Annotated in this window: 59 protein-coding genes (2 of these 59 only partly in view); 23 read left to right on the plus strand and 36 right to left on the minus strand. The window is 62.1% G+C overall.

The genetic code is table 11. From position 1 onward, the window contains the following. Positions 1–430: the 5' portion of a tRNA dihydrouridine synthase DusB gene (dusB, locus tag CN933_RS27200; protein WP_018097801.1), read on the minus strand. Its footprint begins 599 nt before the window's first position; 430 of the gene's 1,029 nt are visible here — the first part of the coding sequence; the start codon lies at positions 428–430; its stop codon lies off the left edge, out of view. A 148-nt stretch (positions 431–578) separates the two neighbouring features. On the opposite strand from dusB, the gene CN933_RS27205 reads away from it, so the two are divergent. Together CN933_RS27205 and CN933_RS27210 are read left to right on the plus strand one after the other, a co-directional pair. Next, positions 579–1,811 (plus strand): bifunctional 2-C-methyl-D-erythritol 4-phosphate cytidylyltransferase/2-C-methyl-D-erythritol 2,4-cyclodiphosphate synthase, encoded by a 1,233-nt coding sequence (locus CN933_RS27205; RefSeq protein ID WP_026168899.1) that lies wholly within the window; start codon positions 579–581, stop codon positions 1,809–1,811. Beyond that, complete coding sequence (locus CN933_RS27210) at positions 1,792–2,289, plus strand: CinA family protein (RefSeq protein ID WP_018097803.1); 498 nt, start codon at positions 1,792–1,794, stop codon at positions 2,287–2,289. Before CN933_RS27205 ends, CN933_RS27210 begins: the two co-directional genes overlap by 20 nt. Here CN933_RS27210 and CN933_RS27215 read toward each other — a convergent pair. The 16 genes from CN933_RS27215 to tpiA all read right to left on the minus strand — a co-directional run bounded on the left by CN933_RS27215 (position 2,277) and on the right by tpiA (position 18,172). Then, on the minus strand, positions 2,277–2,726 hold the full coding sequence (locus CN933_RS27215) for a type II toxin-antitoxin system RatA family toxin (RefSeq protein ID WP_018097804.1): 450 nt from the start codon (positions 2,724–2,726) through the stop codon (positions 2,277–2,279). The genes CN933_RS27210 and CN933_RS27215 overlap by 13 nt on opposite strands. A 159-nt stretch (positions 2,727–2,885) precedes the next feature. Further along, the gene (lipA, locus tag CN933_RS27220) at positions 2,886–3,857 is read right to left on the minus strand and encodes a lipoyl synthase (RefSeq protein WP_018097805.1); all 972 of its coding nucleotides are present in this window, start codon (positions 3,855–3,857) and stop codon (positions 2,886–2,888) included. Positions 3,858–3,991: 134 nt separating this feature from the next. Then, the gene (locus CN933_RS27225) at positions 3,992–4,243 is read right to left on the minus strand and encodes a GlsB/YeaQ/YmgE family stress response membrane protein (RefSeq protein ID WP_018097806.1); all 252 of its coding nucleotides are present in this window, start codon (positions 4,241–4,243) and stop codon (positions 3,992–3,994) included. 75 nt (positions 4,244–4,318) lie between these two features. Next, complete coding sequence (gene lpdA, locus CN933_RS27230) at positions 4,319–5,764, minus strand: dihydrolipoyl dehydrogenase (protein ID WP_018097807.1); 1,446 nt, start codon at positions 5,762–5,764, stop codon at positions 4,319–4,321. 17 nt (positions 5,765–5,781) lie between these two features. Next, entirely contained in the window at positions 5,782–6,363 is a 582-nt protein-coding gene (locus tag CN933_RS27235; RefSeq protein ID WP_026168900.1) for a GNAT family N-acetyltransferase, read from the minus strand. Between the two features lie 2 nt (positions 6,364–6,365). After that, positions 6,366–7,007 carry an SGNH/GDSL hydrolase family protein gene (locus CN933_RS27240; RefSeq protein ID WP_018097809.1) on the minus strand — a complete coding sequence of 214 codons (642 nt, stop codon included), beginning with the start codon at positions 7,005–7,007 and terminating at the stop codon, positions 6,366–6,368. Between the two features lie 56 nt (positions 7,008–7,063). Then, positions 7,064–8,398 (minus strand): pyruvate dehydrogenase complex dihydrolipoamide acetyltransferase, encoded by a 1,335-nt coding sequence (locus tag CN933_RS27245; RefSeq protein ID WP_102762925.1) that lies wholly within the window; start codon positions 8,396–8,398, stop codon positions 7,064–7,066. A gap of 13 nt (positions 8,399–8,411) precedes the next feature. Next, a complete protein-coding gene (locus tag CN933_RS27250) occupies positions 8,412–9,791 on the minus strand; it encodes a pyruvate dehydrogenase complex E1 component subunit beta (protein WP_018097811.1) in 1,380 nt (459 codons plus the stop codon). Between the two features lie 17 nt (positions 9,792–9,808). After that, entirely contained in the window at positions 9,809–10,855 is a 1,047-nt protein-coding gene (gene pdhA, locus CN933_RS27255) for a pyruvate dehydrogenase (acetyl-transferring) E1 component subunit alpha (RefSeq protein WP_003535472.1), read from the minus strand. A gap of 136 nt (positions 10,856–10,991) precedes the next feature. Then, positions 10,992–11,312, minus strand: a complete 321-nt coding sequence (locus CN933_RS27260) for an FtsB family cell division protein (protein WP_018097812.1) — start codon at positions 11,310–11,312, stop codon at positions 10,992–10,994. Between the two features lie 415 nt (positions 11,313–11,727). Continuing rightward, positions 11,728–13,002 (minus strand): phosphopyruvate hydratase, encoded by a 1,275-nt coding sequence (gene eno / locus CN933_RS27265; RefSeq protein ID WP_010969226.1) that lies wholly within the window; start codon positions 13,000–13,002, stop codon positions 11,728–11,730. Between the two features lie 135 nt (positions 13,003–13,137). Continuing rightward, positions 13,138–13,980 carry a 3-deoxy-8-phosphooctulonate synthase gene (gene kdsA / locus CN933_RS27270; RefSeq protein WP_018097813.1) on the minus strand — a complete coding sequence of 281 codons (843 nt, stop codon included), beginning with the start codon at positions 13,978–13,980 and terminating at the stop codon, positions 13,138–13,140. Beyond that, positions 13,980–14,870, minus strand: a complete 891-nt coding sequence (locus tag CN933_RS27275; protein WP_018097814.1) for a VOC family protein — start codon at positions 14,868–14,870, stop codon at positions 13,980–13,982. Before CN933_RS27275 ends, kdsA begins: the two co-directional genes overlap by 1 nt. Before the next feature lie 151 nt (positions 14,871–15,021). After that, a complete protein-coding gene (gene pyrG / locus CN933_RS27280; RefSeq protein ID WP_164866966.1) occupies positions 15,022–16,659 on the minus strand; it encodes a CTP synthase in 1,638 nt (545 codons plus the stop codon). Between the two features lie 134 nt (positions 16,660–16,793). Next, complete coding sequence (gene secG / locus CN933_RS27285; protein WP_018097817.1) at positions 16,794–17,279, minus strand: preprotein translocase subunit SecG; 486 nt, start codon at positions 17,277–17,279, stop codon at positions 16,794–16,796. Between the two features lie 122 nt (positions 17,280–17,401). Continuing rightward, positions 17,402–18,172, minus strand: a complete 771-nt coding sequence (gene tpiA / locus CN933_RS27290) for a triose-phosphate isomerase (RefSeq protein ID WP_018097818.1) — start codon at positions 18,170–18,172, stop codon at positions 17,402–17,404. Positions 18,173–18,429: 257 nt separating this feature from the next. Between tpiA and CN933_RS27295 the strand changes: the two genes are divergently transcribed. Together CN933_RS27295 and CN933_RS27300 are read left to right on the plus strand one after the other, a co-directional pair. Next, positions 18,430–19,053: a cytochrome b gene (locus tag CN933_RS27295; protein WP_018097819.1), complete on the plus strand. Its 624-nt coding sequence runs from the start codon at positions 18,430–18,432 to the stop codon at positions 19,051–19,053. Then, positions 19,050–19,655 (plus strand): YceI family protein, encoded by a 606-nt coding sequence (locus CN933_RS27300; RefSeq protein ID WP_018097820.1) that lies wholly within the window; start codon positions 19,050–19,052, stop codon positions 19,653–19,655. Before CN933_RS27295 ends, CN933_RS27300 begins: the two co-directional genes overlap by 4 nt. On the opposite strand, the gene CN933_RS27305 is transcribed toward CN933_RS27300, so the two are convergent. Then, a complete protein-coding gene (locus tag CN933_RS27305) occupies positions 19,652–20,977 on the minus strand; it encodes an FAD-binding oxidoreductase (protein WP_018097821.1) in 1,326 nt (441 codons plus the stop codon). The two genes, CN933_RS27300 and CN933_RS27305, sit on opposite strands and share 4 nt — an antisense overlap. A gap of 147 nt (positions 20,978–21,124) precedes the next feature. Continuing rightward, positions 21,125–22,060: an alpha/beta hydrolase gene (locus tag CN933_RS27310; RefSeq protein ID WP_180980825.1), complete on the minus strand. Its 936-nt coding sequence runs from the start codon at positions 22,058–22,060 to the stop codon at positions 21,125–21,127. Positions 22,061–22,252: 192 nt separating this feature from the next. Here CN933_RS27310 and parE point away from each other — a divergent pair, with 192 nt between their 5' ends. Continuing rightward, on the plus strand, positions 22,253–24,313 hold the full coding sequence (gene parE, locus CN933_RS27315) for a DNA topoisomerase IV subunit B (protein WP_018097823.1): 2,061 nt from the start codon (positions 22,253–22,255) through the stop codon (positions 24,311–24,313). Between the two features lie 15 nt (positions 24,314–24,328). Here the strand turns inward: parE and CN933_RS27320 are convergent, their stop codons facing one another. Next, on the minus strand, positions 24,329–24,799 hold the full coding sequence (locus CN933_RS27320; RefSeq protein ID WP_018097824.1) for a GNAT family N-acetyltransferase: 471 nt from the start codon (positions 24,797–24,799) through the stop codon (positions 24,329–24,331). Between the two features lie 272 nt (positions 24,800–25,071). On the opposite strand from CN933_RS27320, the gene CN933_RS27325 reads away from it, so the two are divergent. Beyond that, on the plus strand, positions 25,072–25,503 hold the full coding sequence (locus CN933_RS27325; protein ID WP_018097825.1) for a hypothetical protein: 432 nt from the start codon (positions 25,072–25,074) through the stop codon (positions 25,501–25,503). Positions 25,504–25,518: 15 nt separating this feature from the next. On the opposite strand, the gene CN933_RS27330 is transcribed toward CN933_RS27325, so the two are convergent. Next, positions 25,519–26,649: a DUF2336 domain-containing protein gene (locus tag CN933_RS27330; protein WP_018097826.1), complete on the minus strand. Its 1,131-nt coding sequence runs from the start codon at positions 26,647–26,649 to the stop codon at positions 25,519–25,521. A 72-nt stretch (positions 26,650–26,721) separates the two neighbouring features. On the opposite strand from CN933_RS27330, the gene CN933_RS27335 reads away from it, so the two are divergent. Further along, on the plus strand, positions 26,722–27,441 hold the full coding sequence (locus tag CN933_RS27335; protein WP_018097827.1) for an aldolase/citrate lyase family protein: 720 nt from the start codon (positions 26,722–26,724) through the stop codon (positions 27,439–27,441). Positions 27,442–27,484: 43 nt separating this feature from the next. On the opposite strand, the gene CN933_RS27340 is transcribed toward CN933_RS27335, so the two are convergent. Both CN933_RS27340 and CN933_RS27345 read right to left on the minus strand, forming a co-directional pair. Next, on the minus strand, positions 27,485–28,087 hold the full coding sequence (locus tag CN933_RS27340) for a flavin reductase family protein (protein WP_018097828.1): 603 nt from the start codon (positions 28,085–28,087) through the stop codon (positions 27,485–27,487). Next, on the minus strand, positions 28,087–28,671 hold the full coding sequence (locus CN933_RS27345) for a nitroreductase family protein (protein ID WP_018097829.1): 585 nt from the start codon (positions 28,669–28,671) through the stop codon (positions 28,087–28,089). Before CN933_RS27345 ends, CN933_RS27340 begins: the two co-directional genes overlap by 1 nt. Positions 28,672–28,771: 100 nt before the next feature. Here CN933_RS27345 and CN933_RS27350 point away from each other — a divergent pair, with 100 nt between their 5' ends. Then, positions 28,772–29,767 (plus strand): RgsD C-terminal domain-containing protein, encoded by a 996-nt coding sequence (locus CN933_RS27350; protein WP_018097830.1) that lies wholly within the window; start codon positions 28,772–28,774, stop codon positions 29,765–29,767. 192 nt (positions 29,768–29,959) lie between these two features. Here CN933_RS27350 and thrS read toward each other — a convergent pair whose 3' ends face one another. The 5 genes from thrS to CN933_RS27375 all read right to left on the minus strand — a co-directional run bounded on the left by thrS (position 29,960) and on the right by CN933_RS27375 (position 33,850). Next, positions 29,960–31,942 carry a threonine--tRNA ligase gene (gene thrS / locus CN933_RS27355; protein WP_018097831.1) on the minus strand — a complete coding sequence of 661 codons (1,983 nt, stop codon included), beginning with the start codon at positions 31,940–31,942 and terminating at the stop codon, positions 29,960–29,962. A gap of 113 nt (positions 31,943–32,055) precedes the next feature. Next, positions 32,056–32,595 carry a DUF1697 domain-containing protein gene (locus CN933_RS27360; protein WP_018097832.1) on the minus strand — a complete coding sequence of 180 codons (540 nt, stop codon included), beginning with the start codon at positions 32,593–32,595 and terminating at the stop codon, positions 32,056–32,058. A gap of 5 nt (positions 32,596–32,600) precedes the next feature. Continuing rightward, complete coding sequence (locus CN933_RS27365; RefSeq protein ID WP_018097833.1) at positions 32,601–33,029, minus strand: DUF2267 domain-containing protein; 429 nt, start codon at positions 33,027–33,029, stop codon at positions 32,601–32,603. Next, positions 33,026–33,400 (minus strand): membrane protein insertion efficiency factor YidD, encoded by a 375-nt coding sequence (gene yidD, locus CN933_RS27370; RefSeq protein ID WP_018097834.1) that lies wholly within the window; start codon positions 33,398–33,400, stop codon positions 33,026–33,028. Before yidD ends, CN933_RS27365 begins: the two co-directional genes overlap by 4 nt. Positions 33,401–33,403: 3 nt before the next feature. Then, complete coding sequence (locus CN933_RS27375) at positions 33,404–33,850, minus strand: iron-sulfur cluster assembly scaffold protein (protein ID WP_018097835.1); 447 nt, start codon at positions 33,848–33,850, stop codon at positions 33,404–33,406. A gap of 338 nt (positions 33,851–34,188) precedes the next feature. Between CN933_RS27375 and folE the strand changes: the two genes are divergently transcribed. From folE to CN933_RS27390, 3 genes are all read left to right on the plus strand, one after another. Continuing rightward, positions 34,189–34,803, plus strand: coding sequence for a GTP cyclohydrolase I FolE (gene folE / locus CN933_RS27380; RefSeq protein ID WP_003534700.1), 615 nt, complete (start codon positions 34,189–34,191; stop codon positions 34,801–34,803). Positions 34,804–34,904: 101 nt separating this feature from the next. Beyond that, on the plus strand, positions 34,905–35,357 hold the full coding sequence (gene hisI, locus CN933_RS27385; RefSeq protein WP_018097836.1) for a phosphoribosyl-AMP cyclohydrolase: 453 nt from the start codon (positions 34,905–34,907) through the stop codon (positions 35,355–35,357). Positions 35,358–35,686: 329 nt separating this feature from the next. Further along, positions 35,687–36,652: a patatin-like phospholipase family protein gene (locus tag CN933_RS27390; RefSeq protein WP_018097837.1), complete on the plus strand. Its 966-nt coding sequence runs from the start codon at positions 35,687–35,689 to the stop codon at positions 36,650–36,652. Positions 36,653–36,810: 158 nt separating this feature from the next. On the opposite strand, the gene CN933_RS27395 is transcribed toward CN933_RS27390, so the two are convergent. Both CN933_RS27395 and CN933_RS27400 read right to left on the minus strand, forming a co-directional pair. Then, a complete protein-coding gene (locus tag CN933_RS27395) occupies positions 36,811–37,239 on the minus strand; it encodes a CBS domain-containing protein (RefSeq protein ID WP_018097838.1) in 429 nt (142 codons plus the stop codon). Positions 37,240–37,625: 386 nt separating this feature from the next. Then, complete coding sequence (locus tag CN933_RS27400) at positions 37,626–38,366, minus strand: rhomboid family intramembrane serine protease (RefSeq protein WP_018097839.1); 741 nt, start codon at positions 38,364–38,366, stop codon at positions 37,626–37,628. A gap of 360 nt (positions 38,367–38,726) precedes the next feature. On the opposite strand from CN933_RS27400, the gene CN933_RS27405 reads away from it, so the two are divergent. The 6 genes from CN933_RS27405 (at position 38,727) to CN933_RS27430 (ending at position 44,207) form a co-directional block, all read left to right on the plus strand. Then, positions 38,727–39,308: a PAS domain-containing protein gene (locus CN933_RS27405; RefSeq protein WP_234704959.1), complete on the plus strand. Its 582-nt coding sequence runs from the start codon at positions 38,727–38,729 to the stop codon at positions 39,306–39,308. Positions 39,309–39,375: 67 nt separating this feature from the next. Continuing rightward, complete coding sequence (locus tag CN933_RS27410; protein ID WP_018097840.1) at positions 39,376–39,984, plus strand: PilZ domain-containing protein; 609 nt, start codon at positions 39,376–39,378, stop codon at positions 39,982–39,984. A 483-nt stretch (positions 39,985–40,467) separates the two neighbouring features. Next, positions 40,468–41,076: a transglutaminase-like cysteine peptidase gene (locus CN933_RS27415; RefSeq protein WP_018097841.1), complete on the plus strand. Its 609-nt coding sequence runs from the start codon at positions 40,468–40,470 to the stop codon at positions 41,074–41,076. Positions 41,077–41,295: 219 nt separating this feature from the next. Next, a complete protein-coding gene (locus tag CN933_RS27420; protein WP_018097842.1) occupies positions 41,296–42,024 on the plus strand; it encodes a hypothetical protein in 729 nt (242 codons plus the stop codon). A 242-nt stretch (positions 42,025–42,266) separates the two neighbouring features. Next, complete coding sequence (locus CN933_RS27425; RefSeq protein ID WP_018097843.1) at positions 42,267–43,763, plus strand: D-alanyl-D-alanine carboxypeptidase family protein; 1,497 nt, start codon at positions 42,267–42,269, stop codon at positions 43,761–43,763. Positions 43,764–43,937: 174 nt separating this feature from the next. Continuing rightward, positions 43,938–44,207, plus strand: a complete 270-nt coding sequence (locus CN933_RS27430) for a hypothetical protein (protein WP_018097844.1) — start codon at positions 43,938–43,940, stop codon at positions 44,205–44,207. Positions 44,208–44,403: 196 nt separating this feature from the next. Here CN933_RS27430 and CN933_RS27440 read toward each other — a convergent pair whose 3' ends face one another. Next, complete coding sequence (locus CN933_RS27440; protein WP_018097845.1) at positions 44,404–44,838, minus strand: DUF1489 family protein; 435 nt, start codon at positions 44,836–44,838, stop codon at positions 44,404–44,406. A gap of 86 nt (positions 44,839–44,924) precedes the next feature. After that, positions 44,925–46,325 carry an L-serine ammonia-lyase gene (locus tag CN933_RS27445; RefSeq protein ID WP_018097846.1) on the minus strand — a complete coding sequence of 467 codons (1,401 nt, stop codon included), beginning with the start codon at positions 46,323–46,325 and terminating at the stop codon, positions 44,925–44,927. 608 nt (positions 46,326–46,933) lie between these two features. Between CN933_RS27445 and CN933_RS27450 the strand changes: the two genes are divergently transcribed. From CN933_RS27450 to CN933_RS27460, 3 genes are all read left to right on the plus strand, one after another. Further along, positions 46,934–47,665, plus strand: a complete 732-nt coding sequence (locus tag CN933_RS27450; protein ID WP_018097847.1) for a DUF599 domain-containing protein — start codon at positions 46,934–46,936, stop codon at positions 47,663–47,665. 139 nt (positions 47,666–47,804) lie between these two features. Beyond that, complete coding sequence (locus tag CN933_RS27455) at positions 47,805–48,827, plus strand: heparan-alpha-glucosaminide N-acetyltransferase (RefSeq protein ID WP_018097848.1); 1,023 nt, start codon at positions 47,805–47,807, stop codon at positions 48,825–48,827. Between the two features lie 3 nt (positions 48,828–48,830). Beyond that, the gene (locus CN933_RS27460; protein ID WP_102762926.1) at positions 48,831–49,304 is read left to right on the plus strand and encodes a methyltransferase family protein; all 474 of its coding nucleotides are present in this window, start codon (positions 48,831–48,833) and stop codon (positions 49,302–49,304) included. Positions 49,305–49,313: 9 nt separating this feature from the next. Here CN933_RS27460 and CN933_RS27465 read toward each other — a convergent pair whose 3' ends face one another. Together CN933_RS27465 and mgtE are read right to left on the minus strand one after the other, a co-directional pair. Then, complete coding sequence (locus tag CN933_RS27465) at positions 49,314–49,700, minus strand: MerR family transcriptional regulator (RefSeq protein WP_003536722.1); 387 nt, start codon at positions 49,698–49,700, stop codon at positions 49,314–49,316. A gap of 84 nt (positions 49,701–49,784) precedes the next feature. Next, the gene (gene mgtE / locus CN933_RS27470; protein ID WP_018097850.1) at positions 49,785–51,206 is read right to left on the minus strand and encodes a magnesium transporter; all 1,422 of its coding nucleotides are present in this window, start codon (positions 51,204–51,206) and stop codon (positions 49,785–49,787) included. A gap of 218 nt (positions 51,207–51,424) precedes the next feature. Between mgtE and CN933_RS27475 the strand changes: the two genes are divergently transcribed. The 3 genes from CN933_RS27475 (at position 51,425) to CN933_RS27485 (ending at position 52,798) form a co-directional block, all read left to right on the plus strand. After that, complete coding sequence (locus CN933_RS27475) at positions 51,425–51,943, plus strand: peptide deformylase (RefSeq protein ID WP_018097851.1); 519 nt, start codon at positions 51,425–51,427, stop codon at positions 51,941–51,943. A 78-nt stretch (positions 51,944–52,021) separates the two neighbouring features. Continuing rightward, a complete protein-coding gene (locus CN933_RS27480; protein ID WP_102762927.1) occupies positions 52,022–52,288 on the plus strand; it encodes a hypothetical protein in 267 nt (88 codons plus the stop codon). Between the two features lie 156 nt (positions 52,289–52,444). Continuing rightward, positions 52,445–52,798, plus strand: a complete 354-nt coding sequence (locus tag CN933_RS27485; protein WP_010969207.1) for a hypothetical protein — start codon at positions 52,445–52,447, stop codon at positions 52,796–52,798. A gap of 284 nt (positions 52,799–53,082) precedes the next feature. Here CN933_RS27485 and CN933_RS27490 read toward each other — a convergent pair whose 3' ends face one another. Together CN933_RS27490 and CN933_RS27495 are read right to left on the minus strand one after the other, a co-directional pair. Further along, positions 53,083–54,630 (minus strand): SpoVR family protein, encoded by a 1,548-nt coding sequence (locus tag CN933_RS27490; RefSeq protein ID WP_018097852.1) that lies wholly within the window; start codon positions 54,628–54,630, stop codon positions 53,083–53,085. A gap of 12 nt (positions 54,631–54,642) precedes the next feature. Next, positions 54,643–54,906, minus strand: partial view of a YeaH/YhbH family protein gene (locus CN933_RS27495; RefSeq protein ID WP_018097853.1) — the 3' portion only. It continues 1,053 nt past the right edge of the window; only the last 264 of its 1,317 coding nucleotides appear in the window; the start codon falls outside the window, past its right edge — the gene reads right to left on this strand; its stop codon occupies positions 54,643–54,645.

A 54,906-nucleotide genomic window follows, 5' to 3' on the forward strand; every position in this document is an offset into this window, starting at 1 on the left:
CCGTCGCTTCGATCAGCGAAAGCGCGTGATCCGGATCGCGCATCAGCGCAGATCCGGAATAGCCGCCTGTGACCTTCTTCGCAGGGCAGCCCATGTTGATGTCGATGATATCGGCGCCATTGGCCTCGACGATCCTCGCCGCCTCGGCCATCCAATGCGCCTCACGCCCGGCGAGTTGCACGATGTGAGGATCGATGCCGGAATTCTTCAGCCGCGCCCAGGATTCGGCGGCATTACCGACCAGTTCGCGGCTCGCCACCATCTCGGTCACGACGAACCCGGCCCCGAAACGCCAAGCAAGGGTCCGAAAGGGCAGATCCGTCACGCCGGACATCGGCGCGAGCGCTACGCGATTGCGGATTTCGACATTCCCGATCAGAAGCGAGGGTGAAAAAGCCGTCGAGGGCAAATGCATATCTTTCAGGCACATGAAAATCTTGCACTATTTTTAGACATTGTTCTTCTGCTTGCCAAGCCTTTTCGACGCGCGGGACAAAATTCCTCGCATGGCTGGCCATGGCAGGACCTTCGCGGTACATCACGGCGAATATTGGCGAATGCGGGACCACATACAGAAGATGCAAGGCGAAGAACAGTTCTCCTGCGGCGTCGTGATCGTTGCGGCCGGCCGCGGCGAGCGCGCCGGCCAGTCGGCCGAGGGACCGAAGCAATACCGCACGATCGGTGATCGCCCCGTTATCGCCCATACGCTTGACATTTTCGCGACATGGCCCGGAACGGGACCTGTCGTCGTCGTGATCCACCCGGACGATGAAGAACTGTTCGCGGCGGCCCGCCGGCGGATGGCGGCAACTTCGGAGCTGACAGTGGTCCACGGCGGAGCGACACGCCAGCTTTCGGTGCTCGCCGGTCTGGAAGCGGTCGCCGCGACAGGCGTGGAATACGTGATGATCCACGACGCGGTGCGACCCTTTTTCGATCACGCACTGCTCGATCGCTGCGGTGCGGCGCTTCGTGGCGGCGCCCAGGCCCTCCTGCCGGCAATTGCAGTCGCCGACACGCTGAAGCGTACGACGGCGGCCGGCCTCGTCGCTGAGACCGTTCCGCGAACCGATCTCTATGCCGCACAGACGCCGCAGTGCTTCCGCCTCGAGCCTATTCTCTCTGCTCACCGGCAAGCGGCGGCAAGCGGCAGGTCCGACTTTACGGACGACGCCTCGATCGCCGAATGGGCCGGCATCCCCGTCCTTCTGGTGGAAGGAACCGTGGACAATTTCAAGTTGACGCTCCGGAGGGACCTTTCGATGGCAGACGAGAAACTGACCCGCATGGCCATTCCCGATGTGCGCACCGGCAACGGCTATGACGTGCATCAACTCGTGGACGGCGACGGCGTAACCCTCTGTGGCGTCTTCATCCCCCACGACCGCAAACTCTCCGGCCATTCCGACGCGGACGTAGCCCTGCATGCCTTGACGGACGCCCTGCTCGCCACTTGCGGTGCCGGCGATATCGGCGACCACTTCCCGCCATCCGACCCGCAGTGGAAGGGCGCGGCTTCGCGCATCTTTCTCGAACACGCTGCGCGGATCGTCCGCGAGCGCGGCGGCACTGTTACAAATGCCGACATATCGCTGATCGCAGAGGCGCCCAAGGTCGGGCCGCACCGTCAGCAGATGCGAGAAAACCTTGCAGCGATACTCGGCATTTCGCTCGACCGCTGTTCGATCAAGGCGACGACCAACGAGAAACTCGGCTTTGTCGGGCGGAATGAAGGAATTGCGGCGATCGCCACCGCGACCGTCGTCTATGCATCACGGAGCAAGCCCGATGTGGACGACCGATACTGAAGAGAAAGCGCGGGCTATAATCCGGGATCTCACCTCCCTCGGACTGAAGCTGGCGACGGCGGAGTCCTGCACCGGCGGCCTGATCGCCGGCGCCTTGACGGAAATCGCAGGCTCGTCCTCCGTCGTCGACCGCGGCTTCGTCACCTATTCCAACGAAGCCAAGGTCGAGATGCTCGGCGTTAATCCCGCAACGCTTGCCGCACATGGCGCCGTCTCGCGTGAGACGGCCATCGAAATGGCCCGCGGAGCGGTTTCGCACTCAGCCGCCGATATCGCCATAGCCGTCACGGGCATAGCCGGCCCGGGCGGCGGCTCCGCCGAGAAGCCCGTTGGCCTCGTTCATCTCGCCGCCGCCGCCCGTAACGGCGCGACGGCTCACCGGGAGATGCGTTACGGAGACATCGGCCGGGCTGCGGTGCGGCTTGCCACCGTGCACACGGCGCTCGATCTGGTCGCAGAACTGGCTCACGCCCCGTAGATCACATCCGCCCGCTTTTCGAATGCTTCGGAGAACATGCGGAAGGCGCGATCGAACATCGAGCCCATGAGCGCGCCCAGAAGGCGGCTCTTGAATTCATAGTCGATGCAGAAATGCACGATCGATTGGTTATCGTTCACGGGCTCGAAACGCCAGACATTGTCGAGGTACTTGAACGGACCCTCGATATAATTGACGTCGATGATCCGCTCTTCCCTTTTGAGAAGCACCTGCGTCGTGAATGTTTCCCGGATCGCCTTGTAGCCCACGGTCATGTCGGCAAGCAGCAGCACCTTGCCGTCGCGCTCCTTGCGTGAGCGTACGCTCAGCGCTTCGCAAAGGGGCAGGAACTCCGGATAGCGCTCGACATCGGCGACGAGAGCGAACATCTGCTCGGCCGAGTGCTTGACGACGTGGTTGGTTTCGAAATGGGGCATGGATTGTGAGTTAAGGCTGCAGCGCGAGAAGATCAAGGAGGCGGCGCATTTGTGCCCGGCTTCTCGCTGGGGGTCGCGGAGTGTTGCCACGAGGCTCCTTCGCCCCGCCTGCGGGGAGAAGGTGGCCGGCAGGCCGGATGAGGGGCGGAAGCAGGCGGACTACTCCGCCGCAGCCGCCAGCTTCTTCTCGCGTGCCGCCTTGAGCCGGGCGAAGTCGTCCCCGGCATGGTGGGACGAGCGGGTCAGCGGGCTCGAGGACACCATCAGGAAGCCCTTGGTGTAGGCCACCGTCTCGTAGGACTTGAATTCTTCCGGAGTGACGAATTTCTCGACCTTGTGATGCTTGCGGCTCGGCTGCAGATATTGGCCGATCGTCAGGAAATCGACATCGGCGGTACGCAGGTCGTCCATCAGCTGCAGCACTTCGTTGCGCTCCTCGCCGAGGCCGACCATGATGCCCGACTTGGTGAACATGGTGGGATCGAGTTCCTTCACGCGCTGCAGAAGCCGGATCGAGTGGAAATAGCGCGCGCCCGGTCTGACCGTCAGGTAGTTGGACGGAACCGTTTCGAGATTGTGGTTGAAAACGTCCGGCTTGGCGGCCACGACACGCTCCAGCGCGCCGGGCTTGCGCAGGAAATCGGGCGTCAGGATTTCGATCGTGGTTTCCGGCGAGGCTTCCCGGATCGCGAAGATGACCTTCTCGAAATGCTCGGCGCCGCCATCGTCGAGGTCGTCGCGATCGACGGAGGTGATGACGACATGGCTCAGGCCCATCTGCTTCACCGCCTTGGCGACATTTGCGGGCTCGTCCAGATCGAGGGCATTGGGCTTGCCCGTCGCGACATTGCAGAAGGCACAGGCACGCGTGCAGATCTCGCCCATGATCATGAACGTCGCGTGCTTCTTGTCCCAGCACTCGCCGATGTTCGGGCACCCGGCTTCCTCGCAGACCGTAACGAGCTTATGGCTCTTCACGATCGAACGGGTCTCCTGATACCCCTTGGAGGTCGGTGCCTTCACACGGATCCAGTCCGGCTTGCGCAGGACCTCGGTGTCTGGCCGGTGGGCCTTTTCCGGGTGACGAACACGCTGCGCCCGATCCGAGACGGCGTCGAAAACCGTTACCATGTGTCTTCCTTCATAGTGACGGGCGAGCGGCAACAAGGCCGCCCGCACCTTGTCGCCTTATATAAACAGCCGGACATGAAAAGTCAGGCCACCATTTGCATGGCAGCCTGACGGCAAGCGATGGGTGAATGGCCCTACCCTCGGACGGCGCGGCCAGCTGCGATCAACAGGCAGGCACCGATGAATCCGATGATGAGATAGGCGATCCAGCCGCTGTAAGCCATGCCGAGCGCCGCTAGAATGAAATTCAACACCACGGCGCCGATAATGCCGAGAATGATGTTGGCGAACAGCCCCATCTGGCTGTTCATGAATTTTTCCGCCAGCCAGCCGGCAAGCCCGCCGATGATGATCGCCGCCAGGATACCTACGCCATTCAAGCTCATGAGAACCTCCCCGCATTGTAGATGTCATGCAATCAATGCGTGAAAAAGCCGAAAGTTCCGGACGGCCGCGCGTCATCAGGCGTTCAATACTCTGCCGTAGGCATCGAGCACGCTTTCCTTCATCATCTCCGAGAGGGTCGGGTGCGGGAACACCGTGTGCATCAGTTCCTCTTCGGTCGTCTCCAGGTTCATGGCGACGACGAAGCCCTGGATGAGTTCCGTCACTTCGGCGCCTACCATATGGGCGCCGATGAGTTCGCCGGTCTTCTTGTCGAAGATGGTCTTGATCAGGCCCTGGTCTTCGCCGAGCGCGATCGCCTTGCCGTTTGCGCCGAAGCTGTATCGGCCGACGCGGATGTCGCGGCCGAGTTCCTTGGCCTTTGCTTCCGTAAGGCCCACGGAGGCGACCTGCGGGTCGCAATAGGTGCAGCCCGGGATCTTGCCCTTGTCGAGTGCGTGCACGCCGGGAACCCTGGCAATCTTCTCGATGCAGATGACGCCCTCATGCTCGGCCTTGTGGGCCAGCATCGGCGGCCCGGCGACGTCGCCGATCGCATAGATGCCCGCGACATTGGTCTTGCCGTAGCCATCGGTGACGATGCAGCCGCGGTCGGTCTTCACGCCGAGAGCCTCGAGGCCGAGATTCTCGATGTTGCCCTGAACGCCGACGGCGGAGATCAGACGGTCCGCCTTGATCGGCGTGACCTTGCCGTCCTTCGTCTCCACATGCGCCGTGACGTCGTTCGCGCCCTTCTCGACCTTCGTCACCTTGGCATCGGTGATGATTTTCAGGCCGCGCTTTTCGAGCTGCTTACGGGCCAAGGCGGAAATTTCCGCATCCTCGACCGGCATGATCTGCGGCAGCAGTTCGACGACCGTCACGTCGACGCCCATCGAGCGGTAGAAGCTCGCGAATTCGATGCCGATCGCGCCGGAGCCCATGACGAGCAGCGACTTCGGGAACTCCTCCGGCTTCATCGCCTCGAAATAGGTCCAGATCAGCTTGCCGTCCGGCTCGATGCCGGGGAGCGCTCGCGGGCGCGCGCCGGTCGCGACGATGATGTGCTTGGCCGTATAGGTCCCCTCTCCCTTGACGCCCTTCGGAACCGGGTTCTGCGGCTGGACGGCCGGCTTGGACGGCGCGCCGACGACGATCTCGCCGGGTTTGGTGAGCTTCGCCTCGCCCCAGATCACGTCCACCTTGTTCTTCTTCATCAGGAAGGCGACGCCGCCGTTCAGCCGCGCAGAGACGCCGCGCGAGCGGGCGACGACATCCTTGACGTTGGCGGTCATCTTGCCTTCGAGGGTCAGCCCGTAGTTCTTGGCATGGTTGGCATGGTCGAGAATTTCGGCGGAGCGCAACAGCGCCTTGGTCGGAATGCAGCCCCAGTTGAGGCAGATCCCGCCCAAATGCTCCCGCTCGACGATCGCCGTCTTCAAGCCCAGCTGCGCCGAACGAATGGCGGTCACGTATCCGCCCGGACCCGAACCGACAACGATCACGTCGTAATTCTCAGCCATGTTTTTCCTACCTTTGGTCAAGCGGCGTTGCGGGTGAAAAGCACCCAGTCGTGTTTTCTGCTGTCTTCGAAGAGCGGCACGGCCTCCGCCCGCGCCACCTCCTCGAAGCCGTTCATCCTGTAGAGCGCCTGCGCCGTTTCATTGTGGCTTTCGGTGATCAGGCTCACCGGCCCCTGCCCAGCGCGGGAAATCTCGTTCTCGAGCAGAGCGCGGCCAATGCCTTTACCACGGTGATGGCGGTAAACGCCGAGGCTATCGATGAACCAGTGGCCGACCACCTGCTTCTGCAGGAAAAGCAAGGGCGCAAGCACGGGATGTTTCGGCTCGATCTCGAGAATCGATGCATCGATGCCGTAGGAAACCGACATGCCGACGATCTCGTCTCCGATTTCGGCCACCACCGCATCGCGCCAGGCACCCGGCCCGGTATCCCGACGCAGCACGTTGCGGCCATGCTCGAAGGCGGTTTCCGCGGATTTGCTCAGAACGCCGCCGTACCAGAGCCATGAGGCAAAGCCGTGTGAGGCGATGTCGATCAGGATCGCAAGTTCCGCTGCCTCGCTTCGATTCGCAGGCCTGAGGGTCGCGCCAGCCGTCATCGTCAAAGCCCGAGCATCATCCGCACGACAGGCTCCAAACCTCTGCCGACCGCCCGGGTGTTCTCCGCGTCGAGGTGGACACCGTCGATCGGCGTCGTCCTGGCCACTGATCCGCCGTCGAAGAAGCCGCAGTCGAGCTCGTCGGCGAGATCGCGATAAAGCGGCGCCAGCATTGCGGATTGCTCGACCCCACCCGCGAACATGGCGGCAAAAGCGCTGTTTGCCGTCTCGCAGAGCGGCGGCGGCGAGACGATGAGGATTTCGGGCCCCTCCTCCGTTTCCGTCGGCCAGTCGTGCCTGCGCACCAGATTGACGAGGCGCTCGATACCCTTCACCGCACCGAAAGCGGTGCCGTGAATGATCGGCTTCATATCGTTCGAGCCGAGCATGAGGAGGATGAGATCGATTGGCGCGTGGGTGTGCAGGAGCGTCGGAAGGACACGCGCCCCGTTCCGGTCGCAATCGGCGAGATGGTCGTCATAGGCGGTCGTCCGCCCGTTCAGCCCTTCGGCGACGACATGCACATTCGAACCGAGCGCATTCTGCAGCACGCTCGGCCAGCGGTCCTCCAGCGCATGCCGGCCGGAACCGCTTGCATCGTATCCCCAGGTCAGACTGTCACCGTAGCAAAGGACTGTCTTCATCTGCCTACTCGCTTTTCATGGGGAAAGGACCGGCTGGAAAGCCGGTCCGGATCGCATCAGACGAGCATGCCCATCGGGTTTTCGATGTAGCGCTTGAAGGCGGCGAGCAACTCGGCGCCGAGCGCGCCATCGACGCAGCGATGGTCGGTCGAAAGCGTGACGGTCATCACATTGGCGATGACCATCTCCTTGTTCTTGACGACGACACGGTCCTCGCCGGCGCCGACCGCGAGGATCGTCGCGTGGGGCGGATTGACGACGGCGGCGAAGTCCTTCACGCCCATCATGCCCATATTCGAAACGGCCGTGGTGCCGCCCTGATATTCTTCCGGCTTCAGCTTGCGCTCCTTGGCGCGCTTGCCGAGATCCTTCATCTCGTTGGAGATCGCCGAGAGGCTTTTCAACTCCGCCTGGCGGACGATCGGCGTGATCAGGCCGCCGGGGATGGAAACAGCGACGCCGACGTCCGCGTGCTTGTGCTTGACCATGTTCTGATCGGTCCAGGACACATTCGCATCCGGAACGTCGCGCAATGCCAGAGCAAGCGCCTTGATCACCATGTCATTCACGGAAAGCTTGTAGACCGGCTTACCATCCTTTTCAGGTGCTGCGGCGTTCAGCTGGGCGCGCAGCGCCAGAAGCGCGTCGAGCTCGCAATCGACCGAAACATAGAAGTGCGGGATCGTCTGCTTCGATTCGACAAGGCGTTTGGCGATCGTCTTGCGCATGCCGTCATGCGGCACGAGTTCGTAGGAGCCCGGCTCGAAGAGCTTGAGGACGGCATCCTCCGACATGCCCTTTGCGAGCGTCGCCGGGGCCGGAGCTGCTGCCGGCGCGGCGGCGGGCTTGGCTGCGCCGCCGGAAACGGCTGCCTCGACGTCCTTCTTGACGACGCGGCCATGCGGTCCGGAACCGGCGATCGCCGAAAGGTCGATGCCTGCCTCCTTAGCGATGCGGCGGGCCAGCGGCGACGAAAAGATCCGCTTGCCTTCGCCGTCGGCGGCGGGTGCAGGAGAAGCCGGAGCAGCAGCCTGCGGTGCCGGCGCGGCGGCGGGTGCCGGTGCCGTTTCGCCTGTTTCCTGCGGCTTCGGTGCCGGGGCTGCTCCCGCTGCACCGTTGCCGCCCTTGGCGGCAGTCGCGATGTCTTCGCCCTCGCCGGCGAGAACCGCGATCAGCGCATTGACCTTGACGCCTTCAGTGCCGGCGGGAACGACGATCTTGGCGACCGTGCCCTCGTCGACGGCTTCCACTTCCATCGTCGCCTTGTCGGTCTCGATCTCGGCGATCACATCGCCGGACTTGACCTTGTCGCCTTCCTTGACCAGCCATTTGGCCAGATTGCCTTCTTCCATGGTCGGAGAGAGGGCCGGCATGGTGATGTTGATTGGCATCGAACGACCCCCTTTATTTGTAGCAGACGGCTTTCACCGCATCGACGACTTCCGCGACATTCGGCAGAGCAAGCTTTTCAAGGTTGGCCGCATAAGGCATCGGCACGTCCTTGCCGGCGATCGTCAGGATCGGCGCATCGAGATAGTCGAAGGCCTGCTGCATGACGCGGGTGGCGATCTCGGTGCCGACGGAGGATTGAGGATAGCCTTCCTCGACGGTAACCAGGCGGCCGGTCTTCTTGACGGATTCGATGACGGTCGGCAGGTCCATCGGACGGATCGTGCGAAGGTCGATGATCTCGACGTCGATACCCTGCGCCTCGAGCTCCGCCGCGGCCTTGATCGCATAGGTCATGCCGATGCCGAAGGAGACGAGCGTCGCGTCCTTGCCGACACGATGAATGCGGGCCTTACCGATCGGCAGCACGAAATCGTCGAGCTTCGGCACTTCGAAGGACTGGCCGTAAAGGATCTCGTTTTCGAGGAAGATCACCGGGTTCGGATCGCGGATGGCTGCCTTGAGCAGCCCCTTCGCGTCTGCCGCCGTATAGGGCATGACGACCTTCAGGCCCGGAATGTGGCTGTACCAGGCGGCATAGCATTGGGAGTGCTGCGCGGCGACGCGGGCAGCAGCACCGCTCGGCCCGCGGAAGACGATCGGCGCGCCCATCTGGCCGCCGGACATATAGAGCGTCTTGGCGGCCGAGTTGATGATCTGGTCTATCGCCTGCATGGCGAAGTTGAAGGTCATGAACTCGACGATCGGGCGCAGACCCGTCATCGCCGCGCCGACGCCGACGCCGGCAAAGCCATGTTCCGTGATCGGCGTGTCGACCACGCGGCGCGCACCGAATTCCTGCAACAGGCCCTGCGTGACCTTGTAGGCGCCCTGGTATTCGGCGACCTCTTCGCCCATGACGAAGACGTCCTCATTGGCGCGCATCTCTTCGGCCATCGCGTCGCGAAGCGCTTCGCGGACGGTCATCGTCACCATTTCGGTTCCGGCCGGAATAGCCGGGTCGGAAGGAACCGCCTTGGGCTGCGCCGCGACGGGCGCCGCGGAAGCAGCCGGCGCTTCCGCCTCGGCCGGCTTCGGTGCTTCCGCTTTCGGGGCTTCGGCCTTCATGGAATCGATGTCGCTTGCGGCTTCGCCATCCTGCAACAGCACGGCGATCGGCGTGTTCACCTTCACACCCTCGGTGCCGGCTTCAATCAGCAGCTTGCCGATCGTGCCTTCGTCTACCGCTTCCACTTCCATCGTGGCCTTGTCGGTTTCGATTTCTGCGATGACGTCGCCGGAGGACACCTTGTCCCCCTCGTTCTTCAGCCACTTGGAGAGCGTGCCTTCCTCCATTGTCGGGGAAAGGGCAGGCATAAGGATTTCTACAGGCATATTTGTCCCTCCCCGGATCAAAGCAGGATATCGGTGTAGAGCTCGGAGACATCCGGCTCCGGATCAGACTGGGCGAAATCGGCACTGTCCGCCACGATGTCGCGAACCTCCTTGTCGATCTGCTTCAGTTCGTCCTCGGTGGCCCAGCCTTTATCCGTCAGACGGGCCTTCACCTGCTCGATCGGATCATGCTCCGAACGCATCTTCTGCACTTCGTCCTTCGAGCGATACTTCGCCGGATCGGACATCGAATGGCCGCGATAGCGGTAGGTCAGCATTTCGAGGATGATCGGGCCCTTGCCGGAACGGCAATGTTCGACCGCCTCGTCGGCAGCGGCCTTGACGGCGCGGACATCCATGCCGTCGACCTGATAGCCGGGAATGCCGAAGGAAGCGCCGCGCTGGGAGAAATCGGTCTGCGCCGATGCCCGCGACACGGAGGTACCCATGGCATAACGGTTGTTCTCGACGATGTAGATCACCGGCAGCTTCCAGAGAGCGGCCATGTTGAAGCTCTCATAGACCTGACCCTGGTTCGCCGCACCGTCGCCGAAATAGGCGAGGCTTACATTGTCGTTGCCGCGATACCTGTTGGCGAAAGCGAGGCCGGTCCCGAGCGAGACCTGTGCACCGACGATGCCGTGGCCGCCGTAGAAGTGCTTCTCCTTGGAGAACATGTGCATCGAGCCGCCCTTCCCCTTGGAAAGGCCGCCACGGCGACCGGTGAGCTCCGCCATCACGCCGCGCGCACTCATGCCGCAGGCGAGCATGTGGCCATGGTCGCGATAGCCGGTGATGACCTGGTCGCCCTCTTTCAGCGCCAGCTGCATCCCGACGACGACGGCTTCCTGGCCGATATAGAGGTGACAGAAACCACCGATGAATCCCATGCCGTAAAGCTGGCCGGCCTTTTCCTCGAAACGCCGGATCAACAGCATTTCGCGGTAGGCCTTGAGATCGTCTTCCTTGGAGAATTCGGCGATCGTGCCGCCGGCAAAATCTTTCTTGGCCGGCTTGGCAGCGGTCTTGCGGCTGGAAACGGACGCGGATTTTCGCGGAGCCATTCGTTCCTCCCAATGGTTAGCCTTTGGCGGCTACCATAGGGAAAGAAAAGCGCGGCAGCAATGCTATATTTGCATGGCTATTATTCGCGTCAACACGTTGATATATAACGCGAATTTTAGATTAACCCATTTCAGGCTAATCCTCAGAATGGTGGAAAATAACGATCTCGTCGCTGCGCGACATGTTGAGCGCGAGGCGAGCCTTCTCATCCAGCATGTCTCTCTCGAGCGAACCGTCGCTCATCAGCTCGACTTCCTTTTCCAGGATTTTTCGCGTCTGAGTGAGCTCGTCCAGCCGTGCCTGCCGCTCGGCAATCTGACGGTCAAACTCCTTCGTCGCCTCCAGACCATAACCGCCATGGATCGAATGATAGCCGAAATAGGAAAGGAAGGCGACCGCCAGCAACGGCACCACCAATCGCCCCAGTCTCCGCTTCTTATGATGCCGTGTCCACATCGCTCATGCCCTGAATTGAGTTGGCGCGGGCTGCAGGAGATACTGCAAACCATTGTCCCGCGCCCGCTCCAATACGCAGTACGGAGATGAAGACTAGCGTCGAGTGATTAACCGACGGTTGACCATAAGCAATTTGCGAATGGAAAGAGAACTCGGAGGACGGAGCGGTCGGCTCGCAAGCGGGGCGAAGGAGACTCGTAGCGCCGCCGCTTTTCCCTTCTCCCCGTCAAACCGCCAGGGCTGCTCCTCTGGCGGAACCGTTGCTACGGAGAGAAACCGACTGGTCAGGCCGCTTGTCGTCTCCCCCCACAAGGGGGGAGAACCCGTAGCAGTTTTGGGCATGCGAAGGTCAAACGTTTATCGTCTGCCCCAGGGCAATCGTCCCGCGAGAGGATCAGATGCCCCCGCCTTTCAATCAACCGCGCAACACGGAGCGGCCGGCATATTGCGCCTGCGGGCCGAGCTGCTCTTCGATACGGATCAGCTGGTTGTACTTGGCGAGCCGGTCGGAACGTGCGAGCGAGCCGGTCTTGATCTGACCGCAATTGGTGGCGACCGCAAGGTCGGCAATCGTCGAATCCTCGGTCTCGCCGGAGCGGTGCGACATGACGGCGGTGTAACGCGCCTTGTGCGCGGTCTCGACCGCGTCGAGCGTTTCCGAAAGCGACCCGATCTGGTTGACCTTGACGAGGATGGAGTTCGCGACGCCCATCTTGATGCCGTCGCGCAGGCGCGCAGAATTGGTCACGAACAGGTCGTCGCCGACGAGCTGGCACTTGTTGCCGACGAGGTCGGTCAAGGATTTCCAGCCGTCCCAATCGTCTTCAGCCATGCCGTCCTCGATCGAGATGATCGGATATTTGCCGGCGAGCTCGGCGAGATACTCGGCCATGGCGCCCGGCTCCAGCGTACGGCCCTCACCCTCGAGGACGTACTTGCCGTCCTTGAAGAATTCGGTCGAAGCGCAGTCGAGAGCGACATACATGTCCTCGCCCGGTTTGTAGCCGGCCTTCTCGATCGACTTCATGATGAAGTCGAGGGCTGCCGGCGCGGAAGCGAGGCCCGGCGCGAAGCCGCCTTCGTCGCCGACATTGGTGTTGTGGCCGTCCGCGGCAAGCTGCTTCTTCAGCGTGTGGAAGACTTCCGAACCCATGCGGACGGCGTCCTTCAGGGTCTCGGCGCCGACCGGCATGATCATGAATTCCTGGAAGTCGATCGGATTGTCGGCGTGAGCGCCGCCATTGATGATGTTCATCATCGGAACGGGCAGAAGATGCGCATTCGGGCCGCCGACATAGCGGTAGAGCGGCAGGCCCGAGGCTTCCGCGGCGGCCTTGGCGACGGCGAGCGAAACGCCGAGAATGGCGTTGGCGCCGAGGCGCGACTTGTTCGGCGTGCCGTCGAGCTCGATCATGGTACGGTCGATCTGAATCTGGTTTTCAGCGTCGAGGCCGCCGATCGCTTCGAATATCTCGCCGTTCACCGCATCGACGGCGCGTTCGACGCCCTTGCCGAGGTAACGCGTGCCGCCATCGCGCAGTTCGACGGCTTCATGCGCACCGGTGGAGGCGCCCGAGGGAACCGCCGCGCGACCGAAACTGCCATCCTCGAGATGGACATCGACCTCGACGGTCGGGTTGCCGCGGCTGTCGAGTATCTCTCTGCCGATGATGTCGATGATTGCAGTCATGATCTCTTCCCTTATGGACGATGATAATGGTCGGCCTGTCTTAATTCACGGCCCCGAAATTACAATGGCGCCGGGATTGCAAAATCCGGCCGCCGGCCCGCTTCATGAAAAATTCACGAAGCGGGAAGCCGGGGCTCACGCTTTCGCAACGGCGTCGAAGGCCAGCAGCTTTTCAAGCAGCCGCGGCATGTCCTTCAGCGGCACCATGTTCGGACCGTCGGAAGGCGCGTTGTCGGGATCCTCGTGGGTCTCTACGAAGACGCCGGCGACACCGACGGCGACGGCCGCGCGCGCCAATGTCTCGACGAACTCACGCTGGCCGCCCGTGGAGCCTCCCTGACCGCCCGGCTGCTGCACGGAATGGGTCGCATCGAAGACCACCGGAGCGCCGAGTGCCGCCATGATCGGCAGCGAGCGCATGTCGGAGACCAGCGTATTATAGCCGAAGGAAGCGCCGCGCTCGCAGAGGAGCACGTTCGGGTTGCCGCTCTCGGTGAACTTGGCAAGGACATTTTTCATGTCCCAAGGGGCGAGGAACTGGCCCTTCTTGACGTTGATCGCCCGCCCCGTCTTCGCCGCGGCGACGAGCAGATCCGTCTGCCGTGACAGAAAGGCCGGGATCTGCAGGATGTCGACGATCTCGGCCACGGCAGCGCATTGCTCTTCCGTATGGATGTCCGTCAGGACCGGAAAACCGAACTCCCGCTTGAGGTCGGCGAAGACCTCCATCGCCTTGTCGAGCCCGATGCCGCGCTTGCCGGAGAGCGAGGTGCGGTTCGCCTTGTCGAAAGAAGATTTATAAACGAGTCCGAGCCCGAGCGATTTGCAGAGCTCGACGAGCTCCCCCGCAATCGTGAAGGCGTGTTCGCGGCTCTCCATCTGACACGGTCCGGCGATCAGTGTCAGCCGTTCCTTCTGCGAGAACACCACCTGGCCGGCACCTTCGCCGACGACGACTCTTGAATTGGTTTCCATCATCATCCTCCAAAGGCGAAGATTACACCCTGCCCCGGCGCTTCCGGAACGATGAGGCGTCCGCCCATTTCTGCGAATTCGATATCGTTCTGCGCAAACAGCGCCCGCGTAGCCTCCAGATCGCTCACGCGGAAGACCACGGCGCGACCCCGCAAGCCGCGCTCTGCCCCCTCGATTGAGCGACCGAAGAATGCCTGCACGCCGGCCGGGGTCAGGACGCTGATTTTGGCACTGCCCGCCTGGATGTCCATGCCGAAGGAATGGGCCGAGACCTCGCGCTCGTCCACGGCTTCCTGCAGAAGATACTGGAAGTCCGTCGGGTTCTGCTCCGAAAGCACGACCTCGGCAATGCCGAGCACGCCGTTTCCATGGCGGTGAAGCGAGCTGCTGTCGACCGGCAGCGCACGCAGGCGCTGACAGGCAAAAAGGAAAAAGTCCGGCGAACGCAGATCCGCTGCAAAGGAAAGCCGGAAGGAACCGAGCCCTTCGCGCCCGTCGGGCAGCCGCATAGGCCGTGAGAATTCGAGCATTTCGCCGCCGGAAATGCCGCGGGAGCGGAACCGGATGTGATCTTCGGCAGCGTCCGGCGTCCCGAGCACGACGGCCGACAGACCCTCGGCCCCCTGGCGAAAGCGAAAAGCCTGGTCACGCGCCACGAAGGCGTTGCCCTCAAGCGCGGCTGCCTCGCACTCTTCCCGCGAAGCGACGGCGAGCGGCTCCAGATAGGTGTTATCCGAGAAGAAGACGCAGGCATTTGCGGTGCCGAACGGGTGGCGTGCCTCATCGGCAACCGTGAAGCCGAGCGCCGCCAGGCGCTGCCTCGTCCGCGCGAGATCGGCCACCGGCAGCACGAGATGATCGAGCGGGCGGGCGGTTCGCTTGGATTGGCTCATGGCGGATTCCCTGATGACCGGTTTGCCGCTGTTTGCAACTTTTGACCGCCGATTGCAAGCGCGGCGGCGGGCGCCAGGAACCGTGACCGGAAATGCGAACGGCCGCCTCTTGCAGGCGGCCGCAGAAGTGATTGCCCGTTCGGCGACCCGGCTACACGAGCCGGGACTGTTCGAGCGCTGCCTCGATGAAGCTCGAAAAGAGCGGGTGCGGATCGAGCGGACGCGACTTCAGTTCCGGATGGTACTGAACGCCGATGAACCAGGGATGGTCGGGATACTCGATCGTCTCCGGCAGAACGCCATCCGGGGACATGCCGGAGAAGATCAGGCCGCAGGATTCCAGGCGGCTCTTATAATCTACATTGACCTCGTAGCGGTGGCGATGACGCTCGGAAATATCGGGCGACCCATAGATCGCGGCGATCTTGGTGTCGGGCTTCAAGGCCGCGCGATAGGCGCCGAGGCGCATGGTGCCGCCGAGATCGCCCGCGGCCGACCGCTTCTCGAGTTCATTGCCCTTCACCCACTCGGTCATCAGGCCGACGACCGGCTCCTTGGTCGGGCCGAACTCCGTCGAGGACGCCTTTTCGATACCGGCGAGATTGCGCGCCGCTTCTACGACGGCCATCTGCATGCCGAAGCAGATGCCGAAATAGGGCACCTTACGCTCGCGGGCGAAGCGCGCCGCATTGATCTTGCCTTCCGAGCCGCGTTCGCCGAAGCCGCCCGGAACGAGAATGCCGTGGACCTTTTCCAGATAAGGCGCCGGGTCCTCCTTTTCGAAGACCTCCGACTCGATCCATTCGAGCTTGACCTTGACGCGATTGGCGATGCCGCCATGGTAGAGCGCCTCGATCAGCGACTTATAGGCATCCTTCAGGCCGGTATATTTTCCGACGATCGCGATCGTCACCTCGCCTTCCGGGGTGCGGATCCGGTGCGCCACGTCTTCCCAGGCTTCCATGCGCGGCTTCGGCGCCGGCTCGATGCCGAAGGCGGCAAGCACTTCGTTGTCGAGCCCTTCCTTGTGATAGGCGATCGGCACGTCATAGATCGAAGCGACGTCGAGCGCCTGGATGACCGCGGACTGGCGGACATTGCAGAAGAGCGACAGCTTGCGGCGTTCCGCTTCCGGAATTTCGCGGTCGGCGCGCACGAGCAGGATATCCGGGTGAATGCCGAGCGCCTGCAGTTCTTTCACGGAATGCTGGGTCGGCTTCGTCTTCAGCTCGCCCGCGGCCGGAATGTAGGGCATCAGCGTCAAATGGACGTAGACGGCGGTCCCGCGCGGCAGGTCGTTGCCGAGCTGGCGGATCGCCTCCATGAAAGGCATCGCCTCGATATCGCCGACGGTGCCGCCGATTTCGCAGATGACGAAATCGTAGTCCTCATTGCCTTCGGTGACGAAGTTCTTGATTTCATTTGTGACGTGCGGGATCACCTGGACCGTCGCGCCGAGATAGTCGCCGCGCCGCTCCTTGTCGATAATGTTCTTGTAGATCCGCCCTGTGGTGATGTTGTCGGTCTTGGTCGCCGAGCGGCCCGTGAAACGCTCGTAGTGCCCGAGATCGAGATCCGTCTCCGCGCCGTCGTCGGTGACGAACACCTCGCCGTGCTGGGTGGGGCTCATGGTGCCCGGATCGACGTTCAGGTAGGGATCGAGCTTGCGCAGCCTCACACGGTAGCCACGCGCCTGCAGCAACGCTCCAAGAGCGGCCGCAGCGATGCCTTTTCCGAGGGAGGAGACCACGCCGCCAGTGATGAATACATATCGCGCCATGGGAGTCACCGGATACCTTTTCACAAACGATTCCGCCACCGAAAAATTCATCTTTCAGAATTTTCCGTGCGGAAGGGCGGATTTCACACAAAACAAAACCGGCGGATGAAGCCATCCGCCGGCAGATCTTCTGATTTGCGGCCTTACTGACCGCTCGGAACTTGCGATCCCGTATTGCCGTTGGCGCCAGCAGCCGGGGCCGCGGGAGCCGGAGCGGCAGGCGCGGCATCTGCCGGGGCCTGAGGCGCGGCAGTACCACCTGCCGGGGCGGCGTTGTTGGCGCCGTTGCCGTTGGCCGGAGTCTCGGTGTTTCCGCCGGCCGGTGCGGTCTGACCGCCACCGAGCGAATCGAGAACGCCGCCGCTCGAGCTCGTTCCCGGGATACGGTCGAGAATGTCGGTCGCCTGCGGCTCGTAGCGCGAAAGAATGCCCATCGCCAGCGCCAGGGCGAAGAAAAGGAAGGCCAGAATGGCGGTCGTTCGGGTCAGCGCATTGGCCGTGCCACGCGCAGACATGAAGCCCGAGCCGCCGCCGATTCCGAGACCGCCGCCTTCGGAACGCTGAATGAGAACGACGCCGATCAGGGCGACGACCACCATGAGATAGATGACGAGTAGTATGGTCTGCATCAGCTTCCAGTCCTGCCCTCTGCGGGGCATGCGAATCGAACGGCGCCGGCCTCACCGTGGGGCCGCGTCAAATTTGGCGCCTCTTTATACCAAGCCGCCAGCTATTCCAAGTCCCGCGGCAATCAGGCAGTCAATTCTTCATAGGCCCTGTAGATGGCGAGGAAATCATCCGCTTTCAAGCTCGCGCCGCCGATCAGGGCGCCGTCGACATTGGCAACGCCCATGAGTTCCTTCGCATTCGAGGGCTTGACGGAACCTCCATAGAGGATGCGCATCTTGCCGCCTTCCGCGCCGAAGCGCGAGACGAGCTCGCGGCGCATGAAGGCGTGCGCCTCCTCGACGTCGGACACGGTGGGCGTCAGGCCGGTGCCGATCGCCCACACGGGTTCGTAGGCGATCACCGTGTTTTCGGACGTCGCCTGGTCCGGGAGGCTCTCGGCGAGCTGGCGCTTCAGGATGTCGAGCGTCCGGCCGGCCTTGCGCTCCTGTTCCGTCTCACCGACGCAAACGATCGCGACGATATCCGCGCCATGCGCGGCCTCGGCCTTGGCACGCACCAGTGCGTCACCTTCGCCATGATCGGTGCGCCGTTCGGAATGGCCGACGATCACATGAGTGCCGAAACAATCGGCGACCATTTCAGCCGAGACTTCGCCGGTATGGGCTCCCGACTGCTTCTGGTGGCAGTCCTGAGCCCCGATCATCAAAGGGCTGTCGTCGCAAAGCGCGGTCGCAACGTAAAGCAATGTGGCCGGCGGGCAGATCAGGGCGTCCACCCTCGCGGAAAGGTCGCCTTTGACACCCTCGGCCATTGCCTTGATCTGATCGAGAGACGCGCGGGTTCCATTCATCTTCCAGTTGCCGGCGACGAGCGGGCGGATATCGGGCGTCATGGGGTCTCCTCCAGATCAGGTCTCTTCGTCTCGGCAAGCGGCGTAGCAAATCGCTCGCGTAAAAAAAAGGCACCAGCCGGATTATTCGGTGTCGCCTCTCCGAGCTCGGCGAATCCGCCCACCCCGACCAGCGTTGCCGGCGCTCGAGCCAATGGGAAATCGTCCCGGCGAAAGCGAATAAAAACGACGCCGTGGGCGTCTAAGGCGGAGACGTTCTACCGCCACGTAGACGTACGCACCGGGCGTCGGAGACTGCCATGCTGCGCAACAGCGATAACGGTTTCGGAACGGTGACGATCGCCCTTCACTGGACGATCGCCGTTCTGATCCTCGGGCTTATCCTCGCCGGCATCGTCATGCGGCGCATCGAGATCGACCCGGCTCTGCAGTTCTCGCTTTACCAGTGGCACAAGTCGTTCGGCTTCACGGCCCTGGGACTGGCTGCGTTTCGGATGCTCTGGTGGCTCGTGGAAACCAGTCCGGCCGCCTCTCCGACCCTTGGCCCGATGGAGCACAAGGCCGCGCGGGCCACGCATCTGTCGCTCATCGCGCTCGCACTCCTCGTGCCGCTGTCCGGCTGGGCGGTCGTGTCGGTCTCGACGCTGGCGATCCCGAGCTTTTATTTCAACTTGATCGTCATTCCGCATCTGCCGCTCCCGAAATCCGGGGCTTCGGAAGCGTTCTGGGCCTTCGCCCATGCAACGCTCGCCTATGTGACGCTTGGCTTGGTCGCAATCCACGCGGCGGCAGCACTCTATCACCATCTCGTGCGGCGCGACTTGGTGCTCATCCGCATGCTTCGCTCCGGGATGCCGCGCACCGGCAGCACCGCCGGCACTTCCGAGAAGGACGACACCGTTGTCGAGAGGAAACGCATATGACCAGCCCAGGCAAGCAGTCTATGGCAGTGGCCCTGCCGCTTTCGCTTCTCGCCCTTACCCTCGCAGGGACGCCGGTTGAGGGCGCGAAAGCGCCGGCACTTGCGAATGCTGCCGGGAACTACCGCATCGCGAGCTCCTCGAGTATCCAGTTCAGCGTCGGACAAGTGGGTGGCAGCGGCGGCATTGCCGGCAGCTTCACTAAATTCTCGGGCGTATTCCGGATCGATGGCGATGACATCGGGCGATCCTCCGTGGAATTCACGCTTTTTCCGGAGAGCGTGAGGTCCACCGAGCGCAGGATCGAGGACTTCCTGCGCTCCAGCGCAGTGTTCGATGCGGCCAACCACAAGACCGTGACCTTCCACTCTACCGGCGTCAGCCAGACCGGCCCGGACACCGCAACGATCGAGGGCGTTCTGACCGCCCGCGGCAAGAGCCGCAAGGAGCGTTTCGACGTGAGGCTCACCGACTGGAACAGGCGGTCGATTTCCTTCACGATCCGCGGCAGTATCCGTCGCTCGCCCTACGGCATGACCGTCGGGACGCCCATTTATTCCAATGTCGTGGAATTCGACATGAACATAAGGGGGCAGAAGCGTTAGGTTTGCCCAAGCGCCAAAGCCGTGCGCCGCCAGAAGTCCGAGACCATTGCCGGATCGCGCAGTGCCTCCAGTCTTTTCCAGGCGGGAAATGATGCTTCGAAAACGGCCGGGCTCATGCGGAAGTCCTGGGACGGATTGACCGCACCGCCGGCCACAACGGCAATCTCGTCGAGAGCGTCGAGCAGCTTGACCGTCGCCTCGCCTTGATCGGCAAAGTCCATGGTGAGGGTGAAGCCCGGCCTCGCAAAGGAGAGAAGCCCCGGGGAGGCTATGTCACCGAAACGCTGCAGCTTCGTCCCTACGGACGCATGACCGGCGCGGCGGGCTGTTTCAAGCAACCGCGCCGTGGTCTCCGGCGCGGTCGCGACGGGATAGACGCTTTGATGCTGGCAGAGTCCACGCCGCCCGTAGAGCCTGCGCCACCCGCCGATCGCGTCGAGAGGATGAAAGTAGGAAGCCCACGTCTCCGTCGACACGGTCTCGCCACGGTCGTGCTTGCGAAAGCGGTATTCGTTCAGCAGTTTCAGCGTCACGCTGTTGAACAGACTGAAGGGCGGAGAAAAAGGCACGGCGAGCCTCGGCCCCTTCGGGATGTCAGGATATTCGCAAGCGCCGTCGGCGTGATCCGCGGCGAACAGCACGCCCCTCCCCATGCGCCGTCCCGTCGCGAGTTGGTCGACCCAGGCTACGAAATACTCGTGCTCCTCTTCGGCTCGTTCGGCCAGCGTGAAATATCGATCGAGGCTGTCGAAGCGATGCACGTGCCGCTGGACATGCGGCGACGGCACCTTCATCAGCCGAAGCTCGACGTCGAGGATCAGCCCGGTCAGTCCCAGGCCGCCGATCGTCGCAGCGAAGAGCTCTGCATTCTCCTCGGGCGAGCAGACCAGGCGTTCGCCCGTCGAACGCAGCAGGGTCAGACGCCGGACGTGATTGCCGAAGGAGCCGCGCGCATGGTGATTGCCGCTGTGGACGTCGTTGGCGACGGCACCGCCGACGGTGACGAGGCCCGTCGCCGGCGTCACGGGAAGAAAAAAGCGGTGCGGGACGGCGCGCGCGAGCAGGTCGGCAAGGATAGCGCCGGCCTCGCAGCGAATGGTCCCACTTCCCGGATCGAAAGACAGGATGCGGTTATGCCTCCTGCTTGCGATAAGGGTCCCAAGTTCATTGCGGCAAACGTCGCCATAGCTCAGGCCATTGCCCACGGGAAGAAACGCCATGGGCCCCACCGAGCTCATGCCGTCCTCGTAGTCATCGGGTGAAACGGTCGGTTGAGAGCGGTTTCCAAACCGCCCTGCGTTCTCGGAATCGTCCATCCTCATTGCCGCCGTCAACTCCACAACCGATCGCGTTAGTCTAGAGCGGGGTGAGGAAAAGTGTGTGCGGTTTTCCGCCCGCATCCCGCTCCAACTTCTTGGAATCGATCACGTTCATGTTTTTAGGCCGACCCGACCTAAAAACATCGTGATCTAGCGGTCGAGAATCCAGTTCAGCGCCTCTCGCCAGTCCGTCATCCTGATCGGAGTTCCATGCGAACCTGTTTCGAACAGGACGAAGCGGGCAGGATAGTCCTTCGATCTGAGGCTGCGATAGAACGCGATCTGGGACTCGGCCGGATAGACGCTGTCGCGGCTGCCGTGGCTGAAGAATATCGGCAGCCGCGCCCCGTAGGCCGCACTTTTGCGAAAGTCGGGGTCGGCTGGACCGCCCATGATCATCATGCCGCCAAGGGCCGAGACGGTTGCCTCTTGGCGGGCTATGCCCCAGCAGATGAAGCTTCCCATGGAGGCACAGGAAAGGACCACCGGCCGGCCGCCGGAGCGCTTCGCGGCGAAACGGATCAGAGCCGAAATATCCGCTACGCCCGCGGCATCGAAGGACCTGACGCTTGGAGCGTAATAGGTACCGCCATTGACGACAGTCAGATTTTTGAGGCGATTGAAATTGCCCCCGAACGAGAAATCATTGGCACCGAGACGGCGGTCGCCGCCGCGACCATGGATGAAGATCACGGTGAATGCGGCGCCGCGATCGGGGCCGACGCGGGTGGCTTCAAGCCCCCGCTCGCCCAGACCGAGCGTCTCGTTCACCTGCACGCTCTTGACACCGAGCGACACGTAAGCGCGCTTCACCCGCCGCTCGGGGATCTGGTCGCGCTCGTTGATGTCGCGGAGCTCCTGGTAGTCGACAACGCGGAAGTCGCCGCCATCCGCCTCCTGAAGCAGCTTGCTATAGCGAAACAGCGCATCCTTGTAGGGCTCAAGGGGTTCGGCCCTTGCGGAAACGGCAAGGCTCGCGAGAAGAAGCGCGCCGATCAGATGCCGTATGGAGAAAAGAATTGTGGACATGGACACCCGATCGGCTCCCTCGTTCGGCGCATGCCTTGCCACCGGCGCCTCGGCCAAGCAACACTGGCGCGGCAATTCTGGCTCATTAAAGGGTATTTCTTCCTCCGGGGCATCGAAATTCGCCTTTTGTTCGCTCTTCCGGCGAGACTCTGGCAGAATTCCGGTGATTCGCGCGACAAAGGATGGCGGCCGCGCCGCGGTCTTGCTATGGCCTAGCCGACACTTAGACAGGAACGATCTGAACGCTTCATGGACGACAGCAGCGACCTTTTTTCCGCTATGCCCCAACAGCCGAAGCCGGCGGATGCCGCGCCACGCAAGCCCGCGGCCCCCGTCGCCGGTAACGAAGCGCCGCGCCCCGCACCCAAGACGAGCGACGGCAGCGACTACGACGCTTCGGCAATCGAGGTGCTGGAAGGTCTGGAGCCGGTCCGGCGCCGTCCAGGCATGTATATCGGCGGGACCGACGAAAAGGCGCTGCATCATCTGTTCGCCGAGGTCATCGACAACTCGATGGACGAGGCGGTCGCGGGGCACGCCAACTTCATCGATGTGAGCCTGGACGCCGACGGCTACCTGACGGTGACCGACAACGGCCGCGGCATCCCGGTCGAGAACCACCCGAAATTTCCCGGCAAGTCGACGCTCGAAGTGGTGATGACGGTGCTGCATGCCGGCGGCAAGTTCGACGGCAAGGCCTATGAGACTTCCGGCGGCCTGCACGGCGTCGGTGTTTCGGTGGTCAACGCACTGTCGGACGACCTTGAAGTCGAGGTTGCACGCAACCGCCGGCTCTATCGCCAGCGCTTCTCCCGCGGCATCGCGCAGGGCGGCCTGGAGGACCTGGGTGACGTACACAACCGGCGCGGCACCAGGGTCCGCTTCCACCCCGACCCGCAGATCTTCGGACCGCATGCCCGCTTCGAGCCGGCGCGGCTTTTCCGAATGGCCCGCTCCAAGGCCTATCTCTTCGGCGGCGTCGAAATCCGCTGGTCCTGCGATCCGGCGCTCCTGCCGGAAGGTTCGGAAATCCCGGACAGGGCCGTGTTTCATTTTCCCGGCGGTCTCAAGGACTATCTCGCCGCCACGCTCGGCAAGGAATTCACCGTCACCCGCGAGATTTTTGCCGGCAAATCGGAAAAGTCCGGCGGCCACGGTTCGCTCGAATGGGCGGTCACCTGGTATGGCGGCGATCAGCAGATCCATTCCTACTGCAACACCATCCCGACACCCGAAGGGGGAACGCACGAGGCGGGCCTGCGCATTGCGCTGACGAAGGGGCTCAAGAACTACGCCGAGCTCACCCAGAACAAGCGCGCTGCGATCGTCACCACGGACGATGTCATGATCTCCGCGGCAGGCATGCTCTCGGTCTTCATTCGCGAGCCGGAATTCGTCGGTCAGACGAAGGACAAGCTGGCAACGGTGGAGGCGCAGCGGATCGTCGAAAACGCGCTTCGCGATCCTTTCGACCATTACCTCGCCGACAATCCGGCAGAGGCGGCCAAGCTTCTCGACTGGGTGGTGGAGCGCGCCGAAGAGCGCGTACGGCGGCGCAAGGAAAAGGAAGTCAGCCGCAAGACGGCGGTCCGCAAGCTGCGCCTGCCGGGCAAGCTCGCGGACTGCGCCCAGAATACGGCGGAAGGTGCCGAACTCTTCATCGTCGAAGGGGACTCGGCCGGCGGATCGGCCAAACAGGCGCGCAACCGCGCCAACCAGGCGATCCTGCCGCTGCGCGGCAAGATTCTCAACGTCGCCAGCGCCGGCCGGGAGAAGCTCGGTGCCAATCAGCAGATCGGCGATCTCGTCCAGGCGCTCGGCTGCGGCACGCGCTCGAAGTATCGCGAAGAGGACCTGCGCTACGAGCGCATCATCATCATGACCGACGCCGACGTCGACGGTGCGCACATCGCATCTCTTCTGATCACCTTCTTCTACCAGGAAATGCCGGAGCTGATTCGCGGCGGCCATCTCTATCTCGCCGTGCCGCCGCTCTATCGCCTGAGCCAGGGTTCCAAGACGCTTTATGCCCGCGACGACGCGCATCGCGAAGAGCTGATGCGGACGGAGTTCAATGGCCGCGGCAAAGTCGAACTCGGGCGGTTCAAAGGCCTCGGCGAGATGCTGCCCGCGCAGCTCAAGGAAACCACGATGGACCCGGCCAAGCGGACGCTCCTCAAGGTCGAAATCGACGATGTCGACTTCGAGGGTACCCGCGATGCCGTCGACAGCCTGATGGGAACGAAAGCCGAGGCCCGCTTCCGTTTCATCCAGGAGCGCGCCGTTTTTGCGGACAACCTGGATATCTGAAACGCGTGATCGCCCTCACGGCTCCTGCCGAACCGGTTTTTCCATGAATAGGCTCAGCGGATCCGGCAGATAGGTGCCGAAGGGCGGGCGCTCCACGTAGCCGGATGCCCTGTACAGGCCGATCGCTTCCGGCTGATGGATGCCGGTCTCAAGACGGATCGCCGTCAGACCGAGCTTTGCCGCTTTGGCTTCAAGGGCCGATATGAGCAGCTTGCCAATCTTCAGCCCCCTCGCCTCCGGGTCGATGAACATCCGCTTGATCTCGGCCGTACCGTCGCCTGCTTCGACGAGGCCACAGCAGCCGACGATTTCGCCGTCACGTCGAGCGACGAAAAAGGATACGGCCGGCTGCTCCAACTGAGACAGATCGACCAGATGATTGCTTTCGGCCGGATAGAGCGATGCCGCATAGGCGTCGGACAATTCGAGCAGGCGGATGACGGCCGGCTGGCGCGGCGACTCTTCGGCGATGGTTACGGCGGTCATTTCAGTCTCTCCCCATGCACGATCGTAAGCTGGATGTGAGCTTCCAAAGGAATCGATTCGGTCCCGCCCCGGAAGCGCCCGGTTCCAACGCTCTAACGCCGAAGGACGCCGGGACCAATACGCCAAACGACGCAAGTTCGCAGCTATCACAATCAATCCGCGTGACGGGGAGAAACAATTTGTTTCAGGCCCGGCCGGCCTTTGCCCTTCTTTGGAAAGAATCGGACGGCCATAAACAGGGAGTCGCCATCATCTGAACGGAAGAAGTGACCATGAAAGCCGCCCTGATCGTCATGACCATTCTCGGTTGCGACGACAACGTGACCCAATGCCATTACATCTCGACCGTGAACGGCGACTGGCCGTCGATCGTGCAGTGCGACGCGGAATCGCAAAAGGAACTGCCGCGGTTCTCCGACAGGAGCTACCCGGTCGTGGTGGCCGTGTGCGAGAGCTCAGGGCCGGGCATGACGGCGGAAACCGAGCCGGTTCCGGAGATGAATGCAACGCTTCCGACCGAGCCGGGCCTGCAGCAAAACACACCCCCAGCGGCGGAAGGCGGAGAACCAACCTTGCCGAGGCGCGCTTTGGCATTGATCAGCGGCGCGGTACCCGACCGGGAGAAACTGAAGGCGATCGTCAGCGCACCGGTCCACTACGTCGAAGACGGCTATTCGTGGGTGGCGCGCCGATTCGGCAATTGAGGTAATCAAGTCCTCTTACGCGGCCTGGCGGGATTGCGACGCGTAGTCGCGCGCCCTCTGCCGCTGCTCGGCAAAAGCCAGCCGTTCCGCCAGTTCGGCGACGACGTGATATGCGCCGCGGCTTCGGCGGCGAAGGCGATTCGAAAGTCTGGCGGCCACGGAGGGCGAGACTCCATCGTGATCCGCATCTGCCTCGCATTGGCAGAACAATACGGCCTCCGAAAACACTCCGCTTACTTCACGGCCAAGACCCGCAGTTTCGAGGAGAGCCCTGATCGAGTGGAACCGCCCGCCCGAAAGGATCGATCGGACACGCTTTTCCGGGACTCCGGACAGATCCACGATCGCCGCGGAAAAAAACTCCGTCCTGCCGCTGCAAAGCGCCGTCAACAGCAGAGCCGGCGTCAGGCGGCCGGCTTTGCGGAGACCGGCAACCATCCGCTGCAATTCCTCCCTCGCGGAGGCCGAGGAAAGCGTCAGCGCTGCCGCATCGCAAGACTCCCGCACGACACGCTGTGCCCGCTCCTCGCCCACAACGGCGCGTACCAGGTCGGAGGCCGCAAGCGCCGCGCCGACTTTTTCGGCGAGTATCTGGCGCGCGTCGCTCGGCAGATCATGACGCTCGAGCAACAGGCCACGGGCGGCCACGCTATCGCCGAGGCGGTCGGCTATTCGCCGCAACGAGCCCGGAGAAAGTCTGGCCCCCGGGTTTTCCAACAGAATGAGCACCTCTTCCTCGCCGCCAATCTCGGCGATCGCAGCCGCAACCGCGCATGAGACGGCGCTACGGGAGGCGATCATCGCCCGCAGCTCCGCGCCGCCGTCCGCCGTCATGTCGACAAGATCTTCGTCGTTCAGGACGGGAGAGCGGGAAATGGTGACGTAGGCGATCTCGGGCTGATCCTGCGCAAGCGCCTTGATGATCGAGCGCGGTACAATCGGGCAATCGGCCAGCGCCTCGGCAAGAGATCGACGCACCTTGGGCGAAGGATCGTCGAGGAGAAAGGTCATGGCCATTTCGGCCGCTCGCCGATCGATGCCGTTCACAGCGGCTTCAGCATAGGCGCGACCAAGCGCACTGGCAGCACCGGCACGTTCGCTGCCTTTCGCCGTTTCCACCCAGCGAAGAAATGCTTGTATGATCACCTATGCCCCACTAGTCACCGAGCAGCCCCCATGCTCGAAGCCTAGCGGCCAAAGGTTTAAGATTGGTTCACCATGTCTGATAACGGCGCGATAACCACCCTACCGCTCCTGTATCTGCCGGCCGGCGACCCGCCGCCTCCGAAGGAGATCCTGACCGCCGTTCAAGCAGTCGTGATGACCGGCGGCCAAACTGGCCGGCCACTCTCGGACCTGCCTCGCCAGGATGCAGGCTGCCTGTTGCTCGCCCGGATCGGAACGAGCGGCGATCCCGGCGAAGACGAGCTTGCCGCTTTGATCGGCAACGGATTCGATGGCATCGTGCTGCCCGGATGCCGCGGCCCCGCAGACATTCAGCGGCTCGATGTGCTGCTCAGGGTCGCCGAGGCGGCGGCCGGCAAGGCCGAGGGCCGAACGGTGATTCTTGCCGAATACGCGACGACGCCGGAAAGCGTCCTGTCGCCGCATTCGCTGGCGGGTGCATCCCCGCGCCTCTCGGCACTGATATTCGATGCCTCGGCCCTGGCCGAAGCGTGTGGTTGCAGGCGCGTCACCGAAACCGGCGATGTGCCGGCCGTCGTCCGGGCCGGCCGCGCGGCGGCGGTCCTGAGAGCTCACGAGGCCCGCATCGCGGCTTACGACATGCTGCCGGTCGACGCCGATGATGAGGCGGCCGTGCGACGCCTGTGGAAAAGCAGCGTAGAGAATGGCTTTTCCAGCGTTGCCATCCGCTCGCCGCAACAGATCGATCTTCTTGCCGCTGCAGGCGTCGCGCCCGAAGCCAAGACGGGATGAAACGATGACGACGGCCTCAGGTGATGACCTGAACCATCGTGATCTAGCGGACAGGCCGGATCATTTCGAAGACGTCGCCGCCATCGCAATAGTCCATGTAGCCGAGCCGGGCGAGCGGCTTCACGGTCGCCATATCGAACCGCCCGTCGCGAATGGCCTCCTCGCGGATGTGAATGCCGACCACTGCGCCGATGACGACATAGCTGTCGGAAACCACGCCGTCGACGCCCTTGGGACGAAAGATATCCGTCATCCGGCATTCGAGCGCCGCGAAGGCCTCTCCCACGAAGGGAGCCTTCACGAGCGTTCCGTCGACGGGGGTCAGCCCGGCAATCTCGAACTCGCTTTCACCATGCGGGGCTGCCACCGAGGTGAGATTGACCGCCTCGCTCAGGTTGCGGCTGGCAAAGCTCGCGGTGAAATCCCCGGTCGCCTCGATATTGCGTACCGAATCCTTGTAGCCGCTCGAGGCGAACATCACGAGCTTCGGCCGGTCACTGATGGCGTTGAAAAAGGAATAAGGGGCGAGATTCAGCGCCCCATCGGCCGCGCGCGTGCCGATCCAGCCGATCGGTCTCGGCGACACGATCGCCTTGAAGGGATCGTGCGGCAGGCCGTGTCCGTTTCCGGCCGTATCGTAGAACATCAGTCGCCCTCCCCGACCCAGGTGACGATCTCTTCGAGTTCGGGCCTGGGGCGCTCCGTCGGCGGCACCATTGCAGTGCCGATGTGAATGAAGCCCGCAATCTTCTCGCCCGGCGCCACGCCGAGCAGCGGATAGGCCCGTTCCTCGAAGGCATACCATTCGGTCAGCCAGTTCGAGGCGTAACCGAGCGCATTTGCCGCCATCAGCAGATTGAGGCAGACGGCACCAGCCGACATCTGCTGCTCCCATTCCGGAATCTTGAAATGCGGCGCCGCCTTGCTGACCACGGCGACCACGACGGGCGCGCGCGTCAGCCGCGCCTCCTCGACCTTGATCATCTCTTCCGGCATGTCCGGCCTGGCGGCAAGCGCCATCTTCTTCAGTTCGGCGCTGATGCGCGCCCTCTCCTCGCCCCGATAGACAATGAAGCGCCACGGCGCCAATTTGCCATGATCCGGCACGCGCGAGGCGAGCTTCAGCATCTCCGCGACTTCCGCCTTGCTGGGTCCTGGCTCACCCATCTGAAAGGCCGGGATGGACCTGCGGGAGGCAAGATAGTCGACAAGCTTTATTTCGGTTTTCATATCGAGCGAATTCCACTAGTTTGCCGCCGGATCGGCAGCCACGAAAATGCCATACCGGCGTCCCAAGTGGAGTCACCCAGTCAAGAAGTCAACTGCTCTCATGCGTCTCCGTCCTCGTATTTTCCTGAGAACCGTTCTGGCGATCACACTCGCCGGGCTCGGTGCGGGACGTGCGCTTGCGGAGGATGCCACAGACGCCTTCAAGAGCTTTCCCTCGATCTCCGGCACGCACAAGATGCCCAAGCTTACCGGCTTCAGCCCGCTCATCACCGATCCGATGCAGGGCGGCCAACTGAAGGACGTGAAGCTCGAGGCACTGCTGACGGATAATGGAAAGCCGGTCCAATCGGGCCTTACCTGGCGCGTCTTCAGCCCCATTCCGGGCAGCGACGGAAAGCTGCCGCTGCTCGCGACCTCCGAGGGCGGCTCCACCGCTTTCAATCTCGTGCCCGGCGAATATTTCGTCAATGTCGCTTTTGGCCGGGCCGGCGCGACCCGCAAGATTCGTGTGCCCGAAGACGGCCCGCTCGACAAACAGGTGCTCGTGCTCGATGCCGGGGGCGTCATGCTGAACGCCGTCTCCGGCAGCGATGTCCGCATCCCGCCGAACGAACTCAGCTTTTCGATCTTCTCTTCCGACGTGAGGGAGGATGGCGAGCGCGGCCTCGTGGTCGCCGACGTGAAGCCCGGTACGGTGGTTCAGCTCAATGCCGACACCTACCACGTCGTGTCGAACTACGGATCGGTAAATGCCGTCATCCGCGCAGACATCCAGATCGAAGCCGGCAAGCTGACCGAAGCGACGATCCAGCACCGCGCCGCGAAGCTGACCCTGAAACTCGTCTCGGAAGCCGGCGGCGAAGCCATTGCGGATACCGCCTGGTCGATTCTCACCTCCTCCGGCGACGTCGTCAGCGAGAGCGTCGGCGCCTTCCCGACCCTCGTCCTTGCCGAGGGGAGCTACACGGCGGTGGCGCGCAACAAGGACAAGATCTACCAGCGCGACTTCGCCGTGAAAGCGGGCGTCAACACTGATGTTGAAGTGCTGCTCAACGGCAGCGGCGAACCCGACGAGGCCGCGGACGCGCAGGACTGAAGACGTAGCCCCGCCTGACCCCTCAACCGCCTGCCGGGACCTTCACCCATCAAGATGGCAGTAGGTGGCGGCCGCCGGATGAGCGGCAGCCGCGCGACAAGAGCCTCACAACGGTGCTTACGGAATCCCACAGTTTCAGTTGCGGGCGTGCGCTCGAACGTTTTGAAACTACGCACTCGCGCACGAAAACCGTTACACACCTCTCCTGGAATTGCTCTTGCGCTTTAGGTCCGGTGCCATGGCTTCGGCGGAAAGCGAAGCGACCGCCTCGTCCAGCGACATTGGCGTCTGCGCCTGAGAACCCAGGCGACGGATGTTGACCGAGCGCTCCTCCGCTTCGCGCTTGCCGCAGACGACGATCACCGGAACCTTCGTCACCGAATGCTCGCGGACCTTGTAGTTGATCTTCTCGTTGCGGAAATCGGTCTCGACCGTCAGCCCCGCATCACGCAAGCGTTCGGCGACTTCGCGGCCGTAATCGTCCGCTTCCGACGTGATCGTTGCGACCACCACCTGCAGCGGCGATATCCACAGCGGCATGTGGCCGGCATAGTTCTCCAGCAGAATGCCGAGAAAACGCTCCATCGAACCGCAGATGGCGCGATGGATCATCACCGGCTGGCGCTTCTCGGATTCGCTGTCGATGTAAAAGGCGCCGAAACGCTCCGGCAGGTTGAAGTCGACCTGCGTTGTTCCGCACTGCCATTCGCGGCCGATCGCGTCCTTCAGCGTATACTCGAACTTCGGGCCGTAGAAGGCGCCCTCGCCCGGCAGGATGCCGGTCTTGATGCGGCCTTCGGACTGCGCCTCGATGGTCTGCAAGACTTCCGTCATCACGGCTTCGGCGCGATCCCAAAGCTCATCGGAGCCCACGCGCTTTTCCGGCCGCGTCGACAGCTTCACGACGATCTCCTTGAAGCCGAAGTCCTCATAGACGGAAAGGATCAGGTCGTTGATCTTCAGGCATTCGGCCGCCATCTGCTCATCGGTGCAGAAGATGTGCGCATCGTCCTGCGTGAAGCCGCGGACGCGCATGAGGCCATGCAGCGCGCCGGAGGGTTCATAACGGTGGACTGCGCCGAACTCCGCCAGCCGAACAGGAAGTTCGCGGTAAGACTTCAGACCGTGCTTGAAGATCTGAATGTGTCCGGGGCAATTCATCGGCTTCAGCGCGAAGACGCGGTCATCGTCCGTATCGTCGCCGGCGACAGTCACCTTGAACATGTTGTCGCGATACCAGCCCCAGTGACCGGAGGTCTCCCACAGCGACTTGTCGAGAACCTGGGGAGCATTGACCTCCTGGTAATCGCCTTCGAGCCGGCGGCGCATATAGGCGACGAGACTCTGGAATATCCGCCAGCCCTTTCCATGCCAGAAGACCACGCCGGGCCCCTCCTCCTGGAAGTGGAAGAGGTCCATCTCGCGGCCGAGCCGGCGATGGTCGCGCTTCTCGGCTTCGGCGAGCACGTGCAGATACTGATCCAGCTCCTCCTGCGTGTGCCACGCAGTGCCGTAGATGCGTGTCAGCATCGGATTGTTGCTGTCGCCGCGCCAATAGGCGCCCGCCACCTTCATCAGCTTGAACGCCGTACCGATCTGGCCTGTCGAGGCCATGTGCGGCCCGCGGCAGAGATCGAACCAGTCGCCCTGGTAATAGATCTTCAGGTCCTGCCCCTCGGGGATGGCGTCGACGAGTTCCACCTTGTAATTCTCGCCCTTGGCGGCAAAGACCTCCTTGGCCTTTTCGCGCGACCAGACCTCCTTGGTGAAGGGCCTGTTCCGGGCGATGATCTCCCGCATCTTCTTCTCGATGACGGGCAGGTCGTCCGGCGTGAAGGGTTCGTTCTTGGCGAAGTCGTAATAGAAGCCGTTGTCGATGACCGGACCGATGGTCACCTGCGTTCCCGGCCACAACTCCTGAACGGCTTCCGCCATGACATGGGCCGCGTCGTGGCGGATGAGCTCGAGCGCGCGCTTGTCGTCGCGCGTGACGATCTCGATCCTACCTTCCGTCACGGCATCCGAGAGATCGCGCAGTTCGCCGCTGATGGCGATCGCGACGGCCTTCTTGGCGAGAGACTTCGAGATCGATTCCGCGACATCGCGACCGGTCGTGCCGGCGGCGAATTCTCGAACGGAGCCATCAGGAAATGTAAGGGAAACAGAATGCGACATCATGATCTCCTATCCAGTCCCGCCAACGAATGCGGGTGGTATGGTTTGCCGGCCGGGCCGGTTCGCGGGCCTGATAAAGCTTTTTCACCGTGGAGTAAAGGCGCGGCGGCCGCTCAACCGGCAACCATTTCACGCAGTCGCCTCACCGTGTTCCAGTTGCGCACCGTCCCGATGCCGAGCCGTTTGGTCGTTAGCGCCCCGAGCAACTTCGATTCGCTCGCCCTGCCGGCAAAATCGACCCAGAGATCGCCGTCGACGATGGCCACCCGCTCGCCCCTGGAGCAATGGCCGAGCAGTTTTTCCCGCATGTCGGCTTCGAGAGGAGAGCGCATCACCCGCACGTGGACGCTCGCAGGATCCCTTTCGCTTTCCGCAAGAAAAGGGTTGCCTGCCGCAAGTCTCGACCAGTCCTCCGCGGAACGAAGGATGATGTCGACGTGACGGCCGAAGGTCTTCTCGAAAGTCCCTTCGAGTTCGGCCTCCAATTCCGCGAGCGGCTTTGCTGGCGACTCGAACAGAAGATTGCCCGTGGCGACGAGCGTGCGCGGCGCCCTGTAGCCGAGCGCTTCGGCCATTGCCTTCAAGTCGGCCCTAACGACGCGCCGGCCGCCGGCGAGAACGATGCTGTGCAGCAAGGCGACGTAAGCCTTCATTCGCCTCAAGCCCGCCAGAAATCGACAGCGCCCGCGGGTAGGCGCGCGAGCACGCGATCGAGCAGCATTTCGTCTATATTGCGCCGCAACGCCGCGGCTACGTCTGCGATCGCCGTTTCCGGAGAGACGTTGTGATTGCCGCGGAAGGCTTGCACCTCGCGCGTCATCGCCCGGCGTTCGCAGAAGGGCACGGTCGGCTCCTCCAGGTCCCAGTCGGCGACGAAGATCGCTCGAAGGACCGGCGGTAGCGCCTTGGCGAAAAGCAGGGCGCCGGAAATATCGAGGCGACGGCGGAAAGTGTAAAGCACCGCCTGCACCATGGTATAGGCCTGATTGGTTGTCTGAAGAGCGGCGATATCGCGCGCGTCGACGATGAACCGGTCGAAATCCGCAGAGGCCTGCCGGTATTCCATCGGAATGGTCACGGCTCTCATGCGTCCTTTCGGCGTAATTGCCAGTAGCGCCATGGCGTGTACCAGCGCTGGCGCGGTGCGAGGCTTTCCGGCACCGGATCGAATCCGTGGGTTCCGCCCGGGCCGCAGCGGATGACCCGGAACAAGGTCAGCCACCCGCCGGCCCAGAGGCCGTATCGGGCGATCGCCTCGAAGCCGTACTCCGAACAGGTCGGCAAGTGCCGGCAGGAATTGCCGATGAAACTCGACAGCGTCAGTTGATAGGCGCGGATCAGGGTGACGCCGACGAGGCGCCCCGGCGTCTTGCGGAACGGCCCGGACCAATTCCGCCCTCCGGCGGCACCGGCATCGCCACGGGTGAATGCATGATCGGCATGGGGCTGAGGGCACATGGCTCAGACGGCCGCGGCGAGGCGCCTCGCCTCGATCTGACCGATGGCATCGACGACGGCATCGAAAGTCAGCATCGTCGAGGCATGACGCGCCTTGTAGTCCTTGACGGGCTTCAGAAAGCGCATGTCTTCGAAACGATCCGATGGCCCCTCCCCATCCGCCTTCAGCATGGCCAGCATGTCCTCGCGGGCCTGCCGGATCTCGTCCGCATGGGCACCTACGACATGGCGCGCCATGATGGATGAGGACGCCTGGCCGAGCGCACAGGCCTTGACGTCATGGGCGAAGTCGGTGACGACGTCGCCGTCCATCTTCAGCCAGATTCTCACCTTCGAGCCGCAAAGCTTGGAATGCGCGGCGGCTTCGGCGTCGGCATCGGTCAACATTCCGAGGCGCGGAATATTCCCTGCGAATTCGAGAATTCTGCTGTTGTAAATGTCGTCTATCATTTAGGAATCCGGTGGATTTTTCGCGGTTTCGGGCGTTCGGCGCATGATTTTCCCCAGGCGGCGGGAAAAAAGCAAGGCGTGGCGCATTCGGGCTCTTTTATCCATGTGGCACCATACTATATGCTATGTCGTGTTGGGGTGACAGTTCCGCAAGGGGATCAAATGTCGCCTGTTGTTTGGGAAACCGTGCCGGACGGTCCAGTGCACTGCTAAGCCGAGACCCGAAAGCCCCGGAGCCCGCCAACGGAACCCAAGCCTGCAGGGTTAGGCGTATGGCCAATGGCGAGTTGTCCGAAAAGATAAAACGTCAGCAATTTCGTATTGCTTGAAGGGGCCATATGGACGCCATAGTGAAGAATTTTCCTGTGCTCGACGACACAGGTCGTCCGACGCAGAAGGAAGCCGAAGAAGCCGTTCGCGTCTTGTTGCGCTGGGCAGGTGAAGATCCGGCACGAGAAGGCCTGAAGGACACGCCTTCGCGCGTCGCCAAGGCATATCGGGAAATTTTCGGCGGCTACGATCTCGTGGCTGAAGACGTGCTCGGGCGAACCTTCGAGGAAGTCTCCGGCTACGACGATATCGTGCTGGAAAAGGACATCCCGTTCTATTCGCATTGCGAGCACCACATGGTGCCGATCATCGGCAAGGCTCATATCGCCTATCTGCCGAACGGTCGCGTGCTCGGCCTTTCCAAGATCGCCCGGGTCGTCGATATCTACGCCCGTCGTCTGCAGACGCAGGAAGCGATGACGGCGCAGATCGCCAAGGCCATCGACGAGACCCTCATGCCCCGGGGCGTGGCGGTGATGATCGAGGCCGAGCATCTGTGCATGGCGATGCGCGGCATCAAGAAGCAGGGCGCGACGACGCTGACGACCACCTTCACCGGTGCGTTCAAGAGCGAGCCGGCCGAACAGGTCCGTTTCATGACGATGCTCCGGGGCTTCAAGTAAGCTCCGCCACCGCATGTTGAAAAGCATGCAGCAACCCCCAAGTGCTACAGCGACCTTGCGCGTCTGACCGAGACGCGCGGCGCTGCAGTGGAGCTCGGACTATGACGCTCACTTTTGCATCCCCCCCGCAGGACAAGGCCGAACTGGAAAGCGGCCCGGCCTTCACCCCGCGTTTCGACGAGAAGGGTCTGATCACGGTCGTCGTCACCGATGCCCGCGACGGCGAATTGCTGATGGTCGCGCACATGAATGCCGAAGCGCTGTCCCTCACGCTCGAAACCGGAATCGCGCATTACTACAGCCGCTCACGCGAACGCCTGTGGAAGAAGGGCGAAAGCTCGGGCAATTTGCAGACCGTCCGGGAAATACGAACCGATTGCGACCAGGATGCCGTGTGGTTGAAAGTCTCTGTGGCTGGCCACGATGCTACCTGCCATACCGGGCGTCGCTCGTGCTTCTATCGGACGGTCGGCGTCACCGATGGCGAAGCAAAAGTGGCGATCACCGACGACCACAGGCATTTCGATCCGGCGCAGATTTACGCCGGCAACTGAGCATCTGCATTTTCCTGGTTCACCTGGGTGATATATTCATCTTTTGGCAACCAAACGGGCATCTAATCATTAATCTTGTAAGTGGTTCCCGCGGTAACGGCGGAGTACCAAAATGTGTTGCAGGCTGTATCCAATGTTTATCGGGCGGGCCGCATTTGTAGCCGGTTCAGTGCTATATCTCGATCATGGTGTCAGACTTTCAGCGACCAAGGTGAAGCCGGCACCGGCATGTTTCGATGGCCGAATCGCTTCGGTTCCAGGAATATGCGGTAGTAGGGCTGCAGGGCCGTGTCGGAAGCTAATCTATTCGGCGGTGTCGGAGGTGCCGGATGCTGAACTGGACATTCACGCGTAACAGTCAGATCGCCGATCTTTCCGGCGCGAACGGGTCATCGATCACGACCACTCCTCCAGAACCACCCATTTCCCAGTCCGTGAAACCCAGGATCGCGCTGGCGCTCGGCGGCGGTGCTGCGCGAGGTTGGGCCCATATCGGTGTCCTGAAAGCCCTCGACGAGGAGGGCATCGAAGTCGGAATGATTGCGGGCACATCGATCGGTGCGCTGGTCGGCGGCTGTTACCTCGCCGGCAAGCTCGATGAGTTGGAGGCTTTCGCCCGCTCGCTTACCGTGCGCCGTATTGCCGGCTTGCTCGATTTCGCGATCGGCGGCGGTGGCCTCTTTGGCGGTCTGCGGCTCACCAAGCGGATGCAGGAACATCTGCAGAACCTCAGTATCGAGGATCTCGACCGGCCCTTCGTGGCAGTTGCCACGGAAGTCTACAGCGGCCACGAGGTCTGGATCGAGAAAGGATCCCTGATTACCGCCATTCGCGCATCCTACGCCTTGCCTGGCATCTTCGAGCCCGTCAACGCCAATGGCCGGACGCTCATCGACGGCGCGCTGGTCAACCCCGTTCCCGTTTCGGTCTGCCGCGCACATGAGCAATTGCACGTCGTCGCCGTCAACCTGAACTACGACGTCTACGGCCGCTCGGCGGTCGTCAAGCACAGTGCCGGCATGGAAACGCCGGACGCGCCGGCGACGGAGACAAACCGTTTTTCGGCACGGCTCGGCATGACCAGTGTGATGGTCCAGGCCTTCAACATCATTCAGGACCGCATTTCGCGCGCCCGGCTGGCTGGCGATCCGCCGGATCTGTCGCTCCACCCGAAGCTGAACGATATCGGACTTTCGGAATTCCACCGCGCCGGCGAAGCGATCGAGCGCGGTTATCAGGAAGCCAAGATCAAGCTTTCGGAAATCCGGCGCATGCAGGAACCGCTGCCTCGTTGAAAGGCCGGGAGAACTTGCGGATCGGCCCAACTGTTCCAAGGCCCGTTGAGATCCGTACACCCGGCGCGCTTGTTTGATTTCTCCATTCCTGTGCTTGTCACAGGAGTCGAGTGGCGCACGGTCAGCCGTCATAAACTCAAAATGAATCTCAACAGGCCTTAGCCGGAGATATAGGCCTTGATCTGTTCGGCCTCGTTCTCGATGGCGCGGATGTGATATTTCACCACGTCTCCAATCGAAATAATGCCGGCCAGCCGGCCTTCCCGCTCCACGGGTAGATGACGCGCGCGGAATTTACTCATCATCTCCATCAGCGCGTCGACAGACATTTCCTCGCGACAGCAATAGACGTTCTGCCACATGACGGAAGAAACCGGCTTGTCGAGGCAGGCGGCACCATATCTCGCAATCGAGGCGACGATATCGCGCTCCGTCATGATGCCCACGATATGCTCCTCCGGATCGACGACGACAACGGCTCCGATATGATTTTCATGCAGTAAAGTCGCGACCTGCTGCACCGTCACCTGCGCCGTGACCGTGACGACGTTGCTGCCTTTTTCGTTGAGAATCGCTTTCACCGACATGCGCACATCTCCCGTTGCGACAAAACCGGGCCGACGGGAAGAGTTTCCGTCCGTGCCGGTCACCGCACTTTCCTCCGGTGGAAGGAAGACCGCGATGACAGTGCAAATGGCCGCAGGAAACCCGTACCCATTCCGGCGCCTGCGCAGCCCTTCGCCTCCTCGAGCACAAAGCTACGCCGGCACCCGGCCTTTTCCGCGGTCGCCTCGAGCAATTCGGCGGCCGTGATGAATGGTGCTCCAGCGACTTCAGGAAATCAAGGCTTCTGCAGAAAGCCGTCCGCCTCTGCGGCGAAATCAGGCATCACGAAAAATTCCGCGGTTGACACAATCGATTGTCGCACCCCTCGCCCGAAGCCGGTCGAAGCTTCTTCCCGGCTGGCGGCGCCTCACCTTTCCTGCCTTCGGGGATCGAAGAATGCGAACAGAAGGAAGCCGAAGAGGAAACCGCCGATATGCGCCTCCCAGGCCACGCTTCCTGCCCCTCCGATCGACAGAATGCCAAAGCCCACCAGCAAATTGGTCAGGAACCATATCCCGGTGAAGACGAGCACGGACCGGTTGGTGAGCGTCTCCACAAACGACAGCCGCCGATTGAGATGGGCAAACTGGCGGCTGATGCGACCGCTCGGGGAAAATACGAACCGGGCCGCCGCACCCATCAAGCCGGAAACGACACCCGAAGCCCCGATCACCACCGCCATCTCGCCCCAATGGAAGATGATGTGCAAGCCGACGGCGGCCGCCGCCGACAGGCACCAGAACAAGGCGAGCCTGGCCATCCCGATCCGTCTGACGACGGGTGCGCCGAACGCGACCATCCAGAAGACATTGAAGATGAGATGCTCCCAACTGCCGTGCAGGAAGGAATAGGTCACCGGCGTCCAGAGCCAGACCAGCCCCTGCTCACCGAGCGGCAGCGTGTAGCGCACCGGCAGAAAGGCAAAGTTGAGGATCAGCTCCTGGTCGATCTCGGCCGGCAGAACATAGGTCCTCAAGACATGGACCGCGATCAGGAACAAAAGGATGCCGGTCAGCCCCGGCGGAAGATTGAAGGCGGGCTCGCGACTGCGGACGCCGGGACTTTCGACATCGGTTTCCGGTGATGTTGCCGCCTGATCCCGTTCCATAGCTGCCTCTTCCCTTCGGTCGCTGCGGTTGCGCTCAAACGGCGGCGAACCGCCCGCAGCAGCGCGCAAGGGATAAGCAAACAAAAAAACGCCGTCCAGTGAAAACTGAACGGCGTCACGCGCCGATCCGCGCGTATCAGTCGATGTGCTGAAGGCAATCCTTCGTGAAGTGCTGCCGAATGAAATGGCAGCCGCCGGCGTCGAGCGCAATCGAAACCGGCCGTTAACCTTAATTTCGCCCTGGCACGAAAATCGCTCCATGTACCGAAGGACCACCCAATAGGCCGCCGACTATCCCGATCCGGGACGGTCTGCGCCGCAACAACGACCGATCGGGCAAAAATGCGCAGCAGAACGACAATGGAACTGTTTCAATACTGGAACGAAGTTCGCGGCGACCGCGATCTCCCGCGCCGTGACGAAATCCAGCCCGCCGATATTCGTTCACTCCTGCCCAACATCTTCATCCTCCAGGCGCAGGCGGACGGCGGAATACACTTTCGTCTCGCGGGCACCCACATCTGCGGCCTGTTCGGCGACGAACTCCGCCACCGTCAATTCTCCGCCCTGTGGCTCGGCGGACAGCAGGAGGAGGCTGCCGGTATCGCCGGTGAGGTCGTGAAACGATGCACGCCGATGCTTCTGGCCGCGTCCGGCGCAACCGCAACCGGGGATCGGCTGGATGTGGAAGTTCTGCTCACCCCCCTCGCCTCTCCCGATGGCACGGGCGACCGCATACTCGGCGCGCTGTCGCCGCTGTCCCGTCCGATATGGCTGCACATGAAGCCATTGCAGCACCTTGTCCTCGACAGCCGGTGTGCCGCATTCCCCGCGTCTGAATGTTCCACTGCCGGTCTGACCGCCAGCCGCATCGATGCCTGCGATCGCCCCTTCCGCGTGACGCAGCACCTGCGCGTCTTCGAGGGCGGAAGACGAAACTGAGCGAACCTTCTGTTAATCGGTGCGGTCTATACTTTCGCCTGCAAACTATATCCATCATAGAGTGATCATGTTCTCCTTCCAGCATGCGCAGAACAGCGCCCCGAAACCACATCAGGAAAGTGCGTTTCAGCGCGTTTCGGTCAATCTTTCGGGACGACTGATGCTTGCCAGTCACGAGGAGTATGACTGTACCGCCTTGGAGATGTCGCCGGGCGACGTTCTCTTAACCTCCCCCGCGCGTCCGCGCGGCGGGGAGCGTATCATTGCCTATGTCGACCATGTAGGTCGCCTCGAAGGCACGGTGTCACGCGTCGCGGACGATACGTTCGTGATTCAGCTCAACGCCACGGAGCGCAAGCGTGAGAAGCTTGCGGCACAGCTGACCTGGATCGCCAACAAACACGAACTCGGTCTGCCGGAAGACCGGCGCCATGACCGGCTTGCGCCCCGCAAGACATTGACGGAACTCACCGTGGATACCGGCGAGAGATACAGCTGTCGGATCATCGACCTCTCGCTTTCCGGCGCGGCGGTCGACATCGATACACGGCCCGCCGTAGGATCGCCGGTCAGGCTGGGCAATATGAAGGGCAGGATCGTCCGTCATTTCCAGGAAGGCGTCGCCATCGAATTCTCCGGGATACAGTCCCGCGAGGCGCTGACCGAGTTTCTGTAAGCGCACCCGACGTAGCCCCGGAGTAACGTCCCCAGAGGCGGCGCTTGCTCGGCGGACACCTGGACCAGGCCTCTGCCCTCGCCAGTGCAAATCGACTCTTCCGCGGCGGGCCGGCAACAGAAATAGCTTCTGGTAAACCGGGCGTTACTCTTCCCAGCGATCTGGCACTACTTGCTGATGGCTCCGATGGGTCATACCGTCACCGGCTGCATGGCCGGCGGGACGCGCAATCGCGGCCCTGCCACATGCGCCGCGACTATGTTTCTTCAAAATATTCAACGTCTTACGCGAACTTTCACCGTAGTCGCTCCCGGTGGGCGCCGACAAGCGGCATAAAAATCGATAAAATTTGAATCGAATTTTATTACAGTTCTCCTCAATTTTTATTCTTATGTTATTCGAGTTTGTTCTTGTTTTTACTTCCGATCTTCGCCGCCGGTAAAAAACTCTGTGCCAATGTCGAACCACAACGGGGAGACAAACATGCGCACAATCATCACCATGGCGATCGCTGCCGCAGCCCTAGCCACCGGCCTCATCACCGGGGCGGCTTACGCGGCGCCGGCGAACATGACGGTCGGCGGCGCGACCAACCCGCCGATCGGGCATTACGAGTTCTGCAAGGCCAATCCCTCCGAATGCCAGGCCATCGGCAAGGATCCTGGCCCGGCGGAGCTGACGCGCGAAAGCTGGAAGAAGATCCTCGGAATCAACTACGAGGTGAATCAGGCGATCGCTCCGATGACCGACATGGAGATCCATGGTGTCGAGGAAAACTGGTCCTACCCGGATGCCGTCGGGGACTGCGAGGATTACGTGCTGCTGAAGCGCCGCAAGCTGATCGAAAGCGGCTTCTCCCCCGCCGATCTTCTGATCACCGTCGTCCTGCAGCCGAATGGCGACGGTCATGCCGTCCTGACGGTGCGCACCGATCGCGGCGACTTCGTTCTCGACAACATGCGCAGCAAGGTGCTGCTCTGGTCGGACACGGAATATACCTACCTGAAGCGGCAGTCCTCGGAACATGCCGGGCGCTGGGTGAAACTGCAGGATGGTCGCGCTCTCGCCGTCGGCAGCGTCAGCGCGCAGTAACGACATGAGCAGGCGCAGGCCATGGCCTGCGCCTCTGATCGGCCCACGTCGGCACCCCGTCCGGGCCCGGGCCGATTTTCCCGGGCGGCCGCCACGCTTCACCAAATATTAACCAAGTTGGACGAGCCTTGGCCGCGAGCGAGTTCCGCGCGGCGAGGTCATTCATTGGCCTTCGAGCGGATAGAACGCGCCCCTGATCAGGTATCCCACGGCGCAGCCATGAACCCGCCCCGCATTCCCGAACCGGAACTCCTGCCGCTCCTTTCATCCCGCTCCGTATACACAGCTGCCGCAGCCGTCGTGATCCTCCTTGCGCTGACGATCGCGCTCTCCTTTTCCGGACGCTGGTTCGGTCGACATCTCGCCCAGGCCGGCCACACTGCGAGCCGCGAAACCTACGACATCTTTATCGGCCAGGACCATTTGCGCCTGCCCGCGAATGTCATTCGCTTCGAAAACCAACGGAACACGAGCATCGTCGAGCGCGTGGATCTCTATCTCACCTGGCCGGGGCTCGAAGGCTACAGCGAGGAGACGCGGCCATTGTTCGACGATGTCAGCCGGCCGGAAAATCTGATCTTCCTGCAGGTCGCGCAAAGTACGATGTCTCGCGACATGTCGGGGCGTCTCGCCCCCGTCTACCGCCATGTCCTGCAGCACGCGCCGCAGGCCGGCCCCGAGGGCCTCACTAGGTACGACGCAAAGCCGGATTCCAGCTATGCCAGCGAAGTCTTCTTCACTGCCGAGAGGGACGGGCGCCCTGCCTATGTGCTGCGCTGCGTGCTTCCTGAGCCCCCCGCGGCATCGACGAGCGCCGATTGCCAGCGCGACGTTCACATGGGCAAGGACCTCATCGTTCTTTACCGTTTCTCCAGCAGGTTGCTGCCGCAGTGGCGTACCATCGAAGATTCGATAGAAACTTACATCAGCACACATCTCGTGCCGTGATTTTGACGAAGAGTCGTGATGCAGCCAATGCGCCGGCTAGAACGGGATGGGGGAGTATGCGCGGGGTTTTCGGCCGAGCCTACCAAACGTCATGATCTAGCGCGGGTTGAAGGTGCCGATCCTGAACAAAACGACCGGTGCCGGGCAACCAATCGTTCATCATAAACCGATTGGTAACGCTATCCCGATACTGTCTCGGGAAAGGTCGTATCCGGAGACGGCGTCCGGACGGCACCCCTGATATGAGAATGAAGAGCAATACAGTGTCTCAATCCGTTTTTTTTGATCTCGCGAAACGCCCGTTCGGCGTCTTTTCAGAAGTTGTGGGGCGGATTTTTCTTGCCGGCCTGATCGCCGCGCTGACCTTTTCGGCGCCCGCCTTCGCGAATTCCAAATATGCCGGCATCGTCGTCGACGCGAAAACCGGCAAGGTTCTTTACGGCGAAGACGCTGATCAATTACGCTATCCGGCTTCGCTGACGAAGATGATGACGTTGTATCTGACGTTCGAGGCGCTTGAAGCCGGACGGATCAGCAAAAGCACGCCTGTTCCCTTTTCCAAAAAGGCGTCGGCAGAGCCGCCGTCGAAGCTCGGTGTACGCGCCGGGCAATCGATCACCGTCGAGCAGGCGATCCTCTCGCTGGTAACGCGCTCCGCCAATGATGCGGCAACGGCGCTCGGCGAGCTCCTGGGCGGTTCGGAGCAGCGCTTCGCCCGGATGATGACCAACAAGGCCCGCGCGCTCGGCATGACACGCACCACCTATCGCAACGCCCATGGCCTGCCCAATTCCGAACAACGCACGACCGCCCGCGACCAGGCCCGCCTCGGCATCGCGCTCCGGCAGCATTTTCCGCAGTATTACGACTACTTCTCCACGCGCAGCTTCCGTTTCGGGAAGCAGACGATCGGCAACCACAACCGGTTGCTCGGCAACGTCCGCGGAGTAGACGGTATCAAGACCGGCTATACACGCGCATCCGGTTTCAATCTCGTGACCTCGGCCCAGCTCGACGGGCGCAGCATCGTGGCGGTCGTCATGGGCGGCACGTCCGGTGGCGCCCGCGATGCGCAGATGCGCAAGCTCGTCGCGAAATACATGCCTTCCGCGTCGCGCCGCGGCAGCGGCAATCTGATCGCCCAGGTTCCGGCCGAACCCGTGACGACGGTAGCCGAAGCCGAAATACGGCCGGCAACCGCCGCGGCTGTCGCGTCGGCAGCGATGGACCTGCCGAATACCGGGCCGGTCCCGGATTTCCGCTACACCGGCGAAAGCGCCGGCAGCGTCGCGATGGCTTATGCATCGACGAAAGCGGCCTCGGACAATCCCGTGCTTGCAGCCAAGATCGCGCCGAACACGCTCGATTCACAGAGCGCCAGACTTGCCCAGGAAGCCGCTGGCGACGTCGATACGCAGATCACCAATTCGGTCGCCACGGCTGAAACCGCACCTGCCGCGGCTGAAGCGCGCACCGAAGCGAATGTCGGCATGCAGGGCTGGGTCATCCAGATCGGCGCCACGCCGGACAAGACGCAGGCCATGACGCTGCTCGACAATGCCAAGGAAAAGGGCGGCAAGGCACTGCGTAACGCCACCCCCTTCACGGTCGCCTTCAGCAATGGCGGCGCTCAGCTCTACCGCGCCCGCTTCGGCGGCTTCGACGATCAGGACAAGGCCGTCAACGCATGCAGGGCATTGAAGAAGAAGGGCTTCGCTTGCTGGGCGAGCCAGCAGTAAGAGACGCCATCTACTGCATGTTTCCTTTGATCCAATCCGATCCAAGGACAAAGCATGCGGCAAACGAAGTGCTACAGCGACTTTTGCGCGGCTGATAAGACGCGCGGCGCTGCAGCGGCAGCCGGGCGTTTTCCGGCTGTCCTCCTCGGATTAGTACAGCGTGACGAGGTCAGCATGGCAATGAACGAGAACGTCCCCGGCGACAGCCTGATATCCGACCGGAAAGCAAGGTCTTCGCGCATCCGGCTGCATCCATTGCATGAGGCGGCCATGCGCATCGCCGACATCGGCCTGAACCGATCCAAGGCAAAGACCCGCGACCTGGTGGGTATGCTCCTTACGCATGGCGCGCGCGCGTGGCGTTCGACCCAGCCCCGGGCCGACATCCATCTGCATGTCGCGGCACCGGGTCGTAGTCATCCCCTCAGAATGCGCCTGCACTAAACAACGAAGGCCTGCTCATCTCTGTGCGCGTCACAGAGATGAGCAGGCCGCGCCTGCGGCGCGGGAAGCGTTCTTTCAGGCCGGGGACCTGGTCTGGCTGAATCCTTGTGACGAGCACAGGATGAGGATCAAGCAAGCCGCGGCGCGTACCGGGAGAAGTGCATAGCGTTAGCAAGCGCCTCTTCCCGTCCGCCGGCTATAACAGCCCCAGTTCGGCAAGTTCACGCCGCAGTTCGAGCGGCATCTCCCCGCCATCGGCGAGCGAGGCAAGATCGCGCGGGGCTTCCTTCTCCTCGAGGTAGCGCCAGCCCTGAAAAGCCCGACGCGGCTGCGTTTCCGTCTCCATGACTTCCGGGCCGAGAAGGAGATTGCAGCGGCCGATGCCCTCGCCGTCGGTGAAGGTCTCGATGCCGATCAGCGGCTGTCGCGCCTGAACGTATCCCTTGATCACCCAATAGAGCGAACCGCCGGCGAGAAGCTCTTCCGTCCGCTTCGGGACCATCCGGGTCGTGTGGAAGGAGTGCGGCTGCTGCCCGGCTGCGATCGCCGCCAGGGCCTTGCGCGCCACCCATTCGCGCAGGTCCTCGATCGATTCGGCACCGACACAGAGTTTGATGAGATGCAAAGCCATGGCAAATCTTGAACACCCGGCCGACGGCTGCGGTCAAGCCGTCCGGGCATATTCGTCCACAGCCCCATCGGCTTCAGACTTATCGCTCAGCACTCGACCACGTTGACCGCAAGACCCCCGGTCGATGTTTCCTTGTACTTCTCGTTCATGTCCGCGCCGGTCTGGCGCATCGTCTCGATACAGGCGTCGAGCGGCACGAAATGCTTGCCGTCACCCTTGAGTGCGAGCGAGGCGGCCGTAACCGCCTTGACGGCGCCGAGGGCATTGCGTTCGATGCACGGCACCTGAACGAGACCTGCGACCGGATCGCAGGTCATACCGAGATGGTGTTCGAGCGCGATCTCGGCCGCATTCTCGATCTGCTCGGGCGTTCCGCCCATGACGGCAGCAAGACCTGCCGCGGCCATCGCCGACGCCGATCCGACTTCGCCCTGACAGCCCACCTCCGCGCCGGAAATCGAGGCGTTGTGCTTGATGATACCGCCGATCGCCGCTGCGGTCAGCAGGTAATCCCGGATGCCTTCCTGATCGGCATCGTCGTGGAAATGCAGATAGTAGCGGATCGTCGCCGGAACGACGCCGGCCGCGCCGTTGGTCGGCGAAGTCACCACCCGGCCGCCGGCAGCATTCTCCTCATTGATCGCCATCGCATAGACGCTCAACCAATCATTTGCGAGGAGAGGATTGGTCTTGTTGGAGCGCCATTCCTCCTGCAGCTTGTCGTGGATCGCCCGGGCGCGCCGGCGCACCTTCAGACCGCCCGGCATGATGCCGTCCTGGCTGAGGCCGCGGTCGATGCAACTGCTCATCGCCGTCCAGATGCGGTCGAGCCCGGCGTCGAGCTCGTCCCTCGACATGCTGCATTCCTCGTTCGCGCGCTTCATCTGGGCGATCGTCAGCCCGGAGCGCGCGGCCATGTCGAGCATCTGCTGAGCCGTGGCAAAGGGATAGGGCACCTTTACGCCGGCGGGCTTGTTCTTCTGGGCCCTCATCGCGTCCAGTTCCGTATCGGTCACCACGAAGCCGCCGCCGATCGAATAATAGATGCGTTTCAGAAGCAGCCGGCCGTCCCGGTCGAAGGCGGAGAAGGACATGCCGTTGGCATGGCCCGGCAGCGGCGTCTTCTTGTCGAAGACCAGATCGGTTTTCGGCTGGAATATATAGCCCGGATGGCCCGGCGGGGTGATGCGGCCCGTACGCTCCACCTGCTCGATGATCCCGTCCATCCTGTCCGGCTCGACGAGATCCGGCCGCTCGCCCATCAGGCCGAGAATGACCGCCCTGCCCGTTCCATGGCCGATGCCCGTATGCGCCAGCGAGCCATGGAGGCTTACCTTGATGGCGCCGACAGCCGCATGAGACGGTCGCGGCCATTCATCCGACAGGATGAGATCGAGAAACCTGTTGGCGGCCGACATCGGCCCCATCGTGTGTGAGCTCGATGGACCGATACCGATCTTGAAAACGTCGAAGACGGAAAGAAACATGAATTGCCTGCCCAGAGCCTGACGCAACGTTGCTGGCGATGAGCTCCACGTTTGCGTCGATGATAGGACCGAAGCCGACCGTTTTCCTGCTCGGGCGGTGTCGATCGTTCCTAATATAGGATCGAAACCTAAGCGATCCTATGCCGACCCGTCAGGCGACCGACCGACATCGGATTCTGTTGGTGCGACATGCCGCTGAAGAACAGCGCATGTGATCGGCGATCGAGAGCGGTCAAAAAAAGCGTTGCAGCCCGTGGACTGCAACGCCTTGCATTTCAATCTGTCTTCAGAAGCCGCCGAAGAGATAGGCGAGAACGAGAACACCCCCGAAACCCGCCACGGCGCGAACCGTCACGCCCCAGCACGACTTCTCTACTGTTTTGTCCATGATGTCTCCGAATACCGAAGCTCGGTAACCATTAAGTCGTGTGGCCGTCCAATAGCGAAGAATCTGTTAACGCGCAATGGTGAAATATGGCGAAATAGTGTCAAACCGACGCTGGACGCCTTGGACGCGGACACAAAGCCGTGTGCAAGCGGTGGAATCCCCGGAGCGCCCGCTCGGTGCTGCCGCCTCGATTTCGCCGTGAATCTTAAGACAGGCCGACATGCGTCCATCTTGCATTTTCGGACGACCGTGCCAAAACACCGCTATGACCTCTGAAGATTACCTCGCGCTCGTTATCTTCGTCCTCCTCTGGGCCGGCTTCAGCTGGGCTTCCGACGGGGGGCGCGGCTTCGAGCGCGTCAGCCTGACGCGTTTGATGAACGAGCACAGGGCGCGCTGGATCCGCAATTCGCTCAATCGCGATCTGAAGATGATCGACACGCAGATCATCGCCGGGCTGCAGGCTGGCACCGCTTTCTTCGCCTCGACGACGATCTTCGCGCTCGGCGGTTGTTTCGCATTGCTCGGCGCGACAGACCAAGTGCAGATGATCTTCAGCGACCTTCCGCAGATATTCCGAAGCGGGCGGACCGCCTTCGAGCTGAAAGTCGGCGGACTGACCTGCCTCTTCGGCTATTCCTTCTTCAAGTTCGGTTGGTCATACCGGCTGTTCAACTATTGCTCGATCCTGATGGGCGGCATACCGATGACGGCGGACATGCAACGCGACCAGAAGGCGGCCGAGCGCGCCGCGGAGCGTGCGATCCGCATGAACATACTTGCGGCCAAGCACTTCAATGCCGGGCTCCGGGCGATCTTCCTGTCGATCGGCTATCTTGGCTGGTTCATCAGCCCCTATGTGTTCATGGTGCTTACCGCCCTCGTCATCTTCGTCCTCGCGCGCCGGCAGTTCTTCTCCGAAGCGCGCGCCGCGCTGATCGAGAATGCGTAATAGGCTGCAGCGATTGTACCCGGTCCGCGGTTTGCGGTAAGCGATCGAATGACTGGCGGCCCTCATTTCAACATATTCGCGACGCGACTGAAATGAGGCGCCCTCGTAGACCCATCTCCAGCAGCAGAGCGACTCTTCGATGTCCGAACACAGCGCGACGACGACCCCTGAAGTGCAAATGCGCACGGAGGTGACCGGAACCCACCGGATGGTCCTCCTGGATGCGCTGCGCGGCCTGGCCCTCGTCGCCATGGCCCTCTATCACTTTGTCTGGGATCTCGAATTCTTCGGCTATGTCGCGGCCGGCACCGCCGGGACGGGCGGCTGGCGGATGTTTGCACGCTTGATTGCCAGCAGCTTCCTGTTTCTTGCCGGTTACAGCCTCGTGCTCGGCCAGTTCCCGCAACTCCGTCCCCGCGCTTTCGCCATACGTTTCGCGAAGATCGCCGGCGCAGCCGCGCTGATCAGCATCGGGACCTGGTTCGCCTTCCCCCAGTCGTTCATCTTCTTCGGGATTCTTCACGCCATTGCCGCGGCAAGCCTCGTCGGCCTCCTTTTTCTGAAATTGCCGGCCGCCGTTTCCTTTCTTGCAGCTGCCGCGGCCTTCGCGGCTCCCCTCTATCTGCGCTCGTCGTTTTTCGACATGCCGGCGCTCTGGTGGGTCGGCCTATCGGAAGCGATCCCGCGCTCGAATGATTACGTTCCTTTGCTTCCGTGGGTTGCCCCTTTCCTGCTCGGCCTCGGCACCGCGAAGCTGCTCCACCCGCTATTTTCCGCCCGGCGCAGCCGAAGCGCCGGGCCCCGTAAGCTCCCGTGGATGACGCCTCTCGCCTTTGGCGGCCGTCATAGCCTTCTGATATATCTCATCCACCAGCCACTGCTCATCGCGGCAGTCTATCTTTTCTCTCTCGCCGTTCCCGCCCCGACGCCGGATCCGGCACAGGTCTATCTGCTGAATTGCGAACGGGCATGCAGCAACGAAAATTCCGCGATCTCCTGCAGCGCCTTTTGCGGTTGCACACTCGCCGGCCTGAAGGAACAGAACCTGTTCGACGATCTGAACCTGGGCAAGATCGACGTGAGCACGGACGAACGCATTGCGCGAATCGCGGGTCAGTGCACAATGGATGCACAATCAGGAGAGGCACAGTCGGGGGACTAGGACATGAATGCCTTTCGTGCCAAGCCGCTGAGGTTTCCATGGCCGCCTTTGCTCTATGGCGCGGCCGTTCTGATAGCGCTGGCCCTTGGCCACCTTTTCCCGATTCCGGTGGCGCACGAACACAGCTGGATCCTCTCGCTGGTGGGCTACGGCCTTGTCGTGCTGGCGATCACCATCGATCTCTGGGCCGTCAAAACCCTCCTTGACCGCCACACAGCCGTACTTCCGAACCGGTGCGCCACCTGCCTCGTTACCTGCGGCCCATTTCGTTTCACCCGCAACCCGATCTATTTCAGCTACACGCTGGCGATGACCGGCCTCGGATTGGCGACGATCAACCCCTGGTTCTTCATCACGGCAATTGCTGCGGTCGGATTGACCACGCTTTTTGCGATCCGCAAGGAGGAGCGGCACCTGCTGTCGCGCTTCGGTTTCGAGTTCGAGCGATATTGCCGGCACACGAGCCGTTGGATTTAAGCGGAGATGTCAGGTGCCGACGCCGATTTCGGCAAGGCGCGTGAGGCAGGCCTCTTCGACATTGTCGAGTTCGCTAAGTGTGTCTTCGATGTCCTTGCGCTTCTGCCGCAAGTCCTCGCGCTTCTCCTCGACGCGCTTGATCAAGAGCTGCAGCTGGCCCATCTCACCCGGCGGATCCTTGTAGACCTGAATGATCTCGCGAATTTCGGCAATGGTAAAGCCAATGCGCCGGCCACGCAGGATCTCCTTTATGAGGTGCCTGTCGGCGGGGCGGAACAGACGCGTGCGGCCACGACGCTCCGGATGAATCAGACCCTCATCCTCATAGAAGCGCAGTGTCCGGGTCGAGATGCCGAATTCCCGGGTCAGCTCGGTAATGCTATAATATTTGTTCACGCAGCCATTCCATCAAAGTCGCGCCTCAACTATTGTTGACTTTGACGTAAAAGTCAAACACGGCGGCCCCGCGTGCGTCGCACCTCAGCTGATACTGAACCACCATGTCGCAATGCCGAGAAAGCTGAAGAAGCCGGTTATGTCGGTGACGGTCGTCACGAAGACGGCGGAAGAGACCGCCGGGTCGGCACCGTATCTTTCGAGCAGAATCGGGATCAGGATGCCGGCGAGAGCGGCGGCCATCATGTTGATCAGCATGGCGGTCGCGATGATGCCGCCGAGGTCGGGATCCTGGAACCAAAGTCCCGCAACAAGACCGATGAACGCACCGAAGATCACGCCGTTCAGGAGTCCGACGCCCGCCTCGCGGCGGATGATTCTCGGCGCGTTGTGAATATCGAGCCCCCGGGTGGCGAGCGCACGCACCGTTACGGTCATGGTTTGCGATCCGGCATTGCCGCCCATCCCCGCGACGATCGGCATCAGGACCGCAAGTGCGACGATCTGCTGGATCGTCGCATCGAACAGGCCGATGACCGAGGCAGAAACGCAAGCCGTCATCGAGTTGATGAAAAGCCAGGGAACGCGTGAGCGCGCGGCTTCCGCGACCGAGTCCGACAGCTCTTCGTCACCGACGCCGCTCAGGCGCAGGAAATCCTCTTCCGCCTCTTCCTGGATCACGTCGACCACGTCGTCGATCGTCAACACGCCGACGAGCCGGCCGTTTTCATCGACGACCGCGGCCGAGAGGAGGTCGTACTGTTCAAAAAGCTGCGCCGCCTCCTCCTGGTCCATTTCCGCCGGCACGGAATGGCTTGTGTCACGCATGATCGCATCGATCTTTACCGAGCGCTTCGCGCGCAGCACCCGGTCCAGATCGACTGCCCCGAGCAGCTTGAAAGTCGGATCGATGACGAAGATCTGCGTGAAACTTTCGGGAAGGTCGTCGTCCTCGCGCATGTAATCGATCGTCTGGCCGACGGTCCAGAAAGGCGGCACCGCGACGAACTCGGTCTGCATGCGCCGCCCGGCGGTGCTCTCCGGATAATCGAGCGAGCGGCGCAGGCGGACGCGCTCGGTAAAGGGAAGCTTGGCGAGGATCTCTTCCTGATCCTCCTCGTCGAGATCCTCGAGAATGTAGACCGCGTCATCGGAATCCATCTCGCCGATCGCCTCGGCAATCTGCTCGTTCGGCAGATGTTCGACGATGTCGAGACGGATTCCTTCATCGACCTCGGTCAGCGCAGCCAGGTCGAAATCCTTGCCAAGCAGCAGAACCAGTGCGATACGCTGCTCCGGCTGGATCGCCTCGATCAGGTCGCCCAGTTCCGAGGCATGAAGGCCGGCGACATGCTGGCGAAGGTAAATGATGTCGCGATCCGCGATTGCGGCGCCGACATGCATCAGGAAATCGGAGCGTACCGAGCCGTCTTCAGCGTAGATGTCCGAGTCGCCGTGGACAGCGATTTCGTCGGAACCGCGGTCGTCGTCGCCGGTGCTGCTCATGGCCCCCTCCAGAGATTACCGCCGACCGAGCCCGCGCCGGAACGGCTCCTCTGCCCTGCTAGCGCAAAGCTCCGCCTCAGTCCACAGTCGAGACGAGATCGGCGGTCCGCCTTGGAACATTTATCCAAGCTGTTGCAAAAACATAGGAAATGATGAAACGAATGTGACGATCCCACCGGGCGCCGGCCCGACCACTCACCCGAGCAGAGACATTTCTCATGGCTGTCCGACCGATCATACGCTTTCCAAGTGCGCTGCTGACGACCTCAGCCGAGCGGATCAGCCGGTTCGATGGCGCTCTTCGCCAGCTGTCAGAAGATCTCGTCGACACCATGCGCGCAGCCCCCGGCATAGGCATCACCGCGCCCCACATCGGCATTCTGCAGCGGCTGACGACCATCGAAGTCGACCCGCAGATGGGACCGCGCAGCTTCGTCAACCCGGAAATCATCTGGCAGTCGAGCGAGACGGTGCGCCACAGCGAAGGCAGTGTCTCGATGCCGGGTGTCACGGAAGAAGTGGAGCGGCCGGCGCGCGTGCGTGTCAGCTTTCAAACTCTGGACGGCGAGACACGCGAGGAAGAAGCCGAGGGATTGATGGCGGTCTGCCTGCAGCATGAGATCGACCAGCTCAACGGCATCTTCTGGATTCGACGGCTTTCCAGGCTGAAGCGCGAACGCGCCGTCAAGCGGTTCGAGAAATTTAACCGAGCCGAAGCATTTCCGGGCACGCAATGATTGCGGCACCCCTTCGATCTGCCGTAAACCGTCTTCCGGTCGGCCATCGGCTCCAAACAGCAAGGCGAAGGACAATTGATGAAGAAAATAGCCCTCATGCTTCTCTGCGGGGTTGCGCTTGCAGCCTGTACCGCAACTCCTCCCGACCTGGAGCCGCTTCCCGGAAGCCTCACCTATGGAGAAGCTGCCTCCTCTCGGAAGACCCGTGCGGCCCCTGGGACCATGATCCAGAACCGGTTCCTTCATAAGGGCACCATGGTCTTCGAGACCTATGAGGTTCAACCCGACCATACATATAAGCTCGTTCGCCGCAGCGTCGCCGACTCCTGGCCGCCCGGCGACTGATCACGGAACATTGTCGGCCTCCGCTCCGTTTCCTACTGCATGTATCCTCGGATCCTAGCCGGTCCAAGGACGAAAAATGCAGCAATTCAAGGTGCTACACCGACCTTTCGCCTCTCTTGAGGCGCGGCGCTGTAGATAGCCAGTGGAGTCAAAGCGATGGCCAAATATCTTGACGAACGCGGCGATCCGGCCTCGGCAACGCACGGAGCGGATCGAGAGAATTTCACCGGTGAGGAAGCCAAGCAGGGCCGCACGGGCGTTCCGGTGCTTGGGGTCCTCGTCGGCGGACTGTTCCTCGCCCTCCTCGCCTGGGGCGCCGTCGAAATCTGGGGTGAAAGCACCGACAACGATCGCCTGACCGAAACCGAACAGGTGCAACCGGCGCCCTCGCCGGAGCAGACGGGCAGCGTCGGCACCGGACAGCCCGTCCCGACCGACCGGGATCCCACGGCACAGACCGGCACCGGCGGCGAGTCGCAGCAGGTTTCCCCGGAGGGGACCGAGAAATAATCGCCGAGTCGACGGCCGGGCCGGTGTAGGCGCTCAGAACATTATGAGAGGCGGTATGCCGGGCGAAGACGCTCACACTCGGCCGTCTCTCCTTTCCCCTGCTCTGTGCTGGAGATTCGGGCCACCCGCCGCCGCTTGCCTGATCACCTCATTCCTGTGCTCGTCACAGGAATCCAGCCAGACCAAGTCCTTGGGCTGAAAGAACTCTTCCCGCGCCGCAGACGCGGCGCTGCTGGATCCCTGTGACGAGCACAGGGGATGAGGGTGAAGAGTGGCGCACGGCCTTAGTCCGACAGCTCCTCCGTCGAGCACTCGTAGAGCGTCTCGCCGCTCTGCATGTCGACGCCGGCGAGGCTCACCTCGTAGCCCCACAGACGGCGGACGTGGCGCAGAGTGGCATCGCGGCTGTTCTCCTCCAGGAGCACTCCATTCTTTACATTATGCTGCAATCGCAGGTGCCGGTCGCCCAACAAATCGACATCCATCACCTGGATGTCCGGCTGGCTGCTTCCGATGTCGTAGCTGCGGGCGAGAGCGCCGCGAATCGTTTCGTAGCCGCGCTCGTTATGGATGGATGCCACCTCGCAGAAATTGTCGTCCGCCTCGTCCGTCAGCAGGAACAGCCGAAACTTTCGGATCAGCGCAGGACTGAGGAATTGCAGGATGAAGGACTCGTCACGGTGGTTCGCCCAGGCATCGAGAAGCGTCTCGCGCCAATTGCCGGTGCCGGCGATTTCGGGAAACCAATCGCGATCCTCCGCCGTCGGCTCGACGCAGATGCGTTCGATGTCCTGCATCATGGCAAATCCCAACGCATAGGGGTTGATCCCCGGAAAGCGGGGATCGTCGAAGCCCGGCTGGAAAACGACATTGGTATGACTCTGGAGAATCTCCAGCATCGCGCCTTCGCTTATTTTGCCCTGGTCGAAGAGGCTGTTCATGATGGTGTAGTGGACGAAAGTGGCGCAACCCTCGTTCATGACCTTCGTCTGTCGCTGCGGATAGAAGTACTGCGCGATCACGCGAACGATTCGCAGTATCTCCCGCTGCCAGGGCTCAAGGATGAGGCTGGTCTTCTCCAGGAAATAGAGCAGGTTCTCTTCCGGGAGGTTCAGCGATTTTTTCCGCTCGGAGAGCTCCCGTTCCAATTGCGTCGGATCGTTATTCTCTCCCGCGGGCGGAAGCGTTCTCCACAGGTCGCTAAAGGTCTGCTCTTCATATTCCAGCCTCTCGCGCATCCGCTCCTGCTCTTTTTCGGTCGACAGACGCGGGGGCCGTCTGTAGCGGAAGACGCCCTGCTCCATGAGTGCATGGGCAGAGTCGAGGATCGCCTCGACCGCCATCGTTCCGTGCCGTTCTTCGCATTTGCTGATGTATTTCTTCGCGAAGTCCATATAGCTGAGGATTGCGCTGGCGTCGGTCCACTGGCGGAAGAGGTAATTGTTCTTGAAAAAATGATTGTGGCCGAAGGCTGCATGTGCGGTCACCAGGGCCTGCATGGCCATGGTGTTCTCCTCCATCAAGTAGGTGATGCAGGGATTGGAGTTGATCACCAGCTCATAAGCGAGGCCGCGCCGGCCCCTGCGATAGAGATGATCCTCGAAAACGAAGCGCTTACCGAAGGACCAATGCTGGTACATGAGCGGCATGCCCACCGACGAATAGGCATCCAGCATCTGCTCGGAGGAGATGATCTCGAGCTGATTGGGGTATACGTCGAGACCGAGATCGTCGAGCGCGATCTCCTCGATGGCATCGTAGGTGCGCGCCAGCGTCTCGAAATTCCAGTCGGAACTTTGGAACAGAAGGTTTGAGGCGGCGCCCTTTGACATCCCGGTCCCTTTTCACTTGCGCAATTGCATTTCCGGCTGCTTGCCGAAGAGTTTTCGGAAGACGGGGTAGATATCCGCCGGTTTCGCGATGCGGGTCATCTGAAAATTCGGCCATTCGCCGTCGACGGTGCGATAGGCCCGCCAGAGCGAAGTCCCGTTATCGGTAGTGCCGAAAATCTCCGTCTCTCGCTCATCAATAATCTCGACATAGGCGTAGTATTGGCAAAGTCCCATCAGTTCGTCGTGAAGAAGGGAAGCGCAGCGTTCGGAGTCGCC

The sequence above is a fragment of the Sinorhizobium sp. M4_45 genome (genome assembly GCF_002885915.1).
Classification (GTDB): Bacteria; Pseudomonadota; Alphaproteobacteria; order Rhizobiales; family Rhizobiaceae; genus Sinorhizobium; species Sinorhizobium meliloti_A.

Excerpts from the sequence above, each read along its gene's own strand:
- CN933_RS27245 (WP_102762925.1), bottom strand. The coding sequence starts at position 8,398 with ATGCCAATCAACATCACCATGCCGGCCCTCTCTCCGACCATGGAAGAA.
- CN933_RS27340 (WP_018097828.1), bottom strand. The coding sequence starts at position 28,087 with ATGTTCTACGATACGGCCGGAAACGGACACGGCCTGCCGCACGATCCC.
- CN933_RS27440 (WP_018097845.1), bottom strand. The coding sequence starts at position 44,838 with ATGGCTTTGCATCTCATCAAACTCTGTGTCGGTGCCGAATCGATCGAG.
- lipA (WP_018097805.1), bottom strand. The coding sequence starts at position 3,857 with ATGGTAACGGTTTTCGACGCCGTCTCGGATCGGGCGCAGCGTGTTCGT.
- CN933_RS27400 (WP_018097839.1), bottom strand. The coding sequence starts at position 38,366 with ATGGAACGGGATCAGGCGGCAACATCACCGGAAACCGATGTCGAAAGT.
- CN933_RS27395 (WP_018097838.1), bottom strand. The coding sequence starts at position 37,239 with ATGTCGGTGAAAGCGATTCTCAACGAAAAAGGCAGCAACGTCGTCACG.
- CN933_RS27375 (WP_018097835.1), bottom strand. The coding sequence starts at position 33,850 with ATGATAGACGACATTTACAACAGCAGAATTCTCGAATTCGCAGGGAAT.
- pdhA (WP_003535472.1), bottom strand. The coding sequence starts at position 10,855 with ATGGCTCCGCGAAAATCCGCGTCCGTTTCCAGCCGCAAGACCGCTGCC.
- CN933_RS27300 (WP_018097820.1), top strand. The coding sequence starts at position 19,050 with ATGACCAGCCCAGGCAAGCAGTCTATGGCAGTGGCCCTGCCGCTTTCG.
- CN933_RS27305 (WP_018097821.1), bottom strand. The coding sequence starts at position 20,977 with ATGAGGATGGACGATTCCGAGAACGCAGGGCGGTTTGGAAACCGCTCT.
- CN933_RS27490 (WP_018097852.1), bottom strand. The coding sequence starts at position 54,630 with ATGTCAAAGGGCGCCGCCTCAAACCTTCTGTTCCAAAGTTCCGACTGG.
- CN933_RS27425 (WP_018097843.1), top strand. The coding sequence starts at position 42,267 with ATGAGAATGAAGAGCAATACAGTGTCTCAATCCGTTTTTTTTGATCTC.
- CN933_RS27475 (WP_018097851.1), top strand. The coding sequence starts at position 51,425 with ATGGCTGTCCGACCGATCATACGCTTTCCAAGTGCGCTGCTGACGACC.
- CN933_RS27260 (WP_018097812.1), bottom strand. The coding sequence starts at position 11,312 with ATGTGGACACGGCATCATAAGAAGCGGAGACTGGGGCGATTGGTGGTG.
- CN933_RS27430 (WP_018097844.1), top strand. The coding sequence starts at position 43,938 with ATGGCAATGAACGAGAACGTCCCCGGCGACAGCCTGATATCCGACCGG.
- CN933_RS27450 (WP_018097847.1), top strand. The coding sequence starts at position 46,934 with ATGCGTCCATCTTGCATTTTCGGACGACCGTGCCAAAACACCGCTATG.
- CN933_RS27205 (WP_026168899.1), top strand. The coding sequence starts at position 579 with ATGCAAGGCGAAGAACAGTTCTCCTGCGGCGTCGTGATCGTTGCGGCC.
- CN933_RS27325 (WP_018097825.1), top strand. The coding sequence starts at position 25,072 with ATGAAAGCCGCCCTGATCGTCATGACCATTCTCGGTTGCGACGACAAC.
- CN933_RS27210 (WP_018097803.1), top strand. The coding sequence starts at position 1,792 with ATGTGGACGACCGATACTGAAGAGAAAGCGCGGGCTATAATCCGGGAT.
- CN933_RS27215 (WP_018097804.1), bottom strand. The coding sequence starts at position 2,726 with ATGCCCCATTTCGAAACCAACCACGTCGTCAAGCACTCGGCCGAGCAG.
- CN933_RS27405 (WP_234704959.1), top strand. The coding sequence starts at position 38,727 with ATGGAACTGTTTCAATACTGGAACGAAGTTCGCGGCGACCGCGATCTC.
- CN933_RS27250 (WP_018097811.1), bottom strand. The coding sequence starts at position 9,791 with ATGCCTGTAGAAATCCTTATGCCTGCCCTTTCCCCGACAATGGAGGAA.
- parE (WP_018097823.1), top strand. The coding sequence starts at position 22,253 with ATGGACGACAGCAGCGACCTTTTTTCCGCTATGCCCCAACAGCCGAAG.
- CN933_RS27345 (WP_018097829.1), bottom strand. The coding sequence starts at position 28,671 with ATGAAAACCGAAATAAAGCTTGTCGACTATCTTGCCTCCCGCAGGTCC.
- CN933_RS27240 (WP_018097809.1), bottom strand. The coding sequence starts at position 7,007 with ATGAAGACAGTCCTTTGCTACGGTGACAGTCTGACCTGGGGATACGAT.
- CN933_RS27410 (WP_018097840.1), top strand. The coding sequence starts at position 39,376 with ATGTTCTCCTTCCAGCATGCGCAGAACAGCGCCCCGAAACCACATCAG.
- kdsA (WP_018097813.1), bottom strand. The coding sequence starts at position 13,980 with ATGATGGAAACCAATTCAAGAGTCGTCGTCGGCGAAGGTGCCGGCCAG.
- CN933_RS27235 (WP_026168900.1), bottom strand. The coding sequence starts at position 6,363 with ATGACGGCTGGCGCGACCCTCAGGCCTGCGAATCGAAGCGAGGCAGCG.
- CN933_RS27480 (WP_102762927.1), top strand. The coding sequence starts at position 52,022 with ATGAAGAAAATAGCCCTCATGCTTCTCTGCGGGGTTGCGCTTGCAGCC.
- CN933_RS27365 (WP_018097833.1), bottom strand. The coding sequence starts at position 33,029 with ATGAGAGCCGTGACCATTCCGATGGAATACCGGCAGGCCTCTGCGGAT.
- CN933_RS27225 (WP_018097806.1), bottom strand. The coding sequence starts at position 4,243 with ATGAGCTTGAATGGCGTAGGTATCCTGGCGGCGATCATCATCGGCGGG.
- thrS (WP_018097831.1), bottom strand. The coding sequence starts at position 31,942 with ATGTCGCATTCTGTTTCCCTTACATTTCCTGATGGCTCCGTTCGAGAA.
- CN933_RS27455 (WP_018097848.1), top strand. The coding sequence starts at position 47,805 with ATGTCCGAACACAGCGCGACGACGACCCCTGAAGTGCAAATGCGCACG.
- CN933_RS27295 (WP_018097819.1), top strand. The coding sequence starts at position 18,430 with ATGCTGCGCAACAGCGATAACGGTTTCGGAACGGTGACGATCGCCCTT.
- CN933_RS27335 (WP_018097827.1), top strand. The coding sequence starts at position 26,722 with ATGTCTGATAACGGCGCGATAACCACCCTACCGCTCCTGTATCTGCCG.
- CN933_RS27360 (WP_018097832.1), bottom strand. The coding sequence starts at position 32,595 with ATGAAGGCTTACGTCGCCTTGCTGCACAGCATCGTTCTCGCCGGCGGC.
- CN933_RS27460 (WP_102762926.1), top strand. The coding sequence starts at position 48,831 with ATGAATGCCTTTCGTGCCAAGCCGCTGAGGTTTCCATGGCCGCCTTTG.
- mgtE (WP_018097850.1), bottom strand. The coding sequence starts at position 51,206 with ATGAGCAGCACCGGCGACGACGACCGCGGTTCCGACGAAATCGCTGTC.
- yidD (WP_018097834.1), bottom strand. The coding sequence starts at position 33,400 with ATGTGCCCTCAGCCCCATGCCGATCATGCATTCACCCGTGGCGATGCC.
- CN933_RS27350 (WP_018097830.1), top strand. The coding sequence starts at position 28,772 with ATGCGTCTCCGTCCTCGTATTTTCCTGAGAACCGTTCTGGCGATCACA.
- eno (WP_010969226.1), bottom strand. The coding sequence starts at position 13,002 with ATGACTGCAATCATCGACATCATCGGCAGAGAGATACTCGACAGCCGC.
- CN933_RS27320 (WP_018097824.1), bottom strand. The coding sequence starts at position 24,799 with ATGACCGCCGTAACCATCGCCGAAGAGTCGCCGCGCCAGCCGGCCGTC.
- CN933_RS27485 (WP_010969207.1), top strand. The coding sequence starts at position 52,445 with ATGGCCAAATATCTTGACGAACGCGGCGATCCGGCCTCGGCAACGCAC.
- CN933_RS27445 (WP_018097846.1), bottom strand. The coding sequence starts at position 46,325 with ATGTTTCTTTCCGTCTTCGACGTTTTCAAGATCGGTATCGGTCCATCG.
- lpdA (WP_018097807.1), bottom strand. The coding sequence starts at position 5,764 with ATGGCTGAGAATTACGACGTGATCGTTGTCGGTTCGGGTCCGGGCGGA.
- CN933_RS27415 (WP_018097841.1), top strand. The coding sequence starts at position 40,468 with ATGCGCACAATCATCACCATGGCGATCGCTGCCGCAGCCCTAGCCACC.
- hisI (WP_018097836.1), top strand. The coding sequence starts at position 34,905 with ATGACGCTCACTTTTGCATCCCCCCCGCAGGACAAGGCCGAACTGGAA.
- CN933_RS27390 (WP_018097837.1), top strand. The coding sequence starts at position 35,687 with ATGCTGAACTGGACATTCACGCGTAACAGTCAGATCGCCGATCTTTCC.
- CN933_RS27275 (WP_018097814.1), bottom strand. The coding sequence starts at position 14,870 with ATGAGCCAATCCAAGCGAACCGCCCGCCCGCTCGATCATCTCGTGCTG.
- secG (WP_018097817.1), bottom strand. The coding sequence starts at position 17,279 with ATGCAGACCATACTACTCGTCATCTATCTCATGGTGGTCGTCGCCCTG.
- folE (WP_003534700.1), top strand. The coding sequence starts at position 34,189 with ATGGACGCCATAGTGAAGAATTTTCCTGTGCTCGACGACACAGGTCGT.
- CN933_RS27420 (WP_018097842.1), top strand. The coding sequence starts at position 41,296 with ATGAACCCGCCCCGCATTCCCGAACCGGAACTCCTGCCGCTCCTTTCA.
- tpiA (WP_018097818.1), bottom strand. The coding sequence starts at position 18,172 with ATGACGCCCGATATCCGCCCGCTCGTCGCCGGCAACTGGAAGATGAAT.